This window comes from Cryobacterium sp. N22, from assembly GCF_002929555.1.
Classification (GTDB): domain Bacteria; phylum Actinomycetota; class Actinomycetes; order Actinomycetales; family Microbacteriaceae; genus Cryobacterium.
Genome location: NZ_PJJP01000039.1, coordinates 682760 through 740213, shown reverse-complemented (window position 1 = coordinate 740213; position 57454 = coordinate 682760). Strand labels below are relative to the sequence as shown.

Below are 57454 nucleotides of genomic sequence, written 5' to 3'. Positions count from 1 at the left end.
GCGACGGCGGAAGCCTCGGCCGACGCCACCCGCGCCGCGCGGGCGCCGGCGCCCAGGGTGAGGGTGGACAGGCCGAGGGCCAGCACGACAACGCCGGCGAGCACCGGCAGCCGGCGGCGGGATGCGACGGCGACCGATTCAGGTGCCGCCCGGCGGACACCGAGCAGGGCCGGGATCCACCCGAGGAGGAGGCCCCAGTAGCCGCTCTGCAGGATCAGGCTGCCGGCGGGATCGAGGATGAACGCGGCCCGGCTGGGCGGAAACGCGGTGATGATCGCGCTGAGCGCAAACGGTGCGGTGGCAAGCACCCCGGTGACGACGGCAACGAACCAGAGCGCGAGAAAACGCGTTGGACGAGGGCCGGACGCATCCCTGTCGACCAGGCCGGCCAGCAGCAGGTGCACGAGGAAGACGGCCACCGTCGAGAGCAGCGGAACCACGACGATCCAGGGAAAAGTGAGGTACACCAGGCTGGACGGCATGGACTCCGGCAGCACGTGGGCCAGGACCTGGCGCGGAATGCGCTCCTGCCCGGCCAGATAGGCGAAGGCGCCGGAGCTGCCCAGCCACAGCAGAGCAACAACCAGGCTCGGCCCCCAGCCGAGTCGAACGCGCCCCCACGATGACATGGGTCGAGCCTAAGGGAGGGCGGGAGCCCCGGTTGACCGGCCTACAGGTCGCGGGCGCAGTCGATGCAGAGCTCCGCGGCCGGCCGGGCCGCCAACCGGTCGCGCCCGATCGGTTCGCCTCGCCGCAGGCACCGGCCGTAGCCGCCGTCACGGATGCGGGCGAGCGCGGCGTCGATGGCGGCCAGGGCCGCAGCGAGCTCGCCGTGTACCCCGGCCCGCAACGACCACTCGTCGGAGAGGGTGGGCCCCTCCGGGTCATGCTCGTCGTCGGCGTCACCGCCGCTTCGCGCCGCGCGCACGGCAGTGAGACTGGCGCCCTGCCTCGCCAGTTCGAGCTCGAGCTCGCGGCGCTGGGTGCGCAGCAGAACGTCGAAGTGGGCAATCTCGGCCGGGCTCAGCACCTGCGCAGGTTCGGCCACGATCAGGACACCGACACGCTGATCTCGTGCAGGCCGGTGGCGCCGTCGGGCGCGACATCGGCGAGCTTGCTGGTCTGCACCAGCCCGTCGGCATCCGTGGCCCGAACCCGGATGGTGTGTGAGCCGCCGGTGGCCGGCCAGTCCCAGCGCCACTGCCGCCAGGTGTCGACCGAGATCGCGTCGGCGAGGGTGGCGGCGTTCCATTCGCCGTCGTCCACCTGCACGTCGACGGCCGAGACACCCACGTGCTGGCTCCATGCGACGCCGGCCACCGTCACGGTTCCGGCGTCAACGGTGGCGTTCTCGCGGGGTACGTCCACACGGCTCGACAGCTTCACCGGTCCCTTCTCCGACCAGCCGCGGGTGGACCAGTACGCGCTCTCCTGGTCGAACCTGGTGACCACCAGCTCGGTGACCCACTTCGTGGCCGACACGTAGCCGTACAGGCCCGGCACCACCATCCGCACCGGGTAGCCGTGTTCCAGCGGCAGCGGCTCGCCGTTCATTCCCACGGCGAGGATCGAGTTGCGCTCATCGGTGAGGGCCTCGAGCGGGGTGCTGGCGGTCCAGCCGTCCTGGCTGCGGGAGAGCACCATGTCGGCGTCGGCGAGCGGTGTGGCCCGGGCGAGCAGTTCGCGGATCGGGTAGCCCAGCCAGACGGCGTTGCCGATCAGGTCGCCGCCCACGTAGTTCGACACGCAGGCCAGGGTGGTGGTGCTCTCCTCCAGCGGCAGGGCCAGCAGCTCGGCGAAGTCGATCTCCACCTCGTTCTCGACCAGTCCGGTGATCTTCAGGGTCCAGGTCGACGGGTCGATGCGCGGTACCGAGAGCGCGGTGTCGATGCGATAGAACTCGGCGTTGGGGGTGATGAGCGGCGTGAGGCCGTCGATGTCGAACGACGCCCCGGCGGGAATCGGGGTACCCGGCGTGTGGGGTGCGGGCAGGGTGAACAGAGCCCGTGCCGCATCCGCTGCCCGGCTCCCGGCCGTGAGCAGTTGGCCGCCGATGGCCGCGAGCACGCCGACCCCGGCGCTGATCCCGGTGTAGGCGAGAAACCGGCGGCGGTCCAGCGCGGCCCGTGACCCTGCTGCCGGAGTTACGGATACCGCCGTGGCGGCCCCGCTCGCCCGCAGCCTGTTGATCAGCATGGTAAGTACCAGCGCGGCGACCACCATCGCCAGCACCGGCGGTACGGCGTCGAACGGGGATGCCCCAGCGCGGGTGAGCGCGGCGGCCAGCGCGACCAGGCCGGTGGCCACGATCACGAAGCGGCCGAACGGGGGACGCCGGTATTCGAGGATGCCGGCCAGCGCAGCCAGGATCGCCGCGACCAGGGCGATGAAGACGATCAGCGCAACCTTGTCGCCGGTGCCGAACAGCGAGATCACCAGCTCCTTGACCCAGGCCGGCGCCAGATCGATCAGGAGCGCACCGACCACCAGCACCGGGCTGGCACCGGGCGCGATGAGGCCGGCGACAAGCTCGGCGAGGCCGAATCCGGCCAGAACCGCGGCCAGGCCGGCCAGGGCGGGCAGCACGGGAGCCGGTGTCGGCGAGGCGGGGCTGGACATGGGATCAGCTTAGATTTTCCGCCTGTGAGACGGGCCCGCCTGCCCTTACGAATCCCTTACGAATCCGCGGGTTCCGCGGCCAGGAGGTGGATAGGGGAGGATTGGGGGATCATGGCAACCCTCACCGCCCTCCCGCACGTCACCGATCCCGACCAGCTCTTCGAGGCCTTCGAACAGTGGGCAGCAGATGCGGGCCTGCGCCTCTACCCGGCGCAGGAGGAAGCGGTCATCGAGATCGTGTCGGGCGCGAACCTGGTCCTGTCCACTCCCACCGGCACCGGCAAGTCCCTGGTGGCCATCGGTGCGCACTTCGCCGCTCTCTCGGCCGGTAAGCGCAGCTTCTACACCGCCCCGATCAAGGCGCTGGTGAGCGAGAAGTTCTTCGCCCTGGTCGAGATCTTCGGCGCCGAGAACGTGGGCATGATGACAGGCGACTCGTCGGTCAACTCCGACGCCCCGATCATCTGCTGCACCGCGGAGATCCTCGCCAACCTGGCCCTCCGCAACGGTGAGGACACCCCGGTCGACCAGGTCGTGATGGACGAGTTCCACTTCTATTCCGACCCCGACCGCGGCTGGGCCTGGCAGGTGCCGCTGCTCTTGTTGCCGCGGGTGCAGTTCATCCTGATGTCGGCCACCCTCGGCGACGTCACCGACATCGCCGCGGACCTGTCCCGCCGCACCAACCGCGACACCGCCGTGGTCACCGGTGTGGAGCGGCCGGTGCCGCTGCACTACTTCTACGAGACCACCCCGGTGCACGAGACCGTGGAGGACCTTCTCAAGACCGGCCAGGCGCCCGTCTACATCGTGCACTTCGCCCAGGCCGCCGCCCTCGAACGCGCCCAGGCGCTCTCCAGCGTGAAGGTGGTCACGAAGGAGCAGAAGGAGGCCATCGCCGAGCTCATCGGCGAATTCCGGTTCACCACCAGCTTCGGCAAGACCCTCTCCAGACTCATCCGCATGGGCATCGGCGTGCACCACGCCGGCATGCTGCCCAAGTACCGCCGGCTGGTGGAGCAGCTCGCCCAGCGCGGCCTGCTGCGGGTCATCTGCGGCACCGACACCCTCGGCGTCGGCATCAACGTGCCCATCCGCAGCGTGCTCTTCACCGCGCTGACCAAGTACGACGGTGTCAAGATGCGCCAGCTGAACGCCCGCGAGTTCCACCAGATCGCCGGCCGGGCCGGCCGGGCCGGCTTCGACACCGCCGGCACCGTGATGATCCAGGCGCCCGACCACGAGACCGAGAACCTCAAGGCCATCGAGAAGGCCGGCGACGACCCGAAGAAGCGGCGCAAGATCGTGCGCAAGCGGGCGCCGGAGGGCTTCGTCTCCTGGGGCGAGCCGTCGTTCCGGCGCCTCGTCGACGCCGAGCCGGAGACCCTCACCTCGAGCATGCAGATGACCAGCGCCATGCTCATCAACGTGATCGCCCGCGGCGGCGACGCGTTCGCCAACGTGTACTCGCTGGTGTTCGACAACCACGAACCGTGGAAACGCCAGCTCGCCCACGCCCGCCGGGCTCTGGGCATCTACAAGACCCTGCGCGCGGCCGGGATCGTGGAGCAGGGTGCGGATGGCAGCATCCGCCTGACCGTCGATTTGCAGGCCAACTTCGCCCTCAACCAGCCGCTGTCGCCGTTCGCACTGGCCGCGTTCGACCTGCTGGACATCGAGGCGCCCACTTATGCGCTCGACATGATCTCGGTGCTCGAGTCCACCCTCGACGACCCGCGGCCGGTGCTGATGGGCCAGCAGTTCGCCGCCCGCGGCGAGGCCGTGAACGCCATGAAGCAGGAGGGCATCGAGTACGACCAGCGGATGGAGCTGCTCGAGGAGATCACCTGGCCGAAGCCGCTCGACGAGCTGCTCAGCTACGCGTTCGAGACCTACAAGCAGTCCCAGCCCTGGATCGCCGACTTCCCGCTGCGGCCCAAGACCGTGGTGCGCGACATGTACGAACGGGCGATGTCGTTCGGCGAGTTCGTGGCCTACTACAAGCTCGCCCGCAGCGAGGGCGTGGTGCTGCGTTACCTCTCGGATGCCTACCGGGCCGCCCGGCAGACCATCCCCGACGAGGCCAAGACCGAAGACCTGCTCGACCTGATCGAGTGGCTCGGTGAACTCGTGCGGCAGGTGGACTCCAGCCTGCTCGATGAGTGGGAGGAGCTCATCCACCCCGACCTGGCCGCGCACGAGAGCATCGCGCACGCCGTGGTGCCGCCCGCGCCGCACCGGCTCACCACCAACACCCGCGCGTTCCGGATTCTTGTGCGCAACGAACTGTTCCGCCGGGTGCAGCTGGCCGCGCTGGAGAACTACGACGCGCTGGGCGAGCTCGACCGCGACAGCGGGTTCGGGGCGGATGCCTGGGCCGACGCCATGGACGGCTACTACGCCGACCACGACGAGCTGCTGGCCGGGGCGAACGCCCGCGGCGCCGGCCTCCTGATCCTCGACGAGGGTGCCACGGTCTGGACCGCGCGGCAGATCTTCGACGACCCGGCGGGCGATCACGACTGGGGAATCAGTGCCACGATCGACCTCGCCGAGTCCGACGAGCTGGGCGTGCCGGCGTTGACGGTGACCGGGATCAACCGGCTCTAACTCCTCGCCCCGCCCAGTTGTGGGCGGAAGGCACCGTGAACCGGCGTAACCTCGGGCCATGGCCACTTCAGACACTCAGCCGGAAACCCCGATCACGACGCCGAAGCCGGCACCCAAGCCGGGCCCCCGGCCCGGCCCGGGCCCGCAGCACGGCGCCCAGCCGGATGCGCAGCCGGACGCGGCCGCCGCGGGAGGCTCGGCAGCACCGCTGACCGGTCCGATCCGCGCGGCCGTCATCGGCTTCGGGCTCTCCGGCCGGGTCTTCCACGCGCCGTTCCTCGCGGCCAACCCCGAGTTCTCGCTCGAGGCGATCGTCACCGGCGACCCCGAGCGGGGCGCCAGGGCCACCGAGAGCTATCCCGGTGTGCGGATCGTGCCCACCGCGGAGGCGCTGTTCGCCCAGGCCGCCGACCTCGACGTCGTGGTCATCGGCACCCCGCCGGACACCCACGTGGCGCTGGCCAACGCCGCCCTCGACGCGGGCCTCGCGGTGGTCATCGACAAGCCGTTCGCGGTGGATTCCCGGGAGGGTTGGGCGCTGCTGAACCGGGCCGAGAGCCTGGGGCTGCCGCTCACGGTGTTCCAGAACCGGCGCTGGGACGGCGACTTCCTCACCCTGCAGGCCCTCCTGGCCGACGGCGCCCTCGGCGACGTCTACAGGTTCGAGTCCAGGTTCGAGTTCTTCAAGCCCGGCACCCCGCGCAGCTGGAAGGCGGGGGCGACCCCGGCCGCGGGTGGCGGCGTGCTCTTTGACCTGGGTGCGCACCTGATCGACCAGGCCGTGCTGCTCTTCGGCCCCGTCGATGACTTCACCGCCGAACTGTCCACCCGCCGCCCCGGCGGCGCCGCCGACGATGACTCGTTCGTGTCGCTGCACCACGGTTCCGGGGTGCGCTCGCACCTGTGGGTGAGCTCGTTCGCGGCTCAGGCCGGCCCGCGGTTCCGGGTGCTCGGCTCGGCCGCCGGCTACACCAAATGGGGCGTGGACGGCCAGGAGGCCGCCATCCAGGCCGGCAACCTGCCGGGCGACGCCGACTTCGGCCTCGAACCCGAGTCCACCTGGGGGCGGCTCGGCGCCGACGGCGCCAGCCAGGTCGTGCCGACTCAGCGCGGCAGCTACACGGCATTTTACGAGGGCCTGGCGAACGCGCTGCTGCGCGGGGCGCCGCTGCCGGTGAACGCGGTCGACTCGGCTCACACCATCGAGCTCATCGAACGCATTCACGCGTCCGTGCGCTGAGCTGCGGCGGCCGGCGGGATCAGCCCGTCTTCGTCCAGTCGAGGTTGATGACCTGCCGGAGGTAGATGTCCTCGCCGAGCCCCGCGACCTTGGGGTTCATGCGGAGCAGCTGCTGCATCGGCAGGTCGAAGCGCTGGGCGATGTCGAAGAACGAGTCGCCCTCGATCACGGTGTAGCTGACCGGGCTGCCGGCGCCGTCGTACTCCGGCGCGGCCTGGGCGCCCGGAATCGCGCCGAGGTCAACGGCGGGGCCCTCCGGAATGGGCTCGGCCGGCACGTCGGGGTTCGGAACGGGCTCCGGCGCGGGCGCCTCGGCCACCGGCGGCGGCGTGGGGGTCGGTGTGGGCGTGGGGGTGGGCGTCGGTGTCGGCGTCTGGGTGACCACGACCGTCGCCGTCACCACCGGTGCCGGCGCGGCGGAGCAGCCGGCCAGGGCCAGGCCGCCGATGAGCATGACCGACAGCACGACGCCCCGCCGGGCGGGCCGGGCGCGGGTAGCGCGGTGCGGAGCAGGTGGCTGCGGTGAACTGTAGAGATCGTTGATGGTGTACCCCCGAGAAGACAGCTTAGGTCAGGGATTCTCCCGGCGCAGCCGGGGTGCTGTGCCTAAAACGGGGGACACCGCGCCGCGATGCCTGGAGCCCGCTGGATATGATCGAACCGGGGGAAACCATGACACAACGACCGATCCGGGCTCACTGGCGCATGCTGGCCACGACGCTGGCCCTGGCCGCGGGCCTGACCTTCGCCGGGGCATTCGCGGCGTCGGCAACCACACCGGCGGAGGCATCCGCACCGGCCGACACGAATGACTTCACGTTCGACTCGTTCACCGCCGACTATGACCTGGGCCGGGATGCCGACGGCCGCGCCACCCTGCGTACCGTCGAGACCATCGTCGCCGACTTCCCGGCGACCGACCAGAACCGCGGCATCGTCCGCGCCATCCCGAACGAGTACCAGCGCGCCGACCTCGACGTGCGGGTCGTTGGCGTCACCGACGAAACCGGCGCACCGGTGCCCTTCGAGACCAGCAGCGTTGACGGCTTCACCGAACTGGCCCTGGGCACCGACGACTTCGTGCACGGGCGCACCACCTACATTCTCGAATACACCCAGCGCGACGTGGTGGGCGGCTTCGCCGACACCGGCGCCGACGAGTTCTATTGGGACGTCAACGGCACCGGCTGGGGACAACCGTTCGGATCGGTGACGGCGCGGCTGCACCTGGACACGGCCCTCACCACGGCTCTCACCGGGAACGCGGCCTGCTACGCCGGCTACTACGGGGGCGATGACCCGTGCGCCATCGAGACGAGCACGGATGCGTCCGGCACCGTGCTCACCGCGACCTCCCGCGATCTGGTGCCCGGGGAGAACATCACCCTCGCGGTCGGCTTCACTCCCGGCACCTTCACCCTGCCGCCCAGCCCCGACGACTCCTGGATCGTGACGCAGGCACCGTGGCTCATCCTGGGCGCCGCGGCGCTCCTGGTGGCGACCCTGCTGGCGCTGCGCACGTTCGTCTGGCGCGACGCCAGGGGCCGCGGCACCATCATCGTGCAATACACCCCGCCGGAGGATCTGTCGGTCATGCTCGCTGCCGCGATGCTGGGCAAGAAGAAGGTGGGCCTGCCCGCCCAGGTGATCAGCTTCGCCGTCAACCGGGCGGCGCGCCTGGTGGAGTCGCCCAGCGAGCCGACCAGCCGACGGTACGCACTCGAGGTGCTGGACACCACCCGGCTGAACGGCGCCGACCGGCACATCCTCACGGCCCTCGGCCCCAAGCTCAAGAACGGGGCCAGGCTGCGACTGGACACCACGGACCAGAAGCTCGGCGACCGGATCGCACGGCTGCGCGGCTCGATCACCGACCAGGTCAGCTCGACCGGGTTGCGAGCCCGGGGCGTCAGCCGCATTCCCGGCTATCTGGTCCTGGCCGGCGCCGTGCTCCTCGGCGCGGCCTGGCTGGTCAACCGGTGGGCCGAGAACAATGAGGTCAGCAGCACCCTGGTCGGCGCTCTGATCCCCGGCACCATCGTGGCGCTGGTGCTCCTGGCGCTGCAGTACCGGATGCCCCACCGGCTGACCGACAAGGGCGCCACGGCGCGCGACTACCTGCTGGGCCTGCGCGACTACCTGGCGCTGGCGGAAGCTGACCGCATCCGGGTGCTGCAGAGCCCGGAGGGTGCGGAGCGGATCGCTGACGCTGATGGCGCCCTCGACACCGACCTGATCGTGAAGCTGTACGAGAAACTGCTGCCCTGGGCGATGCTGTGGGGTGTCGAGCGCGCCTGGGCTCGCGAGCTGGGCAGCATCTACGAGACCACGGATGCCACACCGGACTGGTACTCCGGCGCGGGTGGCGCCGCCGTCTTCACCCAGAATGTCGCCGGCTTCACCCGCTCCATCGGCACGGGGAGCTTCGCCACGACACCGGCACAGAGTTCGGGTTCAGGTTCGTCCTGGTCGGGGTCCGGCGGCAGCAGTTCGTCCGGGGGGTCCTCAGGCGGCGGCTTCTCCGGCGGAGGTGGCGGCGGAGGAGGCGGCGGCGGCCGCTGACCCGACGAGCAGCCGGGCGCTCAGCACTCGATGACGTTGACCGCGAGGCCGCCCTCGCTGGTCTCCTTGTACTTGGTCATCATGTCCAGACCGGTCTGCCGCATGGTCTCGATGACGGTGTCGAGCGAGACCAGATGGGTGCCGTCGCCATGCAGCGCCAGCCGCGCCGCCGATACCGCCGTCGACGCGGCGATGGCGTTGCGTTCGATGCAGGGCACCTGAACGAGCCCGCCGACGGGGTCGCAGGTGAGGCCGAGGTGGTGCTCCATCGCGATCTCCGCGGCGTTCTCCACCTGACGGGGGGTCCCGCCGAGCACCGCGCAGAGCGCCCCTGCGGCCATGGCGCAGGCCGAGCCGACCTCGGCCTGACAGCCGCCCTCGGCGCCGGAGATCGAGGCGTTCGCCTTGACCAGTGAGCCGATCGCCACCGCGGTGAGCAGGAACCGGCGGATGCCGGCCGCGTTGGCGCCGGGCACGAATCGCAGGTAATAGTGCGCGACGGCGGGGATGATCCCCGCGGCGCCGTTGGTGGGCGCCGTCACGACGCGGCCGCCGGAGGCGTTCTCCTCGTTGACCGCGAGGGCGAACGCGTGCAGCCACTCGGTCGAGGTGTCCCGCTCCCGCTGCTGCAGACCGTCGTATTCCTCCAACTGCATACGGATGGCGGAGGCGCGGCGTTTGACGCCGAGGCCGCCGGGCAGCGTGCCGTCAACGCGCAGGCCGGCCTCGACGCAGGCGTGCATGGCCGCCCAGATCGCGTCCAGTCCCGCATCCAGCCTGTCGGCGCCGTGGATGGCCTCCTCATTGGCGCGGGCGACGTCGCTGATGCCGATGCCGTGGCTGTCGCAGAGTGCCAGCAAGGCGGCGCTCGAGGCGTACGGCATCGGCTGAATCACCGTGGCTATGGGCCGGACCGGGTCGCCGTCGCGGCGGATGAAGCCGCCGCCGATGGAATAGTAGGTCTCCTCGAGCAACGCGGGGGCGGCCGGGTCGTCGCCCCAGGCGGTGAGCGTCATCGCGTTGGGGTGCCCGGGCAGCCGGGTGCGCGGCTCGAAGACCACGTCGCTCTTCTGCACGGCGATGGGGTGGGTGCCGCCGAGCAGCAGGGTGGCCTCGTCGGGAAGGTGCGCCCAACGGTTGCGCACGTCGTCGGGGTCGCAGGCCTCCGGACGCAGGCCGGCGAGGCCCGCCAGGATCGCGTCCGGGGTGCCGTGGCCGAGACCGGTGGAACCCAACGAGCCGTACAGCGAGCAGCTGATGCGGCGCACCCCGGGCAGTCGCCCGCTCTCGGCGAGGTGCTGGGCGAAGGCCAGGGCGGCTCGCATCGGGCCGACCGTGTGGGAACTGGATGGACCGATTCCGATGGAGAAGAGGTCGAGAGCCGATACGTACGCTGTCACCTGCCCTATCGTACGCGCGCGGCTACCGGGCGGCCGCGCCGAACCGCTCGGCCCGGCCGCGGAGGAAAGCCAGCACCTCGTCCGAGGTCTCGACCGTGAACGGCACGTCGTCGGGGATCCACAGCAGAGCGGTGACCAGCCCGGCGAGGCTGTCGCTGGCGAGCGGCCATGCGGTGTGGCCGGCGCCGAGGGCCGTGGCATCCCTGGCCCACCAACCCAGCAGCGCCCTGGCCTCGGCCAGGGGGAGCTGCAGCACGACCGTGGCGGTGAAGCCGGTCTCCACCCGGCTGACCGCCCGGGCCACGAGCGCGGCGGCGTCCCCTGCGCTCAGGTCACGCGCCGGGAACCTCACCCGGGTCTGCAGGAGCGAGGAGATGCGGTCGAGCCGGAAGGTGCGCCAGTCGTCGCGAGCCAGGTCCCAGGCCAGCAGGTACCAGCGGCGGCCGTGCGGAACCAGCAGGTGAGGTTCGGCGCTGCGGGTGGATTCCTGGCCCGTCGCCGCCGTGTAGCCGAAGCGGATGCGCTCGCTGTCGCGGCAACTGAGCGCCAACTGGGCCAACAGGTCGGCGTCCACCGCCGGCCCCTCGCCGGGTGCCACGGCCATGCTGCTCTGCAGAGCGTCGATCCGGCGGCGGAGAACCGGCGGCAGGACCTGCTCGATCTTCGCCAGCGCGCTCAGGGTGATGTGCTCCGAACCACGGATGCCGGCGGCGGCCTGCGAGCGCAGGCCCACGGCGATGGCGACGCCCTCGTCGTCGGTGAGCAACAGCGGCGGCAGCCCGGTGCCGGCCACCAACCGGTAGCCGCCGACCGAACCGCGCGCCGCGTCGATCTGGTAGCCGAGGTCACGCAGCCGTTCGATGTCCCGGCGCAGGGTACGGTCGGTCACTCCGAGCCGGTCGGTGAGTTCCCGGCTCGACCAGTGCCGGTGGCTCTGCAGCAGGGAGAGCAGGTCAAGGGCGCGGGTGGTGGTGTCCGACATGGCCCCAGTATCCCTCTAAATGCGGACAGTCCATGTCCTAATGGGTTCCTACGCTGGCGGCATGACTGATACGCAGAACACCCAATCCCTGATCAACGCCCGGGGCCTCGGCAAGACGTTCGCGGCTAAGGGCGGCGCCGTCGATGCCGTGTCGAACCTCAACCTCGAAGTGCGCCGTGGCGAACTGGTGGCCTTCCTGGGCCCGAACGGCGCCGGCAAAACGACCACCCTGCGCCTGCTCACCACACTGCTGACTCCCTCGAGCGGCGAGGCCACGGTGGCCGGCTGCTCCATCAGCCGCGACCCGGCGGGCGTTCGCCGCCGCATCGGCTACATCGGCCAGGGCAACTCCGCCGGCCACAACCAACGGGTGCGCGACGAACTGCTCAGCCAGGGCGCGTTCTACGGCCTGACCCGCAGGGACACCGCGGTTCGGGCCGACGAGCTGCTCGAGTCGCTCGACCTGGGTTCCCTGGCGCACCGGCAGGTCATCGGCCTCTCCGGCGGCCAGAAGCGCCGGCTCGATATCGCGCTCGGCCTGATCCACCGGCCGGAGCTGCTCTTCCTCGATGAACCGTCCACCGGCCTCGACCCGCAGAGCCGGGCCAACCTGTGGAAGCACATCGTCGACCTGCGCGATGACTTCGGCACCACGATCTTCCTCACCACGCACTACCTCGATGAGGCCGACCAGCTGGCCGAGCGAGTACTGGTGATGGACCACGGCGAGGTGATCGCCGACGACAGCCCGGCTGCCCTGAAATCGAGGCTGGCCGGCGACCGCATCACTGTCACGTTCGACTCGGCCGCGGATGCCCGGGCGGCGCTCCGGCACACCGGCGGCGAGACATCCGGCGCAATCGTCACCCTCACCGCCGAGGCCGCCGCGGCCGGCGAGCGGGCGGTGCCGCAGTTGGTGCGGGCCCTCGACGCCGCGGGCCTGGCGCCCGTGGCCATCACCCACCGCCAGCCCACCCTTGACGACGTGTTCCTCAACCTGACCGGCCGGAGCCTGCGCGAGGAAGGTCAATCGGCACCCGCTTCGAACCCCCAGGAGGTAGCAGCATGATCACGCTCACCCAGACCCCACCCACGTCGACCCCACCCCGCACCGGGGTGGCCACCGACACCTGGAACGTGCTTGTGCGGGAGCTGCGGCCCGTGCTGCGCGACCCGTTCAGCGCCCTGTTCAGCTTGGTGCAGCCGCTGATCTTCCTCGGCCTGTTCGGCCCGTTGCTGGTGGCCTCGTCCGGCCTGCCGGCGGGGGAGACCCTGCAATGGTTCGTGCCCGGCATCCTGGTGATGGTGGCGCTGTTCGGCACCGCTTCCACCGGCGCGAACCTGCTCGGCGAGATGCAGACCGGGTCGCACGAACGCACCCTGGTGGCGCCGCTGTCCCGCAGCGCCCTGCTGATGGGCCGCGCGCTCAAGGAGGTTGTGCCGCTGATCGTGCAGGGCCTGGTGATCTGCCTGGTGTCGCTGCCGTTCGGCTTCACCGTCAGCGTGCCCGGGCTGCTCCTCGGCTTCGTGCTGCTGGCCGTGTTCGGCATCGGCTTCGGCGCGCTCAGCTACAGCGTCGCGCTGGCCTGCCGGGGCCGCGACTGGATGTTCTGGATCATCCACCAGACGGTGATCTTCCCGCTGATGATCCTCTCGGGCATGCTGCTCCCGCTCGACGACGCGCCCGGCTGGATGAAGGTCGCCGCGGCGGTGAACCCGCTCAGCTACGTGGTGCAGGCCGAGCGTGACCTGTTCGCCGGCAGCCTGGGCACCCCGGCCGTGCTCGGTGGATTCGCCGCGGCCGTGATCACCGCGATCATCGGCCTGATGGTCGGCATCCGCGGGATGCGGCGGGCCTAGCGGATTCTCTTGCGGGCTGTGATCTGCCCGGTGTCGAAGCCGAGCAGGTGCAGCCCGCCGTGGAAGCGGGCGTGCTCGATCTTGATACAGCGGTCCATCACGACGGTGAGCCCCTTCGACTCGCCGTACTCTGCGGCCTCCTGGTTCCAGATGCCGAGCTGCACCCACACCGTCGGGGCGCCCACCGCGAGGGCGTCGTCGATGACCTGCGGGATGTCGGACGCCTTGCGGAAGACGTCGACGATGTCGGGCACCTCCGGCAACGACGCCAGGTCGGGATAGGCCTTCTGGCCCAGGATGGTATCGGCGCGCGGGTTGACGAAGTAGACCCTGTAGTCGCTTGACTGCTGCAGGTAGGTGCCCACGAAGTAGCTCGAGCGAGCCGGGTTGGGGGAGGCGCCGACTATCGCGACCGACCTCGCCCGGCGCAGGATGCCCAGCCGCGCCTTCGCGTCCGGGCCCTCCCAGGTGCGCTGGGTGCGCAGCAGCCTGGCCAGCGGGGAGTTCGTGGGAACGCTGCAGCTGAGGCCGTTGGTGAGCTGAACGGTTTCGTTGCTGTTCACGGTGTCGGTGCTCATGACACTCCTGACGTGCCGGCAGCCTGAGCCAGCGCCTGGTCGAGATCGTAAATGATGTCGTCGACATCCTCAATACCCACGCTGATGCGCACCAGGCCGGCCAGCACGCCGGCGTCGGCGAGCTGCTGCTCGTTGAGCTGGGCGTGGGTGGTGGAGGCCGGGTGGATCACCAGGGTCTTGGCGTCGCCGATGTTGGCCAGGTGGCTGGCCAGGTCGACGGACTCGATGAAGGTGCGGCCGGCGTCACGGCCGCCCTTGACGCCGAAACTGAACACCGAACCGGGGCCCTTGGGCAGGTACTTCAGGCCGCGCTCGTAGTGCGGGTGGCTGGGCAGGCCGGCCCAGTTGACGAAGTCGACGCGCGGGTCGGCGTCCAGCCACTCGGCCACGATGCGGGCGTTGTTCACGTGCGCCTGCAGCCGGTACGGCAGGGTTTCCACACCCTGGGCGAGCAGGAAAGCGGAGTGCGGCGCCAGGACCGGTCCGATGTCACGCAGCTGCTCGGCACGCAGCCGGGTGAGGAAGGCGTACTCGCCGAAGTTGCCCGACCACTCCAGGCCGCCGTAGCTGGGCACCGGCTCGGTGAAGAGCGGGAACTTGTCGCTGTGCCAGTTGAACCGGCCGCTCTCCACCACGACGCCGCCGAGGGTGGTGCCGTGGCCGCCGAGGAACTTGGTGGCCGAGTGGATGACGATATCGGCGCCCCACTCGATGGGCCGGCAGAGGTACGGGGTGGCGATGGTGGAGTCGATGATCAGCGGGATACCGGCGGCGTGCGCCACCGCGGCGAGGCCCTCGATGTCGGCGACCTCGCCGGAGGGGTTGGCCACGGTCTCGGCGAAGATCAGCTTGGTCTTGGCGGTGATCGCCGCGGCGTAGTCGGCCGGGTCGGCGGACTGCACGAAAGTGGTCTCCACGCCGAACCGTCGCAGGGTCACGTCGAGCTGGGTGATCGAGCCGCCGTAGAGATTGGCGCTGGAGACGATGTGGTCGCCGGCGCCGGCGAGGCTGGCGAAGGTGATGTACTGGGCGGCCAGGCCCGAGGCCGTGGCGACGGCGCCCAGGCCGCCCTCGAGGCTGGCGATGCGCTCCTCGAACGCGGCCACCGTGGGATTCGCCAGCCGGGAGTAGACGTTGCCGTACTTCTGCAGGGCGAAGCGGGCCGCGGCATCCGCGGTGTCGTCGAACACGAACGCACTGGTCTGGTAGATGGGCAGGGCCCGCGCTCCGGTCACCGCATCGGGGATGTTCCCGGCGTGGATTGCCCTGGTGGTGAAGCCGTACTCGCGATCTGCCATTCAGTCACGCTACCCGCCCGTCCCGGCCCCCGGGCGGGGCGGCGTAACAGGACGCCACACGGGTCAGCCCAGCTGCACGGCGGCCAGGGCCAGAACCGCGATGAGCAGCCAGGAGGCCAGGCCGACGCCCAGGGCGCGGCCGCCGGTGCGCACGAGGTCGGTCAGGCGCACGGCGGTGCCCAGCCCGAACAGGGCCATCGCCAGCAGCACGGTCTGCACCAGGTCGGCGGTGTCCAGCACCGCCGGTGGAACCGGAACGACGGTGCGTACGAGCACCATGGCCAGGAAGCCCGCGACGAACAGAGGCACCACCGGGGGACGCCCGGCCGTGCGCCCACTGCTGCCCGCCCGCCGCCGCTCGTACACCGCAACGCTGGCCACCAGGGGCGCCAGCATCAGCACCCGGGTGAGCTTGACGACCACGGCAACGGCGAGGGCCGCCGACCCGGCGATCTGCGCCGTGGCGACCACCTGGCCCACGTCGTGCACCCCGGCGCCGACCCAGTGGCCGAACTGCAGGTCGGTCAGGCCCAGCGGATGCCAGAGCAGCGGCAGCACGCCGATCGCGAGGGTGCCGCACAGGGTCACCAGTGCCACCGGGGTGGCGGTGTCCCGGTCCTTGGCCTTGACCACGCCGCTCATCGCGCCGATCGCGGAGGCGCCGCAGACGGCGAAGCCCGTGGCGATGAGCAGCGGTTGATGGCCGGGCAGGCCGACCCGGCGGCCCAGCCACAGGGTGCCGAAGAAGGTGAGCAACACGATGAGGACCGTGCTGGTGATGGTGACCCAGCCCAGGGCGATGATGTCCACCAGGCTGAGCTTGAGGCCCAGCAGCACCACGCCCAGGCGCATCAGGCTGTGGGACGCCAACGTCAGCCCCGGCGCGAGCACCCCGGTGAGCGCCGGCCGCAGCACGGGCAGCTGCCCCACCACGATGCCCAGCAGCACGGCCGCGGTCAGCAGCGGTACCGCCGGGACGGCGGCATGCACGCCCCACGCCACCAGCGCGGCCAGCCCGGCCACGCCAGCTCCCCACATCCACATTGGGTCAACTTTACCCATCGCCCGCGAACCGTGAGAAAAGCCCCAACCCGCGCGGCGGATTGGGGCTTTTCTCACGGTTCGCGAGGTGGTCAGCGGTGGTGGAAGCGCTGCACCATCGGGCAGTCGAACGGGTCACGGGCGGCCAGGCCCACCTTGTTGAGGTAGGCGACCACGATGCCGTAGGACTCGAACAGACCGGTCTCGGTGTAGAGGATCTTGTTGGACTCGCAGTATTCCTTGGTGATCTCCTGCGCCTTCTTCAGGTGCGGGCGGGCCATGTTCGGGAACAGGTGGTGCTCGACCTGGTAGTTCAGGCCGCCCATGAAGGTGTCCATGAGCGTGCCGCCGCGGATGTTGCGCGAGGTGAGCACCTGGCGACGGAGGAAGTCGACCTTGCTCTCGTGCGGCAGCTGCGGCATGCCCTTGTGGTTGGGGGCGAAGGAGGCGCCCATGTAGACGCCGAACACGGCCATCTGCACGCCGATGAATGCGAACGCCATACCCAGCGGCAGGAAGTAGAAGATGACGGCGAAGTAGACCAGGATGCGCGTGGTGAGCATGGTGATCTCGAGCCAGCGCTTGTCGACCTTGCCCTTGCCGAAGACGGTCTTGAAGCCGTGGATGTGCAGGTTGATGCCCTCGAGGGTGAGCAGCGGGAAGAACAGGTAGCCCTGCTTGCGGGTGATGAAGGAGGTGAGCCAGTTGACCTCTGAGGCGTCCTTCTCGTTGAAGCGGATCACGTCGGGGTCGATGTCCGGGTCCTTGCCGACCACGTTCGGGTTGGCGTGGTGGCGGCTGTGCTTGGTCATCCACCAGGCGTAGCTGATGCCGACGAAGAGGTTCGCGAGGATGCGGCCGGCCCGGTCGTTGGCGGGTCCGGACTGGAAGACCTGGCGGTGCGACGCCTCGTGGGCGAGGAACGCGAACTGGGTGAGGATGATGCCGAGCACGCCGGCGATGATCAGCTGGTACCAGGAGTCGCCGAGCAGCACGAAGCCGACGCCGAGGCCCGCGGTGATCAGCACCAGGGCGGCGAAGACGCCCCAGTAGAAGCCGGTGCGGCGGCCGAGCAGGCCGAGATTGCGCACGGTGTGCAGCAGGGAGGAGTACTCGGTGGTGGGGTTCTTGGAGTCGCCACCCTTGCGGGTGCGGACAATACGCACCGTGGGTGCGGCAGATGCTTCCGACATGAGGCCTTTGGTTTGTATCTGGACTTCTCAGTCGGTTGTAGAGCAAACACTCGTCAAGCAGATACCGGCCATCCTACGGGTTCAGGGCTCAAAAACTCCTCGAATTCACACGCCTTTAACAGGGGATGTATTCCAATTTCGGCATATGTCGAGAGACATGCACGCGCTGCAATAAGAGCGTTAATGCTGGTCAGCGCCAGCTCGGCAGCCAGATGTGCGCCTGCCAGAACGCGAACGGCACCTGGGCGCCGGTCCAGAGCGGGAAGTAGTAAGCGCTTACGAGCGTGGCCAGGGCCAGGAACACCACCACCGTCGCCCGGCCGGAGGCGCTCTTGAGCAGCAGCCCGATCACCAGGGTGAGACCGAGGATCAGGTACGGCTCGAACGCGATCGTATAAAACTGGAACACCGTGCGGTTCAGGTACATCAGCCAGGGCAGGTAGCCGGCGACCATTCCCATCAGGATCAGGCCGACCCGCCATTCCCGGTACCGCACCAGCCTGTAGACCAGGTACAGGATCGCGGCGGTCGCGGCCCACCAGATCAGCGGGTTGGCGATGCCGGTGATGGCCTCTGAGCAGGTGGCGTAGCCGCAGCCGTTCTCACCGAGGGACGAGCCCTGGTAGTACATGCTCGTCGGCCGGCTCATCAGCAGCCAGGTGAGCGGGTTGGCCTGGTACGGATGCGGGGTGACCAGGCCCACGTGGTAGCCGTAAGCGGCCGACTGGTAGTGCCAGAAGCTCTGCAGGCTGTGCGGCACCCAGGCCAGAGCCCCGGTCCAGGCCTGACCGGCCTGGTCGGCCCAGTCCCGGTAGTAGCCGCCGCGGGTGACGAACCAGCCGGTCCAGGAGACCAGGAAGGTCAGCACGGCCACGGGCACCAGGAGCAGGAAGGTCACCGGCCCCTGCTTGAGGATCGCTCCGCTGGCCCAGAACGGCAGCCCCGCCCGGCGGCGGGCGAGTGCGTCGACCACGACGAGGTAGATGCCGAACGCGGCCAGGAAATAGGCCCCCGACCACTTCACCGAACAGGCCAGACCGAAGGCCAGGCCCGCCGCCAGCACCCACGGCCGCCACCAGAGCGCCGGTCCCCAGGTGGGATCGATCTCGTTGTCGCGCTTCTCGTTCAGCCACGCCCCGAGCCGGGCCCGGTGGTGGTCCCGGTCCATCAGCACGGCGCCGAAGCCGAGCAGGGCGAAGAACATCACATAGTTGTCGAGCAGCGCCACCCGGCTCATCACGATGGCGTTGCCGTCGATGGCGAAGAGGAAACCGGCGATCGTGCTCAGCAGCAGCGACCCGAAGAGCTTCTGGGCGATGAGCATGAGCAGCACGACGGCCAGCAGCCCGACCAGCGCGGTGACGACCCGCCAGCCGAACGGGTTGTCGGCGCCGAATGCGGCCATCCCCAGGGCGATGAGCCACTTGCCCAGCGGCGGATGCACCACGAACGACGGGGCGCTGCCGAAGATATTGCTCTGCCCGGCGGCGAACAGGGCGTCGGCACCGTCCGGCCAGGTGGACTCGTAACCGTTGTTGAACAGGCTCCAGGCGTCCTTCACATAGAACGTCTCGTCGAACACCAGGGTGCCGGGGTGGCCGAGGTTCCAGAACCGTAAGACAGCGGCCAGCAGCACCACCAGCACCGGCGCCGCCAAACGGACCCACCGGTTGGCCCGCAGGGCGCTCCAACGGTCGGTCACACGATCGGTCGCAGCGGGGGTGAGGAGCACCTGACCATCGTAGTGAGCCACTGCTGCGAGACTGAGACCATGATCATTCTGGCTGCCACGCCCATCGGAAACCTCGGGGACGCCTCGACCCGCCTGATCGAGGCGCTGCGCAGCAGCACCGTCATCGCCGCCGAGGACACCCGGGTGACCGTGCACCTGCTCAAGGCCCTCGGCGTGGAGAACCGGCCCCGGCTGATCGCCCTGCACGACCACAACGAGCGTGGCAAGGCCGCCGAACTCGTCGAACTCGCCCGCGACACCGACCTGCTCGTGCTCAGCGACGCCGGCATGCCCACGGTCTCCGATCCCGGCTTCCACCTGGTGGATGCCGCCATCGCCGCCGGCGTGACCGTCACCGCCATCCCCGGCCCGTCGGCCGTGCTCACCGCGCTGGCCGTTTCCGGCCTGCCCACCGACAGGTTCACCTTCGAGGGCTTCCTGCCCCGCAAGCACGGCGAGCGGATGCAGGCGCTGCGCGAGGTGGCCACCGAGCGCCGCACCATGGTCTTCTTCGAATCGCCCAACCGGCTCGCCGCGTCGCTCACCGACCTCGCCGCCGCGCTCGGCGCCGACCGCCGTGTGGTGGTCTGCCGGGAGCTGACCAAGTTCTACGAAGAGGTCAAGCGGGGCACCGCCGCCGAACTGGCCGAATGGGCCGCGGCGGGCGTCCGCGGCGAGATCTGCATCGTCGTCGCCGGGGCAACCGCCCGGGTGCTCGACCTGGCCACTGGCGTCGAGGAGGTTCTGGCGCTGGTCGCGGCCGGGGCGCGCCTGAAGGAGGCCGCGGCCGACGTGTCCGCCGCATCCGGGCTCGGCAAGCGCGACCTGTACGAGGCCGCGCTCACCGGCAAGGCCGCCGGGGCTGGCGCGCCGCGCCAGAAGGCCGCCCCGCAGCCCGAATTACCGCTGGACTGAGCCGGTTCCGGGCTGCCGCGCGGCGTAACAGGGTCTGACGCCTGCGCAGCTCCCCATAAGATGTGAGCATGTCCGACGGCTCATCTTTTTACATCACCACGCCTATTTTCTATGTGAATGATGTCCCGCACATCGGGCACGCCTACACGGAGGTGGCCGCGGATGTGCTTGCCCGCTGGCACCGCCAGCGGGGGGAGGACACCTGGCTGCTCACCGGCACCGACGAGCACGGCCAGAAGATCCTGCGCACCGCCACGGCCAACGGCGTCACCCCCAAGGAGTGGGCCGACCGCCTGGTCGAGACCGCGTGGAAGCCGCTGCTGAAGACCGTCGACATCAACAATGACGACTTCATCCGCACCACTGACGTGCGCCACGAGGTGAACGCGCAGAAGTTCCTGCAGCACCTCTTCGACGCCGGCCACATCTACACGGGCGAGTACGAGGGTTTCTACTGTGTGGGCTGTGAGGAGTACAAGCAGCCCGGCGACCTCGTCGACGGCGCCGGCGAGTACACCGGCCAGCAGGTTTGCGCCATCCACTCCATCCCCGTCGAGCTGCTGCACGAGAAGAACTACTTCTTCCGCATGAGCACCTTCACCGACCAGCTGCTGGCCATGTACGAGGCCAACCCCACCTTCATCCAGCCCGAATCCGCCCGCAACGAGGTCATCTCCTTCGTCAAGCAGGGCCTCTCCGACCTGTCGATCTCGCGGTCGAGCTTCGACTGGGGCATCAAGGTGCCGTGGGACGACAGCCACGTCGTCTACGTCTGGTTCGACGCGCTGCTCAACTACATCACCGCCGCCGGCTACGGCCAGGACGATGAGAAGTTCAGCCGGCTCTGGCCCGCCACGCACATCGTCGGCAAGGACATCCTGCGTTTCCACGCCGTCATCTGGCCCGCCATGCTGCTGGCCGCCGGCCTGCCGGTGCCCACCCAGGTGTTCGGCCACGGCTGGCTGCTCGTCGGCGGCGAGAAGATGAGCAAGTCCAAGCTCACCGGCATCGCCCCGAACCAGATCACCGACACCTTCGGCTCCGACACGTTCCGGTATTACTTCATGCGCGCCATCAGCTTCGGCCAGGACGGCTCGTTCTCCTGGGAGGACCTGTCCGCCCGGTACCAGTCCGAGCTCGCCAACGGCTTCGGCAACCTGGCCTCCCGCGTCATCGCCATGGTGGTGCGCTACTGCGACGGCGAGATCCCGGCGGTCGGCGCGCCCACCGCGGCGGACACCGCCATCCGCGACACCGAGATCCGGGTCACCCGGGCCGCCGACGCGGCCATCGACAAGCTCGCCCTGCACGAGGCCCTCGCCGCGGTGTGGGAACTCGTCGACGAGCTCAACGGCTACATCACCACGCAGGAACCGTGGGCGCTGGCCAAGAACCCCGACGACCGCGAACGCCTCGAAACCGTGCTGCACACCGTGGTGCGCGGCCTCGGCACCCTCGCCGTGCTGCTCTCCCCGGTGACCCCGCAGGCCACCGCGACGCTGTGGGGCGCCCTCGGCGGCACCGGGCTCGTGCAGGACACCGCCATCGACCGGGCCTGGGAATGGACCGGCGGCACCCACGTCTCGCCGCTGACCGCCCTGTTCCCGCGCATCGAGGCCACTGTTGGCTAACGGTTCGGCCGACAGCACCCACATCCGCTCCCGAGAGGCCGGCGCCGGACGCGACCTGGTCTACCCGCCGGCACCCGTGCCGCTGGTCGTGGGCGTGTACGACAACCACACGCACCTGGAGATCAGCGACGGGATCACCCCGCTCTCGGTCGCCGAGCAGCTCGACCTGGCCTCCAGCGTGGGCGTGCGCGGCGTCATCCAGGTGGGCACGGACGTGGCCACCTCCCGCTGGTCGGCCGAGATGGCGGCCCGTGAACCGCGGATGCTCGCCGCCGTCGCCATCCACCCCAACGACGCGCCGGAGCTGGAGACCGCAGGCACCCTCGACGAGGGCCTCGCGGTGATCGACGAACTCGCCGGCCGGCCCCGGGTCGTCGCCGTCGGCGAAACCGGCCTGGACTTCTACCGCACCGGCCTCGACGGCCGCGCGGCCCAGTTCCGGTCCTTCGAGGCGCACATCGAGATCGCCAAACGGCACGGCCTCGCCCTGCAGATCCACGACCGGGACGCCCACGACGAGGTCGTCGAAACCCTGTTGCGGGTCGGCGCGCCCACACATACGGTCTTCCACTGCTTCTCCGGCGGCGCCGAACTGGCCCGGCTCTGCGCCGACCAGGGTTGGTACATGTCCTTCGCCGGTCCGGTGAGCTTCAAGAACGCCGCCACGCTGCGTGAGGCCCTCGCCGTGGCCCCGCGTGCCCTGCTGCTGGTGGAAACCGACGCGCCATACCTCACGCCCGCCCCGCACCGCGGTCGCCCCAACGCGCCGTATCTGCTGCCGCACACCCTGCGCGCCATGGCCGAGCACCTGCAGACGGATGTCTCGGTGCTCGCCGCCCAGATCACCTCGAACACCGAACTCGTCTACGGCCGCTGGGACGCGGAACCCGTGGTGTTGACCGACACCCCCCGAGACCCCCGCATCAGCCCGGCCGGAGGCCCCGCATGACCGACTCTGCCCACAACCCCGCCAAAGGGCCCGCCGCCCTGCTCGGCCCCGCCGAGATCCGCGACCTGGCCGAGATGCTCGGGGTGAACCCGACCAAGAAGCTCGGCCAGAACTTCGTCATCGACCCCAACACCGTTCGGCGTATCGTCAAGGTCGCCGCCGTGCAGCCGGGCGAAACCGTGGTGGAGGTGGGCCCGGGGCTGGGCTCGCTCACCCTGGGGATCCTCGAGGTGGGCGCCGCCGTCGTGGCCGTCGAGATCGACGACCGCCTCGCCGAGCAGCTGCCGCTGACCGTGCAGCTGATGCAGCCGGGCGCCGCGCTCACCGTCATCCGCGCCGACGCACTGAAGATCGCCGAGCTGCCCGGAGAGCCCACCCGACTGGTGGCGAACCTGCCCTACAACGTGTCGGTCCCGGTGCTGTTGCACCTGCTCGAGCATTTCGCGTCCATCCGCGCCGGTGTGGTGATGGTGCAGGCCGAGGTGGGCGAGCGCCTCGCCGCCCTGCCGGGCTCGAAGATCTACGGCAGCCCCAGCGTCAAGGCCGCCTGGTACGGGCAGTTCCGCACCGCCGGCAAGGTGAGCCGTCAGGTCTTCTGGCCGGTCCCCAACGTGGACTCCATCCTCATCGCGTTCGAACGACGCGGCGAACAGCTCGAATCCGAGGAGCTGCGCCTGGCGACCTTCGCGCTCGTCGACGGGGCCTTCCAGCAGCGCCGCAAGATGCTGCGCCAGTCCCTGTCGGGCGTGCTCGGCGACTCGGCTCACGCGGCGACGGTGCTCACAGCGGCGGGAATCGACCCCACCGAGCGGGGCGAGCAGCTCACCGTGCACGACTTCCTGGCCATCGCCCGATCCTGGCTGGCCTAGGTTAGGAACATGACCACCACGGCGACCTCACCGGTTGTGCATGCGCGGGCACCGGGCAAAATCAACGTCTTCCTCAAAGTGGGAGCCGTGATGGACGACGGCTACCACGATCTCGCCACGGCATTCCAGGCCGTCTCCCTCTACGAAGACGTGCGAGCCTCGGCTTCCGATGGCTTCAGCGTCGAATTCACCGGGTCCGTCGATTCCTCGGATCTGGCCGTCGACGACAGCAACCTCGCGATCAAGGCGGCCCGCGCGCTGGCCAGGGCCACCGGCTACACCGGCGGGGTGCACCTCGAGATCGACAAGAACGTGCCCATCGCCGGCGGCATGGGCGGCGGCTCTGCGGATGCCGCGGCCACGCTGCTCGCCTGCGACACGCTCTGGGGGACCGAACTCAGCAAGGAGGAGCTGCTGAAGATCGCGGCCACCCTCGGTGCCGATGTGCCGTTCGCGTTCACCGGCGGCACCGCCATCGGCACCGGCCGCGGCGACCAGCTGAGCCCCGCGCTGGCCAAGGGCACCTTCCACTGGGTGCTCGCGCTGGCCGAGTTCGGCATGTCGACCCCCTCGGTCTACAGCGAGCTGGACCGGCACCGCACCCGGCACGCCCAGGACATCTTCCCCGCCCCGCAGCAACCCACTGTGGACGCCGACGTGCTGCAGGCGTTGCGCGCGGGGGACCCGGCCATGCTGGCGAACTCGATGCACAACGACCTGCAGGCCCCGGCGCTGCAGCTGGCGCCCGGCCTGGGCCGGGTGCTCGAGCTCGGCGAGGCCAACGGTGCGCTGGCCGGCATCCTCTCGGGGTCAGGTCCCACCGTGGCGTTCCTCGTGCCGGACCAGGACGCCGGACTCGAACTCACGGTGGCGCTGAGCGCGGCCCGCCTGAACGTGGTGCGTGCCACCGGCCCCGTGCACGGCGCCCGAATCCTCACCTCCTAGCCCGCCCCGCCGGTAGTCGAGCGCCGCGACCCGGGCTGTGTGTCGCGCCCGCCCCGTTGGTCGAGCTCGTCGAGACCTGGTGACCCGGCCTGTGTGTCGTGCCCGCCTCGTTGGTCGCGACCGCGGGACCTCTCGCGGGATCTCGACAGGCTCGATCAACGTATGGGTCGCGACCCGGCCTGCGGGGCGCGCCGGCCTCGTTGGTCGAGCTTGTCGAGACCTGGTGACCCGGCCTGTGTGTCGTGGCGGCCTCGTTGGTCGAGCTTGTCGAGACCTGGTGACCCGGCCTGTGTGTCGTGCGCGCCTCGTTGGTCGAGCTTGTCGAGACCTGGTGACCCGGCCTGTCTGTCGTGCCCGCCTCGTTGGTCGAGCTTGTCGAGACCTGGTGACCCGGCCTGCGGGGCGCGCCCGCCTCGTTGGTCGAGCTTGTCGAGACCTGGTGACCCGGCCTGTGTGTCGTGCCCGCCTCGTTGGTCGCGACCGCGGGACCTCTCGCGGGATCTCGACAAGCTCGATCAGCGGATGGGTCGCGATCACGGGATGACTAGCGGGATCTCGACAGGCTCGATCAACGTATGGGTCGCGACCCGGCCTGCGGGGCGCGCCCGCCTCGTTGGTCGAGCTTGTCGAGACCTGGTGACCCGGTGCGACCGCGGGACGTCTCGCGGGATCTCGACAGGCTCGATCAGCGGGTGGGTTGCGACCGTGGGATGTCTTGCGGGATCTCGACAGGCTCGATCAGTGGATGGGGCGCGAGGGCGGGCGTGGGCGCCGGAAGCGGCGGTACTGGCGCTCAGCTGCGGGGGATAGGCTCGAACCCTATGGCACATTTGCTCGGGGCCGAGTCCCTGCACCTTGAATTTCCCACCCGCGTCATCTTCGACAGCGTCACCGCCGGACTGAACGAGGGTGACCGCATTGGCATCGTCGGCCGCAACGGCGACGGCAAGTCCACCCTCCTGCGCCTGCTCGCCGGCCGCATGGAGCCCGATTCCGGCCGGGTGACCCGCCGGCGCGGCGTCACCATCGGCGTCCTCGACCAGTCCGACGACCTCGTCAACGGCCAGACGGTGGGTCACACCATCGTCGGCGGCATCGACGAGCACGTCTGGGCCGGCGACTCGAAGGTACGCGACGTGATCGCGGGCCTCGTGCGCGACATCCCCTGGGACACCCTCGTCGATGACCTCTCCGGTGGCCAGCGCCGCCGGGTGGCCCTCGCCCAGGTGCTCATCGGCGACCACGATGTGGTCTTCCTCGATGAGCCCACCAACCACCTCGACGTCGAAGGCATCGCCTGGCTCGCCGGCCACCTCAAGAACCGTTGGGCCCAGAACTCCGGCGGCCTCGTGGTCGTCACCCACGACCGGTGGTTCCTCGACGAGGTCTGCAACATGACCTGGGAGGTGCACGACCGCCTGATCGAACCCTTCGAGGGCGGTTACGCCGCGTATATCCTGCAGCGCGTCGAACGCGACCGGATGAGCGCCGTGATGGAGGGCAAGCGCCAGAACCTGATGAAGAAGGAGCTGGCGTGGCTGCGCCGCGGCGCCCCCGCCCGCACCGCCAAGCCCAAGTTCCGCATCGACGCCGCCAACGAACTGATCGAGAACGAGCCGCCGCCCCGCGACACCGTGTCGATGCAGTCGATGGCGATGCAGCGCCTGGGCAAGGACGTCGTCGACCTCGTCGACGTCTCCGTCACCTTCGGTGAGAAGACCGTGCTCAACGGCATCACCTGGCTGATCGCACCGGGTGAGCGCACCGGCATCCTCGGTGTCAACGGCGCCGGCAAGTCGACCCTGCTCAACCTCGTGGCCGGCACCCTCACGCCCGACAGCGGCAAGGTCAAGCGCGGCAAGACCATCAAGGTCGCCGTGCTCACCCAGCAGCTGTTCGAGCTCGACGACATCCGCAACGACAGGGTCAGCGACGTCATCGCCCGCCAGCGCACCTCGTACATGGCCGGTGGCAAGGAGATCACGCCCGGCCAGATGCTCGAGCGGATGGGCTTCATGAGCGCCCAGCTCTCCACCCAGGTCAAGGACCTCTCAGGTGGCCAGAAGCGCCGCCTGCAGCTGCTGCTGATCGTGCTGGACGAGCCGAACGTGCTGATCCTCGACGAGCCCACCAACGACCTGGACACCGACATGCTCGCGGCCATGGAAGACCTGCTCGACTCCTTCCCCGGCACCCTGCTCGTCGTCTCGCACGACAGGTACCTGATCGAGCGCGTCACCGACAACCAGTACGCGGTCTCCGACGGCGGTTTCCACCACCTGCCCGGCGGCGTGGACCAGTACCTCGAGCTGCGCAAGCGCCAGGTCGCCGGCGGCTCCTTCACGGCGGATGCGGCGTCGCCGACGTCCGCCACCGCCAAGGGCTCCGGCAAGCCGGCGCTCGGCGGCGCCGAGCTGCGCAACGCGCAGAAGGAACTCGCCTCCATCGACCGCAAGGTCGCCAAGCAACAGGCCAAGATCAAGGACCTGCACAACGCCCTCGCCGCGCACGACCAGAGCGACTACACCGGACTGGGCGCACTCCAGGCCGAGGTCGCCGCGGCCGAAGACGCCGTCGCCGGCTTCGAAACCCGGTGGGTGGAACTCTCGGTGCTGCTCGAAAAGTAGGTCATCAGCGTCACCGCCGGCACCCCCGGTTGCTCGAACCGCCGCCCAGCTCGCAGATTCTGTGACTGGGCGGCTTTCGTCGAAGTTTCTGTGACGTTTCGTGTCCGAGCGGCCCACGGCTCGACCGAGCTGCGGCTACCGTAGAAGAGTGCCACGCGATGCTGCGGCACAGAACCCCCACGCGAAGTCCGTGGTTGCCTGTGCCTGTGAACACTTCGTCGTGACCCGCGCACACACAGCGAACGAGACGTGGAGAACACCAGCGTGAAGAACATCACAACGAAGAAGAGCATCCTGGCCGCCCTGGCGCTCGGCGCCAGCGTCACCCTGCTCGCCGGCTGCGCCGGTGGCGCCGGCGGCGGCGAAGACGAGACCGTGAAGATCGGTGTCGTCGGGGCCAGTGACCCGTACTGGGCCGACTACACCGAGGCTGCCGCCGAAGAGGGCATCACCGTTGAGGTCGTCGACTTCGCCGACTACAACCAGCCCAACCCCGCCCTGACCAACGGCGACATCGACATCAACCAGTTCCAGCACCTGGTCTACCTGGCCGACTACAACGTCTCCAGCGGCGAAGACCTCACGCCCATCGGCGCCACGGCCATCTACCCGCTCGGCCTGTACTCCACCAAGGTCACCGACGTGGCCGACCTGGGCAAGGGCGACACCGTCGCCGTGCCCAACGACGCGAGCAACCTGGCCCGCGCGCTGCTCGTGCTGCAGAGCGCCGACCTGCTGACCCTCAAGGACGGCGGCACGATCTTCTCCACCCTCGACGACGTCGACACCGAGAAGTCCAAGGTCACCGTCACCGCGCTCGAGCCGTCCCTCACCGCGACGTCGCTGCCCGACGTGGATGCCGCGATCATCAACAACGACTTCGTGGAGAAGGCCGGCCTCAAGTTCGAGGACGCCCTCATCAAGGACGACCCCTCCGACGAATCCGCGCTGCCCTACGTGAACGTGTTCGCCGTGCGCGCCGAAGACAAGGACAACGAGACCTACGCCAAGCTCGTCGACATCTTCCAGACCACGACGGCCGTCACCGACGGCCTGCTCGAGGTCTCCGGCAACTCCGCGGTTCTGGCCACCACGCCGCCCGCCGACCTCCAGTCGGCCCTGGCCAAGGTCGAGAAGGACACCGCAGCACAGAAGTAGGCAGTCCCCGGCCGGCCGCTCCTCCCCGTGAGGCGCGGCCGGCCTTTCCCCGTTTCAACCGAAGGATCTGCATGACCGCTCCAACCCCACTCGTTGAACTCCGCAACGTCAGCAAGGTGTACCCGGCCACCGTCAAGGGCGCCCCGGATGTGACGGCGATCGACGACGTGAGCATCAGCATCGACGCCGGCGACGTCTACGGCATCATCGGCTACTCGGGAGCGGGCAAGAGTACCCTGGTACGCCTGGTGAACGTGCTCGAGCGGTCCACCGCCGGCGAGATCCTCATCGACGGCCGCGACGTGGCTCAGCTGCCCGAACGCGAACTACGTCCGGTGCGACTGGGTATCGGGATGATCTTCCAGCAGTTCAACCTGCTGAACTCCCGCACCGTCGCCCGCAACGTGGCGTATCCGCTCGAGGTGGCCGGCCGCGAGAAGGCCGACCGCACCACACGGGTCGCCGAGATGCTCGACTTCGTGGGGCTGGCCGACAAGGCCGGCGCCTACCCGGACCAGCTCTCCGGTGGGCAGAAGCAGCGGGTGGGCATCGCCCGCGCCCTCGCCTCGTCGCCGGCGCTGCTGCTGGCCGACGAGGCCACCAGCGCCCTCGACCCCGAGACCACCCACGAGGTCCTCGAGCTGCTCAAACGGGTCAACCGCGAGTTCGGCGTCACCATCATCGTCATCACCCACGAGATGGATGTCATCCAGACGCTGGCCACCAAGGTCGCCGTAATGGACCAGGGCCGCATCATCGAACGCGGCGACGTGTTCGACGTGTTCTCGAATCCGCAGCAGGCCGCATCCGCCCGTTTCGTCTCGACGGTGGTGAAGGGGCTGCCGTCCAGGCCCGAGCTGGAGGTCCTCAGGGCCAGGCACACCGGCCGCATCGTGACTCTCGCGTTCCGCAGCGACACCGTCGACCAGACCCAGGTGTTCGGCGAACTGTCCCGCGACGGCATCGCGTTCCAGGTCGTCTACGGCGGCATCAACGAAATCCAGGGGCGCCCGTTCGGGCACCTCACCCTCGCGCTGACCGGCGACGACGTGACCATCGACGCCGCGCTCGACAGGGTGCGCGCGCTCACGACAGTCACCGAGGTGCGCTGACCATGGACTCCCTGATCAACCTGCTGCCCGAATTCTGGAAGGCCACCGGCGAGACCCTGTACATCGTGGGGCTCACCCTGCTCCTCGGCGGGTTCGGCGGCCTGGTCGTGGGCCTGGGCCTCTATCTCACCCGGGCGGGCAGCATCCTGGCCAACCGGCCGGTGTTCGGCGTGCTCAACGTTCTGGTGAACACCATCAGGCCGATCCCGTTCATCATCTTCCTGGCCGCCGTGCAACCGCTCACCCGCGCCGTGGTGGGCACCGGTATCGGCAACAACGCGATGATCTTCACGATCGCCCTCGCGGCGATGTTCGCGATGGCGCGCATCGTGGAGCAGAACCTGCTCACCGTGACGCCCGGCGTGATCGAAGCGGCCCGCAGCGTCGGTGCCGGGCCCGTGCGCATCATCTTCACGGTGCTGCTGCCTGAGGCGCTGGGCCCGCTGATCCTGGGCTACACGTTCATCTTCGTGGCCCTCGTGGACATGTCAGCGGTCGCCGGTTACGTCGGCGGTGGCGGACTGGGCGCGTTCGCGCTGCTCTACGGGTGGCGCCAGTTCGATCCCGTCGTCACCTGGGCCGCCGTGCTGCTGATCATCATCTTCGTGCAGGTTGTGCAGTTCCTCGGCAACCGGCTGGCCCGCAAGGCCCTCCGCCGCTAGTCGAAGTCCAGGCTGAGGCGGCGGAGGAGGGCGGCCAGGCGCTCCTGGTCGGCCGGGGGCAGGCCGGCCAGGAGGGCGGCCTCGGCGTCGACCAGACGGGTGATGGCGGCATCCACCCGGGTCAGACCGCCCGCGGTCATGCCCACGAAGATCCCGCGGCCGTCGTTGGGGTCGGTGCGCCGGGTGACCAGGCCGCGTTCGACCAGCCTGTCGATGCGGTTGGTCATGGTGCCGCTGGACACCAGGGTCTGCTGCAGCAGCAGCTTCGGGCTCAGCTCGAACGGTGCGCCGGCCCGGCGGAGCGCCGACAGCACGTCGAATTCCCAGGAGTCCAGCTCGGATCGCGAGAACGCGGTGCGGCGGGCGCGGTCCAGATGCTTGCTCAGCCGGGCGACGCGGGAGAAGACCTGGAGGGGAGCGAAGTCGAGGTCGGGGCGCTCCCGCAACCAGGCATCAACGATCCGGTCGACTTCGTCATTGGCAGGCATTCGTCCATTATCCGGTTTTCGCAGACGCCGGAAACCGCGGATGACGCAGGGTGTCCGCTCTTCTGGCAGACTTGACTCCGTTGCCCGGCCCGAGCCGACGCAATCCGCCGTGGTGTAATGGCAGCACGACAGCCTTTGGAGCTGTTAGGTCTAGGTTCGAGTCCTGGCGGCGGAGCTCGTGTGAGAACCCGTTGAGAGGACCCCAGTGACAGATTCCCGCCTCGCCGTCATCGTGCTGGCCGCCGGCCAGGGCACCCGCATGAAGTCCAGCCTGCCGAAGCTCATGCATCCGCTCGCCGGGCTGCCGATCATCAGCCACGTGCTGGCCACGGCGAGGGCACTGGATGCCGCGCACGTGATCACGGTGCTGCGGCACGAGCGTGAGCGTCTGGCCGAGCTTGTTGCCCTCGACCTGCCGGAGAGCCTGCTTGTCGACCAGGACGAGATCCCCGGCACCGGCCGCGCCGTGGAGCAGGCCGTCGCGGCGCTGCCCGCCGACTTCGACGGGGACGTGCTCGTGATCAGCGGTGACGTCCCGCTGCTGAACGCCGCCACCCTGACCAACTTCATCGAGGCGCACCGCGAACGCGCCGAGGTGTCCGCCACCGTGCTGTCCGCGTTCCCGACCGATGTCACCGGCTACGGCCGCATCATCCGCGGCGACGACGGCGCCTTCGACCGGATCGTGGAGCACAAGGACGCCAGCGACGACGAGCGCGCCGTCGACGAGATCAACGCCGGCGTCTACGTCTTCGGCCTGTCCGAACTGCGCGACCAGTTGGCTCGGCTCACCACCGACAACGTGCAGGGCGAGAAGTACCTCACCGACGTGGTCGGTCTGCTCCGCGCCGCCGGGTCAGAGGTGCGCGCCGTTCCGGTGGCGGATGCCTGGCTCGTCGCCGGCATCAACGACAGGGCGCAGCTCAGCGACACCGCCGCCAAGCTCAACGCCGTCATCGTGCGGGGCTGGCAGCTGGCCGGCGTGACCGTGCAGGACCCGGCCACCACCTGGATCGACCTCAAGGCCACGCTCGCGAACGACGTGACCCTGCTGCCCGGCACCCAGATCCTCGGCTCCACCACGGTGGCCACCGGTGCGATCATCGGCCCGGACACCACCCTGCTCGACTGCGAGATCGGTGAGGGGGCCACGGTCAAGCGCACCGACGGCACCCTCGCGGTCATCGGCGCCGGCGCCACCGTGGGCCCGTTCGCCTACCTGCGTCCGGGCACCTGGCTGGGCGCCGACGGTAAGATCGGCACCTTCGTGGAGACCAAGAACGCCGTCATCGGTGAGGGCAGCAAGGTGCCGCACCTCAGCTACGTCGGCGATGCCACGGTCGGGGTGCACTCCAACATCGGGGCAGGCACGATCTTCGCGAACTACGACGGCGTGAACAAGAACCCCTCGGTGATCGGGTCCCATGTGCGCACCGGATCGCACAACGTGTTCGTCGCGCCGATTAGAATCGGAGACGGAGCCTACACGGGCGCCGGCACTGTGGTCCGCAAGGACGTGCAGGCCGGGGCGCTCGCGATCAACGTGGCTCCGCAACGCAATATGGTCGGTTGGGTAGAGACCAACAGGCCGGGAACAGATGCGGCGACAGCCGCGTCACAGAGCGGAGACTAGGTGCCTGGAATCAAGAGCAGCGGCGAGAAGAAATTGGTGCTCATCTCGGGGCGAGCACACCCACAACTCGCGATCGACATCGCCGCAGAACTTGGTTCGGAGCTGATCCCCACCGACGCACGCACCTTCGCGAACGGCGAGATCTACGCCAGGTTCGACGAGAGCGTGCGCGGCGCCGACGCGTTCGTCATCCAGTCGCACACCAACCCCATCAACGAGTGGCTGATGGAACAGCTCATCATGGTGGACGCGCTCAAGCGTGCGTCGGCCAAGCGGATCACCGTGGTCGCCCCGTTCTACCCGTACGCCCGTCAGGACAAGAAGGGCCGCGGCCGCGAGCCGATCTCCGCCCGCCTCGTCGCCGACCTGTTCAAGGTGGCCGGCGCCGACCGCATCATGTCGGTCGACCTGCACGCCGCCCAGATCCAGGGCTTCTTCGACGGCCCCGTCGACCACCTCTTCGCCATGCCGGTGCTGCTCGAGCACTTCCGGGCCAAGCTGGACCCGTCCACCCTCACCATCGTGTCGCCGGACATGGGCCGCGTGCGCGTCGCCGACATCTGGAGCGACAAGCTCGGCGCCCCGCTGGCCATCATCCACAAGCGCCGCGACCCGCTGGTGCCCAACCAGATCACCGTTCACGAGATCGTCGGAGAGGTCAAGGGCCGGGTCTGCCTGATCGTCGACGACCTGATCGACACCGGCCGCACCATCGTGCAGGCCGCCGAGGCCCTCATGGCCGCCGGCGCCATCGGTGTCGTCGTCGCCGCCACGCACGCCGTGTTCAGCCCGCCCGCGCTCGAGCTGCTGCAGAACGACGCCATCCAGGAAGTCGTCGTCACCGACACCCTGCCGATCCCCGAGGACAAGCGTTTCCCGACGCTGACCGTGCTGCCGATCGCGCCGCTGCTGGCGCGCGCCATCCACGAGGTCTTCGACGAGGGATCCGTCACGTCGATGTTCGAGGGCGCCGCGTAGGGCATCCGCTCTCAGTACGCCGGTGGCCGGTCCCGTTTTCGGGGCCGGCCGTCGGCGTTTTCAGAGCACGAGTTCGACGGTGACCGTCGCCGTGTCGCCCACGTCGATTCCCTCGGCCTGGCGGATGGCCTTCTTCACCGGCAGCACGAACCTGCCGGTGGCGCTCTCGGGGAAGATCGAGGTGGCCCATCGGGAGTCGTTGATGGCCACCCGCACCCGTTGGGAGCCGAACCCGACGCGCAGGCCGTCGGTGAGCTCCCGGATGTCCTCGGACTGGTCGGCGGGCATCGAGACGAACACCCAGGCGTTCATGCTCTCGGTGTTCCACAGTGCCGTCGTGAACGTGAACCTGGGTCCCATCGGATGCCTTTCGTGGGCAGTCGGACTGCGCGGGCTAGCTGGCTTGGCTCGCGACGCTGCCGGCGGGCGTGTGGAACGGGCCCGGGATGATGCCCAGCGGCATGACGAAGGTCTGGCGTTCGTTCTGGTCGATCGCGTAACACTGCCAGCCGAAGCCGCCCGCCCCGATCAGCTCGAACCTGGCGTCGATGCCCTCGGAGAGCGGGTAGTAGCGCGCCACCGCCGCGGCGCACGCCCGGGCAGCCGTGGCCGAGGCGATGCTCAGGGTGGTGAGCACCCCGGGCACGAGCAGGGCGACGAGGCCGAGGATCACCGTGATGCGCATGAGCAGCACCATCCGCCGGCCGCGGAGGGGCCGGGAGGAATCCGTCGGCTCGTAGCCGGAGAGTTCGGGGTGAAAATCGCTCATGAGTGCCCTCCAGTAAATCAGATCGCGCCGGATCGGGGGTACCCGTTTGCGGATGTCTGCGGTTCACCTCGTCGCCGTACCCTGGCCTCATGAACTCCACGGATCGGCGGCAGGGCCAGGGCGCCCTCCAGCGGCACCTCGGCACCGGCGGGGCGATCGTGCTGGGGCTGGCCGCGATGGTCGGCGCCGGGGTGTTCTACGTGTGGGCGCCCGCGGCCGCCGCCGCCGGCTCCGGCCTGCTGATCGGGCTGGTTCTGGCGGGGCTGGTCGCGTCACTCAACGCCCTGAGCTCGGCGCAACTGTCGATGAGTCATCCGGTGTCCGGGGGAGCCTACGCGTTCGGGCGGGCGACCCTCGGCCCGTGGTGGGGGTTCGCCGCCGGCTGGCTGTTCCTGGCCGGCAAGACCGCCTCGGCCGGTGCGATCGCCTCTATCCTGGGCGGCTACCTGTGGCCTGAGCAGGCCCGGCCGGTGGCCGTGCTGGCGATCCTGGTGCTCGGCGCCGTCAACCTGGCCGGTCTCCGCAGCACCGCCAGGCTCAGCGCCGTGGTGGTGTTCCTGGTGCTCGGCGGGCTGCTCGTGCTGGTGGCCGTGGTGGGTGCCGGGCTCGCCGGCGGGTCGCTCACGGCCTCGTTCGACACCGGGTCGCTGCTGGCCGGTGGCGGGGCGGGCATCCTGCAGTCGGCCGGCCTGCTCTTCTTCGCGTTCGCCGGGTACGCCCGTATGACCACGCTGGGGGAGGAGGTGCGGGATCCCCGCCGCACCCTGCCGCGTGCGATCGTGACCGCGCTGGGCCTCACCCTGGTGGTCTACGGGGTGATCGGTCTGCTCTGCGTGCTCGTGCTCGGACCGGCGGGCCTGGCGGCCTCTGTGTCGCCGCTGGCCGACCTCGTCGGCGGCGCGGAGCCGTGGACCGGCATCGTGCGGATGCTGGCGACCATCGCCTGCCTGGGCTCGTTGGCGGGCATCCTGGCCGGTCTCAGCCGCACCGGGCTGGCGATGGCGAGGGAAGGCGACCTGCCGGGCGCGCTCGGCCGCATCTCGCCGACCCGGAACACGCCGGTGGCGGCGGAGGTGGCCGTCGGCCTCGTCGCGGTGCTCGGTGTGCTGCTGCTGGATCCGGCCCGGCTGGTGGGCTTCTCGGCCTGCGCGGTGCTGGTCTACTACGCGATCGCGCACCTGGCCGCCCTCCGGCAGCCGCGCGAGCAGCGCTGGCTGCCTCGCGCGGTGCAGTACACGGGCGTGGCCGGCTGCCTGCTCCTGGCCCTCACGCTGCCCTGGCCGGGGGTCGTCGCCGCGTTCGGCTGGCTGGCCCTGGGCCTGCTCGGCCGTGCCCTGCGCCAGGCCTGGTCCGCCCGTCGCTGACCCGCGGCCCTCCCGCCGCAACTGGTCCCGGTGCGGACAAGTGGTCCCGGCACACCGGGTGCACGTGTCCGCAGCGGTAACAGATAGCGGCCGACGTTGCGGCTCCTCCACAGCCGGGGAGACGGGCGGGTCTGTACGGGTGGGTACGGGCCGCGTGCGGCTGAGACGGTGGATGCGAGTCTCGCCGCATGGCTGATGACCGGCTGGACCCACGTACGGGCCTATTCCTCGTGAAAAACGTCGGTGTGACCGACGCCGATGCCCGGCAGTTCCGAAGATCTGTCGGTCGGGGGCAGGGCACCCGCCTGCGCCGTGGGGTTTTCACGACGGCGGACCGCTGGGACGGCCTGGCCTCCCAGGACCGATACCTCGACCACATCCGTGCTGTCGTGGCGACCAGGCGGCACGACCCCGTCGTCAGCCACCAGTCCGCCGCAGCGCTGTGGGGTATCCCGGTAGGTGGCGCCTCGCCGGAGGCCGTGCATGTCCTCGCGGTGCCGGCGGCGCGGGTGCGCAGCAAGAACGGCGTGTTCGTGCATCGCACCGCGTTCGACTGGACCGAGGTCGTCGAACTCGACGGCATGCTCGTGACCAGCCCGGCCCGCACCCTGCTCGACCTGGCCAGAACGGCAACCTTCGAGGACGCCGTCGTTGCGCTCGACCACGGCCTGAATCCTCGACGGGCCAGCCCGGACGTGCTGGTTTATCCGGACGAACTGTCCGACATGCTCGCCCGGAGTGCGTCGTTGCGCGGCAGCACCAAAGCGCAGCGGGCCATCGCCTTCGCGCGTCCCAACGCCGACAATCCGGGGGAGTCGCTCAGCCGGGTCGCGATCTTCCAGCTGGGCTTCCCCGATCCCGAGTTGCAGTGCCGGCACCCGAATCCGCGAGGCGGGTGGTACTTCACCGACTTCGAGTGGCCGCAATTCCGGCTGATCGGTGAGTTCGATGGACGGGGCAAGTACCTCAAAGACGAATACCTGCGCGGGCGCGCACCGGGTGACGTCGTCTACGCCGAGAAGGTGCGCGAGGACCACCTGCGCGCCGAGGGATTCCGGGTGGTGCGGTGGGGCCCTGGTGAGCTCGCCAACCGGGGCGCGCTGAGTCGCTTGCTGGTCGCTGCCGGGTTGCCCGTCACCCGTTGAGAGCCGACCCGTCCGGCCATCCGCCCGACCCACCAGACAACTGTTGCCCGTGCGGACAACCGGTCCCGGCGTACCGGGCGCAATTGTCCGCACGGGCAACAGTTGCCGGGCGGGTGGTGCAGGCGTGGGACCTCTAGTGCGAGGAGCCCTCGGTGGCGATCTCGGTGCGGTCGCCGGACCACAGGGTGTGGAAGGTGCCGTCCTTGTCGGTGCGCTTGTACGTGTGCGCGCCGAAGAAGTCGCGCTGGCCCTGCACGAGAGCGGCGGGCAGGCGCTCGGCGCGCAGCCCGTCGTAGTAGGCCAGCGACGACGAGAACGCCGGGGTGGGGATGCCCGCGAGGGCGGCTCCGGAGACGACGCGGCGCCAGCTGTCCTGCGCGGTGGCAACGGCATCCGTGAAGTACGGCGCGGTGACCAGGGCCACCAGGCCCGGGTTCTCGGCGTACGCCTCGGTGATGCGGTTGAGGAACTGGGCGCGGATGATGCAGCCGCCGCGCCAGATCTTCGCGATGTCACCCTTGTTGATGTTCCAGTTGTACTGCTCGGCACCGGCGACGATGGCGTCGAAGCCCTGCGAGTACGCGATGATCTTCGACGCGTAGAGCGCCAGGCGCACGTCTTCGACGAACGCGGCCTTGTCGGTGACGCTCCAGGCGGTGCTCGGGCCGGGCAGGCCGGTGGCGGCCTGGCGCTGGGCGGGCTTGGAGGAGAGGCTGCGGGCGAACACGGCCTCGGCGATGCCCGAGACGGGGATGCCCAGGTCCAGGGCCGTCTGAACGGTCCAGACGCCGGTGCCCTTGGAGCCGGCCTCGTCCAGGATCACGTCGACCAGCGGCTGCCCGGTGGCGGCGTCGATCTGCTTGAGCACCTCGGCGGTGATCTCGATGAGGTAGCTCTCGAGCTCGCCGGCGTTCCACTGGGAGAAGATCTCGGCGATCTCGGCCGGCGTGTAGCCGGCCGCGGAGCGGAGCAGGTCGTAGGCCTCGGCGATGAGCTGCATGTCGGCGTACTCGATGCCGTTGTGGATCATCTTGACGAAGTGGCCGGCGCCGTCGGTGCCCACGTGGGTGACGCAGGGCACGCCGTCGACGACCGCGGCGATGGACTCGAGGATCGGGCCGAGGGTGACGTAGGCCTCGGCGGAGCCGCCGGGCATGATGCTCGGGCCCTTGAGCGCGCCTTCCTCGCCACCGGAGATGCCGGCGCCGACGAAGTTGATGCCGGTCTCGCGCACGGCCTTCTCGCGACGGAGGGTGTCGGTGAACAGGGCGTTGCCGCCGTCGACGATGATGTCGCCGGGCTCGAACAGCTCGGTGAGCTGGCTGATGACGGCGTCGGTGCCCTTGCCGGCCTGCACCATGATGATCGCGGTGCGGGGGGTCTTGAGTGAGGCGACGAACTCCTCGATGGTTTCGGATGCCACGAAGCCGGCCTCGGGGTGCTCGGTCGTGAGCAGGCGGGTGCGTTCGGGCGAACGGTTGTAGACGGCCACGGTGTTGCCGTCGCGGCTGGCGAGGTTGCGGGCGAGGTTGGAGCCCATCACCGCCAGTCCGACGACGCCGATGTTTGCCTGTGCTGAACCGGATTCTGACACGTGTTCTCCTTCGGGTCTGTGAGCTTTGACCACTTTCTAGGGTAGTCGAATCGCCGGGGCGGCTCCGCCCGGTGGGCCCGCGGGGGCGCTCGGGGCGTAACATCGCCCGTCTGGCGGCGGGAAATGGCCGTCCCGGAAGAGTTCTTTGACAAAGCAGACATAACTGATAGTGTCTCGACTTGAAATCAGATTTATTGAGTGGTTCCCACGAAGTGATCCGATGTAATGACGCGTCGAACAAGAAGTGGACCATCAATGACCGATGACTCGCCAGTTTCCCCCGCCCTCCCCGTGCCGCCGATGGTGGTCATGGGCGTGCAGGGCTCCGGGAAATCCACCGTCGGCCGGTTACTCGCCGAGAGCCGGGGCCTGCGCTTCATCGACGGCGACGACCTGCACAGCGCCGAAGCCAAGGCGAAAATGGCCTCGGGCCATCCGCTCACCGACGCCGACCGCCTGCCCTGGCTGACCCGCATCGCCGACGCCATGGCCGCGGCCCTGGGCGCGGGGGAGAGCACCGTGGTGGCCTGCTCGGCGCTCAAGCGCAGCTACCGGGACCTGATGCGCGCCATCGTGCCCGGCCTGGTCTTCGCCGAGCTGTACGGCGACCAGTCCCTCGTGGCCGACCGCCTCTCACACCGCAACCACGAGTACATGCCCACCCACCTCCTGGACTCGCAGTTCGCGACCCTCGAACCCCTGGCCGCCGATGAGGCTGGCCTCCGCGTTTCCCTCACCAAAACCCCCGACGAGATCGTCGGAGCAATCACAGAAAGCAACGGACAACGATGACCGACCTTGAACTGAACTGGGTGCTCTCCACCCCCGCCCTGCTGGGGGTCGCCGTCGGCGCCATCCTGCTCCTGCTCGTCTTGATCATGAAGTTCAAGGTGCACGCCTTCCTGGCGCTCATCCTGGTGAGCCTGCTCACCGCTATCGCCACCGGCATCCCCACCGCCGCGCTGATGCCCACCCTGCTCACCGGCTTCGGCGGCACCCTCGCCAGCGTGGCCCTGCTGGTGGGACTCGGCGCCATGCTCGGCCGCATGCTCGAGACCAGCGGCGGCGCGAAGGTGCTCACGGATGCCCTGATCTTCAAGTTCGGTCAGCGGCGCGCGCCCCTGGCCCTGGCTGTCGCCTCGCTGATGTTCGGCTTCCCGATCTTCTTCGACGCCGGCCTGGTCGTCATGCTGCCGATCATCTTCGCCGTGGCCCGCCGGCTCGGCGGCTCCTTCCTGCTGTACGCCTTCCCCTCCGCCGTGGCGTTCTCGGTCATGCACATCTTCGTGCCGCCGCACCCCGGCCCCGTCGCCGCCACCGGCCTGCTCGGCGCCGACGTCGGCCTGGTCCTGATCTTCGGCCTGCTCGTCGCGCTGCCGGCCTGGTACTTCGTCGGTCACCTCTTCGGCGGCTACGTCGGCCGTAAGTACGACATCCCCGTGCCCAGCATCCTGCGCGGCAGCACCGGCGAGCTCTCCGAATTCGCCTCCTCACCCAAGCTCGGCACCATCCTCACCCTGCTGCTGCTTCCGCTCGTCCTGATCTTCCTCAACACCGGCCTCAACATGGCCGCGACCGCCGGACTGGTCTCGCTGGAAGACACCTGGGTGCAGATCCTGCGCACGCTGGGCGAAACCCCCGTCGCGCTGCTCATCACGGTGTTCCTGGGCATGATCCTGCTCGGCTGGAAGAAGCGGAAGTCGTCCAGCCTGATCGAGACCGTTGTCGACAGCGCCCTCGGCCCGGTGTCCTCCGTCATCCTGATCACCGGCGCCGGTGGCATGTTCGGTGGCGTGCTCCGCGCCAGCGGCATCGGCAACGCCATCGCCGAGTCCCTCGACGCCATCGGCCTGCCGGTCATCGTGGCCGGCTTCGTCATCGCCGCCATCGTGCGGGTCGCCCAGGGTTCGGCCACCGTCGCCCTCACGACGGCCGCGGCCCTCGTGCAGCCCGTCGTGTTCAACAACCCCGACTTCAACCCGGTGCAGCTGACCGCGATCGTGCTCAGCCTCGCGGCGGGATCCGTGTTCGCCGGGCACGTCAACGACTCCGGCTTCTGGCTGGTCAGCCGGTTCTTCGAGATGGACACCAAGACCACCCTGAAGACCTGGACCGTCGGCCAGGCGCTCATCGCCGTCGTCGGCTTCGTGATGGCCGTGGCGATCTACCTCGTCGCCAGCACCTTCTAGGGAGAGGCACCTCATGGCAACTCAGACACACTCACCGTTCGACATCACCGGCCGGGTCGCCCTGGTCACCGGCTCCAGCCGCGGGATCGGCCGCTCCATCGCGGAGGGTTTCGCCGAAGCCGGCGCCGTCGTGGTCCTCAACGGCGTCGACCCCGAGCGGCTGGCGGCCACCCAGGCCGAGTTCACCGCGCGGTTCGGGGCCGACCGGGTCTACGCCCGCGCCTTCGATGTGACGGATGAGGCGGCTGTGGTTGCGGGGATCGCCTGGATCGAGAACGAGGTCGGGCCGCTGCGCATCCTGGTCAACAACGCGGGTATCCAGCACCGCGTGCCGCTGCTCGACCTCGCCCTGGCTGACTGGGAGCGGGTGCTGACGACCAATCTCACCAGCGCGTTCCTGGTCGGCCGCGCCGCCGCGCGCCACATGATCGAACGCGGCGAGGGCACCATCATCAACGTGGCCTCGGTGCAGGCCGACCTGGCCCGGCCCACCATCGGCGCCTACACGGCGTCCAAGGGCGGCATCCGCAACCTCACCCGCGCGATGACCGCCGAGTGGGCCGGGCACGGCCTCACCATCAACGCCATCGCACCCGGTTACATCCACACCGAGATGACCCAGAAGCTCGTCGACGACGACACCTTCAACCAGTGGATCCTCGGCCGCACCCCCGCGCACCGCTGGGGAACGACCGCGGACCTCGTCGGGCCGGCCCTGTGGCTGGCCGGGGACGCCTCGGCGTTCGTCAACGGCCAGGTCATCTTCATCGACGGCGGCATGACCGTCGTCGTCTGACACCCAAGGAGATTGTGCTCATGACACCCACAGAAACCCTGGCCGTGGTCGCCCACGCCGCCGGCGACCTGCGCGTCGACACCGTACCGGTGCCGCAACCGGCCGCCGATGAGGCTCTCGTCGAGGTCGCCTACGGCGGCATCTGCGGGTCAGACCTGCACTACTGGCAGCACGGCGCCGCGGGGGAGTCCATCCTCAAGGCGCCCATGCTGCTCGGCCACGAGGTCGTCGGCACCGTCGTGCGCCAGGCGGCCGACGGCAGCGGCCCGGCCGCGGGCACCCTCGTGGCCGTGCACCCGGCCACCCCGGGCCCCGGCGACGGCTCCCGGTACCCGACCGAGCGACCCAACCTCTCGCCGGGCTGCAGCTACCTCGGCAGTGCGGCCAGGTACCCGCACACCGAGGGGGCCTTCGCTCGGTTCGTGGCCCTGCCCGGCCGGATGCTCCGCCCACTGCCCGCCGGACTCGGCCTGCGCGAGGCCGCCCTGGCCGAACCTGCCGCGGTCGCCTGGCACGCGGTGTCGCGGGCCGGTTCCGTGACCGGCAAACGGGTGCTCGTGATCGGCGCGGGCCCGATCGGCTCGCTCATCATCGCCGTGGCCAAGCGCGCCGGCGCGGCCGAGATCATCGCGACGGACATGCACGACCAGCCCCGGGAGCGGGCAGAACGCCTCGGAGCGACCGGCACCCTGGCCGCCACCGACGCGGAGGCCATCCAGGCGGTGCAGGCCGACGTGGTCTTCGAATCCTCCGGCAGCCCGCGTGGCCTGGCCTCGGCGTTCCGCGGCGCCGCCCGCGGCGGCCGGGTGGTCATGGTGGGGCTGTTGCCCGCCGGCGAACAGCCGGCGCTCATCTCGCTGGCCATTTCCCGCGAGCTCGAGCTGGTCGGCTCGTTCAGGTTCAACGACGAGATCGACGAGGTGCTCGCGGCCCTGGCCGACGGGTCGCTCTCGGTCGACCCGGTGGTGACCCACGAGTTCGCCGCGGCGGACGCCATTGAGGCGTTCGGTGTGGCCAGGGACTCTGCCGTGTCCGGGAAAGTGCTGCTCAGGTTCGCCGAGCCCAGTGAGCGCTGAGCCGGTTTAGAACCACAGCCGGGGGGTGTCGGCCCAGGTCGGCTCCACCTCGGCGATGGTGCGGCGCATGATGAGCTCCATCGACTCGCGTGCCTTCTGCGGGTGGCCGCCCTGGATCGCGTCCGCCACATCCACGTGCCACTGCAACGCGGTCTCGTGCGGGTGCGTCGGCATCAGGCCCAGGTCGGTGCGGCCGGACAGGACCGCCGCGATCGGCTCGTCCAGGGTGGCGAACATCTCGTTCCCCGAGCCGTGCAGCACCAGGCTGTGGAACTTGATGTCCAGTTCCAAGAACAGCTCCAGGTCGCCCGAGCGACCCACGGTGCGCATCTGCGCGGCCAGGTTCAGGATCTCGGCCGACATCGGCTGCGGAGCGTGCCTGGCGGCCAGTTCGGCCGCCATCGGCTCGACCGCCGCGCGCAGTTCGGTGAGAGAGCGCAGCTGCTCGCCCTTGCCCGGCCCGAGCAGGCGCCAGCGGATGAGGGTGGGATCGTACGCGTTCCAGGCCGACTGCGGCAGCACCCGGATGCCCACGCGTTTGACGGACTCCACAAGCCCGATCGACGCGAGCACCCGAACCGACTCGCGGATGACGGACCGGCTCACCCCCTGGCTGCGCTCGATCTCGTCGGAGTGCAAGACGCTGCCCGCAGGGACGACGCCGTCGACGATGGACCGTCCGACGTGTTCGGTCACTCGGGTGTGCAGGCTCGACGGCATGCCCGTCACACTATCGTCGCGCGCCGCCGGCGCCCGTCCGCTAGAGTGGTGAGTTGAACTTCGGCGAGGGATTCGCGCCAGCCGGGAAACCGGCGCCAGCGAAATCCGTAATCGACGCGGCGAAAAGTCCTTCCCGGTCTTTCCTCACGCTGACATGCGTTCGAGTTGAATCACTATCCACGTCGGGCTATCAGCCCGCGAATCAATACCGGGCGCACGTCGCCCGCAAGGAGACACCATGGCTGAGGCCAAGAACACCAACAACAAGATTTCCGCTGACGCGCGTAACAGCTTCGGCAAGGGCGCGGCCCGCAAGCTGCGCGTGCTGGGCAAGATCCCCGCCGTCATTTACGGCCACGGCACCGAGCCCGTGCACGTCGCGCTGCCGGCTCACGAGATCGGCCTGCTGCTGCGTCGCGCGAACGCCGTGCTCGAGCTCGACGTCGAAGGCACCACCCACCTGACCCTGGTCAAGGACGTGCAGAAGGACCCGGTTCGCCAGATCATCGAGCACCTCGACCTCATCGTCATCCGCAAGGGCGAGAAGGTCCAGGTTGAGGTTGCCGTGCACATCACCGGTGAGACCGCCCCCGGCACCACCGCCGACCTCGACGCCAAGACCCTGCTGCTCGAGGTTGAGGCCACGAGCATCCCGCAGAGCGTGACCGTGGACGTTGAGGGCCTCGAAGACGGCACCCTCATCCACGCCAGCGAGATCAAGCTGCCCGCCGGCGCGTCGCTCATCTCCGACCCCGAGATGGTCGTCATCGGCGTGCACCTGCCGGCCGAGGAAGAAGAGGAAGAGGAGACCGTCGAGGGCGAAGAAGCTCCCGCCGAGGACGCTGCCGCCGAGTAGCCTTCCCCCTCCACCCGCCGGACAGAAACTTGTGTAAAGGAACCCCCTGGACGAGAATCTCTGGCTCGTAGTCGGGCTCGGTAACCCCGGGCCCGGCTACGCCGGTAACCGCCACAACGTCGGCCACATGGTCACGGCCGTGCTCGCCGACCGGCTGCGCGCGAACTTCAAGAACCACAAGGCGAACTCCGCCGTCGCCGAGGGACGCAGCTTCCCCGGCGGCCCCAAGCTGATTCTGGCCAAGCCGAACAGCTTCATGAATCTCTCCGGCGGCCCCGTCGCGGCCCTGCTGCGGTTCTACTCCCTCGACGTCTCCCGCCTCATCGTCGTGCACGACGAACTCGACCTGCCGTTCGACACCCTCAAGATCAAGGTGGGCGGCGGCCACGGCGGCCACAACGGGGTGCGCGACATCATCGCCGCCACCGGCAGCAACGAGTTCACCCGCATCCGGATGGGCATCGGCCGCCCGCCCGGCCGCCAGAACGCCGCCGACTTCGTGTTGCACGACTTCTCCAGCACCGAGCGCAGCACCCTGGGGATCATGCTCGAGGACGCGGCGGATGCGATCGAGATGATCGCCGCCGAGGGTGTCACCGCCGCGCAGCAGAAGTTCCACGCCCCGCCCGCCTAGAAAACTACCCGTAGACTTGTGCGGTGATTCTTCAGGGCTTGATTCCGGCGCTTTCGCGTGCCTCCACGTTTGATGCGGCCCTCGCCTGCGCGGCCCGTGACGCCGATTTCTCGCTCACCGAGGGCCTCCGCGCGCCGCTGCTGGCCGCGCTGCTCGAGCAGCGCGACAGGCTGGACAAGGGCAGGGCGCTGCTGGTCATCACCGCCACCGGCCGCGAGTCTGAGGCGCTGCGGGAGAACCTGGGCTGCTTCTCCGACGACGCCGAGATCGTCGAGTTCCCCGCCTGGGAGACCCTGCCGCACGAGCGGCTCAGCCCCAGCGCCGAGATCGTGGGCCGCCGGCTGTACGCCCTGCGGCGGATGCGCGACTGGGAGGCAGAGGATGCGGCCACCCGTCGTCCCCTCATCGTGGTGGCCTCGGTGCGCGCGGCCCTGCAGCCCGTGGCCGACAACCTCACCGACTACGACCCGCTCGAGCTCACCGCCGGCGGCCGCGGCCACGACCTCTCCGCCATCGCCGTCGACCTCGTCAACGTGGCATACGCCCGGGTGGACATGGTCACCAGGCGCGGTGAGTTCGCCGTGCGCGGCGGCATCCTCGACGTGTTCCCGCCGATGGCCGCGCACCCGTACCGCATCGAGTTCTTCGGCGACGAGGTCGAGCAGATTCGCTCCTTCGCGGTGGCCGACCAGCGTTCGATGCCCGAACCCATCACATCGGTGACCCTGCCGCCCAGCCGCGAACTGCTGCTCAGCCCCGCCGTGCGGCAGCGTGCCCGGGAGATGCAGCACGAGTTCCCGAGCCTGGCGGGCCTGCTCGCCAAGGTGGCCGAGGGCATCCCCGTCGAGGGCATGGAAAGCCTCGCGCCGGCGCTCGTCGACAGGCTCGTGCCCGTCACCCACTACCTGCCCCGCCAGGCCGCCGTCGCCGTGATCTCGCCGGAGCGGGTCGCCTCCCGCGCCATCAGCCTCGCCGAGACCAACCGGGAGTTCCTCTCCGCCGCCTGGAACGCCGCCACCGCCGGCGCCGAGGCGCCGATCGACCTGGCCTCCGGCGACTTCCTCACCCTGGGCACCCTGCGCGACGCCGTGCGGTACTCCGCCCCGGGCGCCCCCGCCACCGAGCGGGTCTGGTGGACGCTGAGCTCCTTCCAGGCCGCCCCCACCGACATCGCGGTGCTGCCGGAGCACCGCGAGATCGACGAACTGCTCACCATCCGCATCGAGGGCGACGCCGTGCCCAGTTTCGCCGGCAGCGTCGAGGGCGCCGTCGGGCACCTGGGCGGCCGGCTCAAGGACGGTTGGACCGTCGCCGTCGTCGCGCAGGGCGCCGGCCTGGTCGAACGCGCCGCCGACGTGCTCGCCGGTGCGGAACTGCCCGCCCGTATCGTCGAGGAATTCCCGGCGGACCCGGAACCGGGCATCGCCTACCTGCTCAAGGCCTCCATCGCCCACGGCTTCGAGATCCCCGAAACCAAGCTGACCCTGGTCAGCGAGAGCGAGTTCTACGGCCGCACCGTCGGCTACGACGCCCGCCAGATCAAGAAGCTCGCCAGCCGGCGGAAGAACGTCGTCGACCCGTTGCAGCTGAAGACCGGCGACCACGTCGTGCACCAGACCCACGGTATCGGCCGGTTCCTCGAGCTGACCCAGCGTGAGGTCTCCAGCGGCGGCCGCAACCCGGTCAAGACCACCCGCGAATACCTGGTCCTGGAGTATGCGCCGTCCAAGCGCGGCCACGGCGGCGACAAGCTCTACGTGCCCACCGACCAGCTCGACCTGGTCAGCCGCTACGTCGGCGGTGAGGCGCCCGCCCTGTCGAAGATGGGCGGCAGCGACTGGTCGGCCGCGAAGACCAAGGCCCGCCGGGCGGTGCGCGACATCGCCGTCGAGCTCGTCAAGCTGTACTCCGCACGGATGGCCAGCAAGGGGCACGCGTTCGGCCCCGACACTCCCTGGCAGCGCGAGCTCGAGGAGGCGTTCCCGTTCGCGGAGACGCCCGACCAGCTCACCACCATCGACGAGGTCAAGGCCGACATGGAACGGCCCATCCCGATGGACCGGCTGCTCTCCGGCGACGTCGGCTTCGGCAAGACCGAGGTCGCCGTGCGCGCCGCGTTCAAGGCCATCCAGGACGGCAAGCAGGTGGCCATGCTCGTGCCCACCACCCTGCTCGTGCGCCAGCACATGGAGACCTTCCAGGAACGCTTCGCCGGCTTCCCGATCCACCTGCGGGCCCTGAGCCGGTTCCAGACCGACAAGGAGTCCCGCGAGACCGTGGCCGGGATGCTCGACGGAACCGTCGACATGGTCATCGGCACCCACCGGCTGCTCTCGGAGAGCACCGTCTTCAAGGACCTCGGCCTGGTCATCATCGACGAGGAACAGCGTTTCGGCGTGGAGCACAAGGACGCGCTCAAGAAGCTCAAGACCAACGTCGACATTCTCGCGATGAGCGCCACGCCCATCCCGCGCACCCTGGAGATGGCTGTCACCGGCATCCGCGAGATGTCGACCCTGGCCACCCCGCCGGAGGACCGGCACCCGATCCTCACCTTCGTCGGGCCGTACTCCGACCGCCAGGTTGCCGCCGCCATCCGCCGCGAACTGCTGCGCGAGGGCCAGATCTTCTTCGTGCACAACCGGGTCTCCAGCATCAACCGGGTGGCGGCGCAGCTGGCCGAGCTGGTGCCGGAGGCACGCATCGCCGTGGCGCACGGGCAGCTGCCCGAGGCGCAGCTGGAGCAGGTGGTGGTGGACTTCTGGGAGAACAAGTTCGACATCCTGGTCTCCACGACCATCATCGAGACCGGCCTGGACATCGCCAACGCGAACACCATCATCATCGACCGGGCCGACAAGTACGGCCTCAGCCAGCTGCACCAGCTGCGCGGCCGGGTGGGCCGTGGCCGGGAGCGGGCCTACGCCTACTTCCTCTACGACGAGAACAAGCCGCTGAGCGAGATCGCGCACGACCGGCTCGCCACCATCGCGGCCAACAACGAACTCGGCGCCGGGATGCAGGTGGCCCTGAAGGACCTCGAGATCCGTGGTGCCGGCAACCTGCTCGGCGGCGAGCAGGCCGGCCACATCGCCGGGGTCGGCTTCGACCTGTACCTGCGGATGATCGGTGAGGCCGTGTCCACCTTCCGCGGCGACGTCGCCGAGGGCCAGACCGAGCTGCGGCTCGAGCTGCCCGTCGACGCGCACATCCCCGAGGAGTACGTCGACAGCGAGCGGTTGCGGCTGGAGGCCTACCAAAAGCTCTCCGGCGCCAGCGGGCTCGCGGCCGCCGCCGACCAGATCGGTCTCGTGCTCGAGGAACTCACCGACCGGTACGGCGAACCGCCGGAGGCGGTTACGAACCTCATCGCCGTGTCCAGGCTGCGCAGGCACGCCCAGCAGGCCGGGCTCGGCGAGGTCGTGGCGATGGGCTCCAACCTGCGTGTGGCCCCGGTCGACCTGGCCGATTCGATGCAGGTGCGGGTGCAGCGGATGTACCCCGGCGCCAAGTACTCGGCCGCGGCCGGGTCGATGATCGTGCCGCTGCCCCGCCCCAACGGCGAGGCGCCGAACGATGCCGCGCTTATCGCGTGGACGGGCTCGCTGCTGGATGCAGTGTTTCCGCGGCCCGTCGATACTGCCGTGCCCGCCCACTGACCACGACGGCCGAGACCAGGATCGCGAAGCCCGAGCCCAGCAGCACGGCGAGGGTGGCCTCGTCGACCACCTCGACTCTGCCGGCGAAGGCGAGCGCGCCCATCAGCAGGGACACCGTGAAGCCGATGCCGCCCAGGCAGGCGACCATGACGATGTCGGCGAACTTGAGCCCGGACCTGGACCCGTTGGGCCGCTTGGAGATCAGGCTGCCCAGGCTGCCGGCCAGGGTGATGCCGATCAGCTTTCCCACCGGCAGGGCCACCAGGATTCCCCAGAACGCCGGGCTCAGTTCGGCCAGGCTCACCTGCGGGATCGCGACCAGCGCCGCCGAGAACGCGAACAGCGGCAGGATCACCGCGTTGGAGTACGGCTCCAGGACGTGGTGGGTGCGGCCGCCGGGCACCCGGGCCATCACCAGGCCGAGGATCACCCCGGCGATGGTGGCGTGCACGCCGGAGAGGTAGGTGAAGTACCAGGTCGTTACGCCCAGAACGGTCAGGGCCAGCACGATAGGCCAGGTGGGCTTGCGCCCCAGAACCCACGCCGCGCGCGGCTTGAGCATCCGGCTGGTCACCCCGAAGAGGGTGGCGGCGATGGCGGCGAAGCCGATGTACTGCAGCTGGGGGTCCTGGGTGAAGAAGAACGCGATGATCAGGATCGCCACGAGGTCGTCGAGCACCGCCAGGGCCAGCAGGAACACCCGCACCCGGGTGGGGATGCCCCGGCCGAACACCGCGAGCACGCCCAGGGCGAAGGCGATGTCGGTGGCCGTGGGCACCGGCCAGCCGGCCGCGAGGCCCGAGCCCTGGGTGAGCAGCAGGTAGATGCCGGCCGGAACGACGACGCCGCCGAGCGCGGCGAGGGCCGGCAGCGCCGCCTTGCCGAAGCTGTTCAGGTCGCCGATCACCAGTTCCCGCTTGAGCTCGATGGCGATGAGGAAGAAGAACACCGCGAGCAGGCCGTCGCTGATCCAGTGCTTGGCCGACAGGTCCAGGCCGAACAATCCGGTGTGCAGGTGCTCGTTGGCGGCCTCGATCAGAGCGGGGCCGAACGAGAGGTTCGCGGCGATCAACCCGAGCACGCCGGCCAGGAGGAGGAATCCGGCGGCGTAACGCTCGGAGCGGATGAATGTCATGCATGGTCCTGTCCACCCGTCGAAACGGGTCGGTCGTGAGTCAGAGCGAAACACCTCGCCCGCCGACCAGACTTCCCGGCACACCAGGAACCAGTTTAGCCCGGCCATCTACGATGGAGTGTGACCGAAAACGCCCAGCCCAGCCCATCCGCCTTCGACGAGCTCGTCGCCACGGTCGACCGGCTGCGCGCCGCCGGCGGCTGCCCGTGGGATGCCGAGCAGACCCACACGTCGCTCGTGCAGTACCTCACCGAGGAGACCCACGAGCTCATCGAGGCGATCGAGAGTGGCAGCCGCGACGACCTGCTCGAGGAACTCGGTGACGTGCTCTACCAGGTGGTCTTCCACGCGAGCATCGCCGCCGAGACACCGGGGGAGGACTTCGACATCCAGGACGTTGCCGCCAGGATGACCCGCAAGATGGTCGGCCGGCATCCGCACGTGTTCGGCGACGCGAGCTCCGAGAAGACCACCGACGAGGTGATCGCCGGCTGGGACGACGTGAAGGCGGCGGAGAAGCCGCACCGCACCAGCGTGCTCGACGGCATCCCGCAGGGTATGCCGGCGCTGGCGCTGGCCGACAAGGTGATCGGGAAGGCCCAGAAGATCGGCCTGCTCGAGACCGACCCGCCCGCACTGCTGCCCATCGACAGCGAGGCCGAGCTCGGCCCGATCCTGCTCGCCATCGTGTCCGCGGCCAAGGCCCAGGGGCTCGACTCCGAGCGGGCGCTGCGCACCGCCCTCCGCGATCTGCAGGACGAGATCCGCGCCGCCGAGCAGGAGAACACCGGCGACCCGGCCGACGCCGGCGTCATCGCCTTCCCCACCGCATAGCGGCGGGCCACGCGGCCCGCTAACGTTCCAGCATGACCGAAACTACCTTCAACGCGCTTCTCACCCAGCAAATCGGCAACGAGTTCGCTGCCTCCCAGCAGTACATCTCCATCGCCACCTGGTTCGACAGCCAGGACCTGCCCCAGCTGGCTGCGCATTTCTACCGGCAGTCGGTCGAAGAGCGCAACCACGCGATGATGCTCGTGCAGTACCGCCTCGACCGGGGCCTGGAGGTCGTGATCCCCGGCATCCCCGCCGTGATCAACGGCTTCGCGGACATCGTCGAGCCGATCGCCCTGGCCCTTGCCCAGGAGCAGCAGGTCACCGGCCAGATCGAGGCGCTCTTCAAGGCCGCCCGCACCGACGGCGACGCTCTCGGCGAGCAGGCCATGCTCTGGTTCCTCAAGGAGCAGGTCGAGGAGGTCGCCTCGATGTCGACGCTGCTGACCATCGCCAAGCGCGCCAAGAACAACCTCTTCGACATCGAGAACTTCATCGCCCGCGAGCAGGTCGGCGACGCCGGCGGCGACACCGACGCTCCCGGAGCTGCCGGCGGGGCGATCTAGCGGCGCGGCGGGGGCGGGCCGGGCGACCTGACAGAATTGGGGCATGGCAACAGCAGTGACCCCTCCCCGCGGCATGCGCGACTTCCTCCCGGCCGACAAGGCCACCCGCGAACGGGCACTGGGCATCATCCGCTCCAGCTTCGCCGCGCACGGTTTCGACGAGATCGAAACGCCGGTCATGGAGGACACGGCCAGGCTGCACTCCGGCCTGGGCGGCGACAACGAGAAGCTCGGCTTCGCGGTCCTCAAGCGCGGAATCGGCCCGGCCGACCTCCAGGCGGCCGCCGAGGCCGACGACCTGCTCTCCCTGGCCGACCTAGGCCTGCGCTTCGACCTCACGGTGCCGCTGGCCCGGTTCTACGCCAGCCACCGCGCCGAGCTGCCCACGGTCTTCCGCTCCATCCAGATTGCACCGGTCTGGCGCGCCGAACGCCCGCAGAAGGGCCGCTACCGCCAGTTCGTGCAGTGCGACATCGACATCATCGGCGAGGCCGGCCCGCTTGCCGAGATCGAACTGATCACCGCCACCGTCGCCGCCCTGGACAACCTGGGCCTGACCGGCTGCTCGATCCGCATCAACGACCGCCGCATCCTCACCGCCATGCTCGCCACCTGGGGGGTGGCGGACCACCTCACCGAACGCGCCCTGATCACCCTCGACAAGCTCGACAAGATCGGCGTGGACGGCGTCGTCACCGAGCTCGGCGGCCTCGGCATCAACACCACCGGCCTGGCCGACACCCTCGCGGGCTTCAGCGACGCCGGCTGGCCCGACCCCCAGGATGCGCCGGCCTGGCTGGACGCCGCCGCCTATGCCGACCTCTCCGCGCTGCGGTCCGCGCTGCCCGGGGTGGCGCTCGAGTTCGACCCCACCCTGGTGCGGGGGATGGGCTACTACACGGGCACCATCTTCGAGATCAAGCACCCCGACCTGGGCTACTCGCTGGGCGGCGGCGGGCGTTACGACGGCATGATCGGCCGGTTCCTCGGCACCGATGTGCCCGCCTGCGGCTTCTCCATCGGCTTCGAACGCATCGTCGACCTGCTCGCCGGTTCGGCCGACGACACCGAGTCCGCCGTGCTGCTCGTGCATGACAAGGATGCCGACCCGGCCGCCCTCGTCGCGCTCAAGACCGCCCTCGTGGCCGGGGGCCTTCGGGTGCGGCTGGAAAAGCGCACCAAGAACCTCAAGGCGCTGCTCGAACGGGCCGGCGCCGCGGGCTACGGCCGGTTCGCGTTCGTGACCGACGACTCCGTCGAGCCGGGCGACCTGGTCTTCAAGCCGCTGGCCGGTTGACCTGGGCACCGGCTGAACGGTCGATGTTCCGGCGGTGAACGGGACTTCAGTCCTGAGCGCGCCGCCGCACCGGTCACTAGACTGTTCTTCGGACTGGAACACAGCGGCGTCTTCCTCAAAATCCACACGGACTTAGAATCCAAAAATCGATACACAGACAGACACAGGAGATAGTTGTGGCTCTTATTGACGCAGTTGTTGCACGCGAAATCCTCGACTCTCGGGGCAACCCGACCGTCGAGGTCGAGGTTTTGCTCGAGGACGGCACGCTGAGCCGTGCCGCCGTTCCCTCAGGCGCCTCGACCGGCGCCTTCGAGGCCTACGAGCTGCACGACGGTGACAAGAAGCGTTACCTCGGCAAGGGCGTCCTCAAGGCCGTCGGCTCCGTCACCGACGAGCTCGGCCCGGCCGTCGAAGACCTCGACGCCGCCGACCAGCGCATCATCGACATGGTCCTCAACGAGACCGACGGCACCGTCAACAAGGAGCGCGTCGGCGCCAACGCCATCCTCGGCGTGAGCCTGGCCGTGGCCAAGGCCGCCGCCAGCTCGGCCGACCTGCCCCTCTTCCGCTACCTCGGCGGCCCGAACGCGCACACCCTGCCCGTTCCCATGATGAACATCATCAACGGTGGCTCGCACGCCGACAACGACGTCGACATCCAGGAATTCATGGTTGTCCCGCTCGGCGCCCCCACCTTCAGCGAGGGCCTGCGCTGGGGCGTTGAGGTCTACCACGCCCTCAAGGGCCTGCTGAAGAGCAAGGGCCTCGCGACCGGCCTCGGCGACGAGGGTGGCTTCGCCCCCAACCTGCCCAGCAACCGTGCGGCGCTCGACCTCATCGTCGAAGCCATCAAGCTGGCCGGCTACACGCCCGGCACCGACATCGGCCTGGCACTCGACTGTGCAGCCACCGAGTTCTTCAAGGACGGCGTCTACCACTTCGAGGGCAAGGAACTTTCTTCCACCGAGATCGTCGCGTACTACGCCGAGCTCCTCGAGGCCTACCCGCTGGTTTCCATCGAAGACCCGCTCGAGGAAGAGGACTGGGAAGGCTACGTCCACCTCACCGCCCAGCTCGGCGACAAGGTTCAGATCGTCGGAGACGACCTGTTCGTCACCAACCCGATCCGCCTGGCCAAGGGCCTCGAGATCAAGGCTGCCAACTCGATCCTCATCAAGGTCAACCAGATCGGCACCCTGACCGAGACGATGGACGCCGTGTCCCTCGCCCAGCGCGCCGGCTACACGACAGTCATCTCGCACCGCTCCGGTGAGACCGAAGACACCTTCATCGCCGACCTCGCCGTCGCCACGGATGCCGGCCAGATCAAGACCGGTGCCCCGGCCCGCAGCGAGCGCGTTGCCAAGTACAACCAGCTCCTGCGCATCGAAGAAGAGCTCGGCGAGGCCGCGGTCTACGCCGGCCGTGCCGCGTTCCCGCGTTTCAAGGGCTAATCACCCCTGAGCAGCTCGGGCTCCCCGCCTCCGGACACCGTCCGGGGCGGGGAGCCCTTTTTGTGGGCCTGTCGAGGGCCCTTGGCTGCGGGTTTGCTCAGGATCCGTGTCGGCGGGCCGTGGCGAACGGTGCGGGCCGAAAGATCTGGCACTCTAGAACCGGGGCATTTTGTGCGCCCCGGCGAGCATCAACCGAGCAGCCGAGCAGCCGAGTCAGACGGGAGCCACCGTGACCTTCACCGGTTCTGGGATGACCCCGCCCCGCCCGCCCAAGCCGCGCCGGGCGAAGCCCCGGGCCACCGAGCCGCGCCCGACGGAACGGCGGACCGTCACGCTCGCCACCGACGAGACCGCGGTGCGCAGCTGGCTCCGCGGCCTGCGGCTGTCGGGTTTCTCCTTCGTGATGATGGGCCTGCTGGTGCTCGCCGTCGTCGTGCTCGCGCCCAGCGTGCGTACCTACGCCGAACAGCGCAAACAGATCGACCAGCTGAGCGACACCGTCGCGGCGCAGCAGGACTCGGTCGACGACCTCAAGGCGGAGCGGGAGCGGTGGAACGATCGCACCTTCGTGACCACCCAGGCGCGGGACCGGCTTTCCTATGTGATGCCGGGTGACATCAGTTTCCTCGTGATCAACGACAGCGGAGCCAGCGTCGATGGCGCAGCTGACACCGCACCGATCAGTACCGACATTCAGGACACCGACGTCGACTGGGTCGACTCCGTCTTCCGTTCGGTGATGACATCCGCACTGGCCCCCCAGGAGGCAGCACAATGACCCGACCGCCGTTCGACCCCGCCTCAGAGGCTGACATCTCGACAGTCTCCGCGCAGCTCGGCCGCCCCGCGCGCAACGTGATCGGCATCGCCGCCCGCTGCGTCTGCGGCGCGCCCACCGTCGTGGCCACGGCGCCGCGGTTGGAGGACGGCACCCCGTTCCCCACCCTGTACTATCTGTCGCACCCCGCCGCCACGGCCGCGCTGTCGTTCCTGGAAGCCACCCAGGTGATGAACGAGTACAACCAGATGCTCGCCGACGACGAGGACCTGCGCGCGCACTACCGGGCCGCGCACGAGAGTTTCCTGGCCGATCGCGAGATGATCGGCGTGGTCCCCGAGCTCGCCGGAGTGTCGTCCGGCGGTATGCCGGTGCGGGTCAAGTGCCTGCACGCCCTGGCCGCACACGCCCTGGCGGCGGGTCCCGGTGTGAACCCCATCGGCGACCTGGCCCTGCTGCGGGCCGCCTGGTCGCCCCAGGTGTGCGAGTGCCTGGACTACGCTCCGCCGGCGGTCCCGCCGGCCGGCGCGTGACTGGCGCCGCGCGCCGCATCCTCACCGGCGTCGCGATAACCCTCGCGGCAGCCGTCGCGGTCGTGGGTGTCGTCGGTGACGCCCCCGCCGCCCGCGCCGACCAGGTGCGCGACCTCGAATACTGGTTGAACGACTACGGCTTCAGCCAGGCCTGGAACACCACCAAGGGAGCCGGCGTCACCGTCGCCGTCATCGACACCGGTGTCGACGGCAGCATCACCGAGCTCAGCGGCGCCGTCGTCGGCGGCACCGACGTCTCCGGCGTCGGCTCGTCGAACGGCCAGACCCCGGTCGGCGACGAGAACGAACACGGCACCCTGGTGGCGTCGCTGCTGGCCGGCCGCGGCACACCCACCGGCGGCGGCCTGATCGGTGTGGCGCCGGAGGCGTCCATCCTCGCCGTCTCCGTGGCCTTCGGCACCAGCGACGCGCAGCTCAGCAACGACGACCAGATCGCCGCGGGCATCCGCTGGGCCGTCGACAACGGCGCCGACGTGATCAACATGTCGCTCACCCGCAACACCCTCGACTGGCCGACCAGCTGGGATGACGCGTTCATGTACGCGTTCGAGAACGACGTCGTGGTCGTCGCGGCAGCCGGCAACCGGGGCAGCGGAACCACGGAGGTCGGCGCCCCCGCCACCATTCCCGGTGTGCTCACCGTCGCCGGTGTCGACCAGTCCAAGGAGGCCAGCTTCGACGCCTCCTCCCAGGGCATCACCATCGCCGTTGCCGCGCCCAGCGAGAAGCTCGTCGGTGTCGCGCCCGGCGGCGGCTACATGGAGTGGAACGGCACCAGCGCGGCCGCGCCGATAGTCTCGGGGCTGGTCGCCCTGGTGCGCTCGGCCTACCCGAAGCTGGATGCCGCGGAGGTGATGAACCGGGTCATCGAGACCGCGAACCCGAACGGTCACACCGTGCCGAGCCCGATCTACGGCAACGGCCTGATCGACGCCGCCGCCGCGGTCTCCGCGTACGTGCCGAAGGCCACCTCCGCCACGCCCGCCGAACTCCTGCAGGAGTGGATCACCCTGCACCGCCGCGCCGACGCCGCGCCCATGACGCCCACCACACCGGGCACTCCGGTGCCCGTTGTTCCGGACGCCGACCCGCCCCTGCCGGAGCAGAACAGCGCCGCCGGCTGGCTGCCGAGCCCGCTCACCCTCACGTATGTCAGCGTGCCGCTCGCCGTGCTGGTGGGTTTTGCTATCCTAGTAACGCTGTTCGGCATTGGGGCCACGCGGCATTTCAAGCGAATTCGTTCCAAGCTCTAAAATTTCGCGCATCCAATCCCTGTAGGAGGCCTTCTAATCGTGCCCAAAATTCTCATCGTCGGTGGCGGCTACGCGGGTTTTTATACCGCCTGGAAGCTTGAGAAGTGGTTGCGACCCGGCGAGGCCGAGGTCACCATGGTCGATCCGCTGCCGTACATGACGTACCAGCCGTTCCTCCCCGAGGTAGCCGCCGGATCCATCGATCCGCGTCACTCGGTCGTGGCCCACCGCCGCCACCTCAAGAAGACCAATGTGCTCACCGCCAAGGTCACCAACGTGAACCACGCGGAAAAGAAGGCCACCATCACGCCGCCGGTCGGCGAGCCGTGGGTCTTCGACTACGACATCGTCGTGGTCACCGCCGGCGCCGTGTCGCGCACCTTCCCGATCCCCGGGGTCGCGGACCAGGCCATCGGCCTCAAGACCATCGAGGAAGCCGTCGCGATTCGCGACACCGTGCTCACCAACTTCGACAAGGCAGCCCAGCTGCCCGCCGGCCCCGAGCGCGACCGCCTGCTGACCTTCGTGGTCATCGGTGGCGGCTTCGCCGGCATCGAGGTCTTCGCCGAGCTGCGCTCCTTCGCCAGCTCGCTGCTGACCAAGTACCCGCAGATCGCCTTCGAGGACACCCACTTCCACCTCATCGAGGCGATGGGTCGCATCATGCCCGAGGTGAGCGAGACCACCGCGCTGTGGGTCATCAAAAACCTCGCCGAGCGTGGCGCAGAGGTGCACCTGAACACCCAGCTCACCTCCGCCGTGGATGGCAAGATCGAGCTCTCCACCGGGGAGTCCTTCGAGACCGACCTGATCGTCTGGACCGCCGGCGTCATGGCGAACCCCGGCGTCGTGCGCAACACCGACCTCCCGGTCGAAGAGCGCGGCCGGCTGCGCGTTCGCGCCGACCTGCGTGTCGGCACCGAAGACGAGATCGTCGTCGACGCCTGGGCCGCCGGTGACATCACCGCGGTTCCCGACCTCTCCGGCGGCGGTGTCGGCGGCTTCTGCGTGCCGAACGCCCAGCACGCCGTTCGCCAGGGCAAGCTCATGGCCAAGAACATCGTCGCGGTCCTCCGCGGCGAGGGCCCGGCGGAGTACAACCACAAGAACCTCGGGGCCGTCGCCGGTCTCGGTGTCGGCGTCGGTGCGTTCCAGTCCGGCAACTTCGCCCTCAAGGGCTTCCCGGCCTGGATCGCCCACCGCGGCTACCACGGCATGGCGATGCCGAGCTGGGAGCGCAAGATCCGCGTCGTCGGCGGCTGGGTGCTGAACTTCTTCCTCGGCCGCGACATCGTGTCGCTCGAGGCCGTGCAGACGCCCCGCGCCGTGTTCGAGGAGTTCGCGTCCCGTCCGAAGCCGCCGGCAGCCGCACCCGCCGCCGTCGCCCCGGCCGTGGTCAAGGCCCCGCGTGCACCGCGCAAGGCTCCGGTGAAGAAGCCCGTCGTCGAGGTCGCCGCCGCCGAATCCGGCACGGAGACCATCGCAGCACCGTAACACCACGGACGGATGCCGCACCCCGGTGCGGCATCCGCTCGTGCTGCCCGGCTAGACCGGGCGTGCCCCCGTAGCCCAACCGGCAGAGGCAGGCGACTTAAAATCGTCACAGTCTGGGTTCGAATCCCAGCGGGGGCACCAAGAATCACCCGGCGCGATGCGCCTTTAGCGCCGGCCCGGTAGCACGAAGCGCTGCCACGCC

At 69.5% G+C, this 57454-nt stretch carries 51 protein-coding genes and 2 tRNA genes (2 of these 53 cut by a window edge); 35 read left to right on the top strand and 18 right to left on the bottom strand.

The window, feature by feature from the left end; translation table 11 throughout:
* The 3 genes in view from CXY76_RS18940 to CXY76_RS18930 are tightly spaced (at most 41 nt apart) and all read right to left on the bottom strand, a layout consistent with a single transcriptional unit that may run on beyond the window.
* On the bottom strand, positions 1-629 hold the 5' portion of the coding sequence (locus tag CXY76_RS18940) for a DUF4232 domain-containing protein (RefSeq protein ID WP_104167218.1). 526 nt of this gene lie to the left of the window's left edge; the window shows 629 of its 1155 coding nt (coding positions 1-629); its start codon is at positions 627-629; its stop codon lies beyond the left edge, outside the window.
* A 41-nt stretch (positions 630-670) separates the two neighbouring features.
* The gene (locus tag CXY76_RS18935) at positions 671-1048 is read right to left on the bottom strand and encodes a TraR/DksA C4-type zinc finger protein (protein ID WP_233200045.1); all 378 of its coding nucleotides are present in this window, start codon (positions 1046-1048) and stop codon (positions 671-673) included.
* A 2-nt stretch (positions 1049-1050) separates the two neighbouring features.
* Positions 1051-2619: a molybdopterin-dependent oxidoreductase gene (locus CXY76_RS18930; protein WP_104167216.1), complete on the bottom strand. Its 1569-nt coding sequence runs from the start codon at positions 2617-2619 to the stop codon at positions 1051-1053.
* 111 nt (positions 2620-2730) lie between these two features.
* Here CXY76_RS18930 and CXY76_RS18925 point away from each other — a divergent pair, with 111 nt between their 5' ends.
* Complete coding sequence (locus tag CXY76_RS18925) at positions 2731-5229, top strand: RNA helicase (RefSeq protein ID WP_104167214.1); 2499 nt, start codon at positions 2731-2733, stop codon at positions 5227-5229.
* Between the two features lie 58 nt (positions 5230-5287).
* Positions 5288-6469 carry a Gfo/Idh/MocA family oxidoreductase gene (locus tag CXY76_RS18920; RefSeq protein ID WP_104167212.1) on the top strand — a complete coding sequence of 394 codons (1182 nt, stop codon included), beginning with the start codon at positions 5288-5290 and terminating at the stop codon, positions 6467-6469.
* 19 nt (positions 6470-6488) lie between these two features.
* Here CXY76_RS18920 and CXY76_RS18915 read toward each other — a convergent pair whose 3' ends face one another.
* Positions 6489-6935: a LysM domain-containing protein gene (locus CXY76_RS18915; protein WP_104167210.1), complete on the bottom strand. Its 447-nt coding sequence runs from the start codon at positions 6933-6935 to the stop codon at positions 6489-6491.
* Between the two features lie 206 nt (positions 6936-7141).
* Here CXY76_RS18915 and CXY76_RS18910 point away from each other — a divergent pair, with 206 nt between their 5' ends.
* On the top strand, positions 7142-9031 hold the full coding sequence (locus CXY76_RS18910) for a DUF2207 domain-containing protein (protein WP_158253944.1): 1890 nt from the start codon (positions 7142-7144) through the stop codon (positions 9029-9031).
* A 20-nt stretch (positions 9032-9051) separates the two neighbouring features.
* Here the strand turns inward: CXY76_RS18910 and CXY76_RS18905 are convergent, their stop codons facing one another.
* Together CXY76_RS18905 and CXY76_RS18900 are read right to left on the bottom strand one after the other, a co-directional pair.
* Positions 9052-10431, bottom strand: a complete 1380-nt coding sequence (locus tag CXY76_RS18905; RefSeq protein WP_104167206.1) for an L-serine ammonia-lyase — start codon at positions 10429-10431, stop codon at positions 9052-9054.
* A 22-nt stretch (positions 10432-10453) separates the two neighbouring features.
* Positions 10454-11413: a YafY family protein gene (locus CXY76_RS18900; protein ID WP_104167204.1), complete on the bottom strand. Its 960-nt coding sequence runs from the start codon at positions 11411-11413 to the stop codon at positions 10454-10456.
* 61 nt (positions 11414-11474) lie between these two features.
* Here CXY76_RS18900 and CXY76_RS18895 point away from each other — a divergent pair, with 61 nt between their 5' ends.
* Both CXY76_RS18895 and CXY76_RS18890 read left to right on the top strand, forming a co-directional pair.
* Positions 11475-12482 carry an ATP-binding cassette domain-containing protein gene (locus tag CXY76_RS18895; RefSeq protein WP_104167458.1) on the top strand — a complete coding sequence of 336 codons (1008 nt, stop codon included), beginning with the start codon at positions 11475-11477 and terminating at the stop codon, positions 12480-12482.
* Entirely contained in the window at positions 12479-13273 is a 795-nt protein-coding gene (locus CXY76_RS18890; RefSeq protein WP_104167202.1) for an ABC transporter permease, read from the top strand. The genes CXY76_RS18895 and CXY76_RS18890 overlap by 4 nt, the downstream gene beginning before the upstream one ends.
* Here the strand turns inward: CXY76_RS18890 and CXY76_RS18885 are convergent.
* The 5 genes from CXY76_RS18885 to CXY76_RS18865 form a co-directional block, all read right to left on the bottom strand.
* The gene (locus CXY76_RS18885) at positions 13270-13851 is read right to left on the bottom strand and encodes a CoA-binding protein (protein ID WP_104167200.1); all 582 of its coding nucleotides are present in this window, start codon (positions 13849-13851) and stop codon (positions 13270-13272) included. The genes CXY76_RS18890 and CXY76_RS18885 overlap by 4 nt on opposite strands.
* Positions 13848-15149 carry an O-acetylhomoserine aminocarboxypropyltransferase/cysteine synthase family protein gene (locus tag CXY76_RS18880; protein ID WP_104167198.1) on the bottom strand — a complete coding sequence of 434 codons (1302 nt, stop codon included), beginning with the start codon at positions 15147-15149 and terminating at the stop codon, positions 13848-13850. Before CXY76_RS18880 ends, CXY76_RS18885 begins: the two co-directional genes overlap by 4 nt.
* 63 nt (positions 15150-15212) lie before the next feature.
* Positions 15213-16193, bottom strand: coding sequence for a YeiH family protein (locus tag CXY76_RS18875; protein WP_233200043.1), 981 nt, complete (start codon positions 16191-16193; stop codon positions 15213-15215).
* An 89-nt stretch (positions 16194-16282) separates the two neighbouring features.
* Complete coding sequence (locus tag CXY76_RS18870) at positions 16283-17383, bottom strand: acyl-CoA desaturase (protein WP_104167194.1); 1101 nt, start codon at positions 17381-17383, stop codon at positions 16283-16285.
* A gap of 190 nt (positions 17384-17573) precedes the next feature.
* A complete protein-coding gene (locus tag CXY76_RS18865; protein WP_104167192.1) occupies positions 17574-19136 on the bottom strand; it encodes a dolichyl-phosphate-mannose--protein mannosyltransferase in 1563 nt (520 codons plus the stop codon).
* Positions 19137-19154: 18 nt separating this feature from the next.
* On the opposite strand from CXY76_RS18865, the gene rsmI reads away from it, so the two are divergent.
* From rsmI to CXY76_RS18820, 9 genes are all read left to right on the top strand, one after another.
* Positions 19155-20030: a 16S rRNA (cytidine(1402)-2'-O)-methyltransferase gene (gene rsmI, locus CXY76_RS18860; RefSeq protein WP_104167190.1), complete on the top strand. Its 876-nt coding sequence runs from the start codon at positions 19155-19157 to the stop codon at positions 20028-20030.
* 68 nt (positions 20031-20098) lie between these two features.
* Positions 20099-21661 carry a methionine--tRNA ligase gene (metG, locus tag CXY76_RS18855; RefSeq protein WP_104167188.1) on the top strand — a complete coding sequence of 521 codons (1563 nt, stop codon included), beginning with the start codon at positions 20099-20101 and terminating at the stop codon, positions 21659-21661.
* Positions 21654-22610, top strand: coding sequence for a TatD family hydrolase (locus CXY76_RS18850; protein WP_199190362.1), 957 nt, complete (start codon positions 21654-21656; stop codon positions 22608-22610). Before metG ends, CXY76_RS18850 begins: the two co-directional genes overlap by 8 nt.
* Positions 22607-23479: a 16S rRNA (adenine(1518)-N(6)/adenine(1519)-N(6))-dimethyltransferase RsmA gene (gene rsmA / locus CXY76_RS18845; protein ID WP_104167186.1), complete on the top strand. Its 873-nt coding sequence runs from the start codon at positions 22607-22609 to the stop codon at positions 23477-23479. The genes CXY76_RS18850 and rsmA overlap by 4 nt, the downstream gene beginning before the upstream one ends.
* 9 nt (positions 23480-23488) lie before the next feature.
* Positions 23489-24424: a 4-(cytidine 5'-diphospho)-2-C-methyl-D-erythritol kinase gene (locus tag CXY76_RS18840; RefSeq protein ID WP_104167184.1), complete on the top strand. Its 936-nt coding sequence runs from the start codon at positions 23489-23491 to the stop codon at positions 24422-24424.
* An 821-nt stretch (positions 24425-25245) separates the two neighbouring features.
* Positions 25246-27051 carry an ABC-F family ATP-binding cassette domain-containing protein gene (locus CXY76_RS18835; RefSeq protein ID WP_104167182.1) on the top strand — a complete coding sequence of 602 codons (1806 nt, stop codon included), beginning with the start codon at positions 25246-25248 and terminating at the stop codon, positions 27049-27051.
* Between the two features lie 273 nt (positions 27052-27324).
* On the top strand, positions 27325-28209 hold the full coding sequence (locus CXY76_RS18830) for a MetQ/NlpA family ABC transporter substrate-binding protein (protein ID WP_104167454.1): 885 nt from the start codon (positions 27325-27327) through the stop codon (positions 28207-28209).
* 71 nt (positions 28210-28280) lie between these two features.
* The gene (locus tag CXY76_RS18825; RefSeq protein WP_104167180.1) at positions 28281-29321 is read left to right on the top strand and encodes a methionine ABC transporter ATP-binding protein; all 1041 of its coding nucleotides are present in this window, start codon (positions 28281-28283) and stop codon (positions 29319-29321) included.
* A gap of 2 nt (positions 29322-29323) precedes the next feature.
* Entirely contained in the window at positions 29324-29983 is a 660-nt protein-coding gene (locus CXY76_RS18820; RefSeq protein WP_199190361.1) for a methionine ABC transporter permease, read from the top strand.
* Here CXY76_RS18820 and CXY76_RS18815 read toward each other — a convergent pair.
* On the bottom strand, positions 29980-30471 hold the full coding sequence (locus CXY76_RS18815) for a MarR family winged helix-turn-helix transcriptional regulator (protein WP_104167176.1): 492 nt from the start codon (positions 30469-30471) through the stop codon (positions 29980-29982). The two genes, CXY76_RS18820 and CXY76_RS18815, sit on opposite strands and share 4 nt — an antisense overlap.
* 103 nt (positions 30472-30574) lie before the next feature.
* Here CXY76_RS18815 and CXY76_RS18810 point away from each other — a divergent pair.
* The 3 genes from CXY76_RS18810 to CXY76_RS19560 all read left to right on the top strand — a co-directional run bounded on the left by CXY76_RS18810 (position 30575) and on the right by CXY76_RS19560 (position 33082).
* Positions 30575-30646, top strand: a tRNA-Gln gene (locus CXY76_RS18810).
* Positions 30647-30676: 30 nt separating this feature from the next.
* A complete protein-coding gene (glmU, locus tag CXY76_RS19565; RefSeq protein WP_199190360.1) occupies positions 30677-32104 on the top strand; it encodes a bifunctional UDP-N-acetylglucosamine diphosphorylase/glucosamine-1-phosphate N-acetyltransferase GlmU in 1428 nt (475 codons plus the stop codon).
* The gene (locus CXY76_RS19560; protein WP_134479672.1) at positions 32105-33082 is read left to right on the top strand and encodes a ribose-phosphate diphosphokinase; all 978 of its coding nucleotides are present in this window, start codon (positions 32105-32107) and stop codon (positions 33080-33082) included. It begins immediately after the preceding gene.
* Positions 33083-33142: 60 nt separating this feature from the next.
* Here the strand turns inward: CXY76_RS19560 and CXY76_RS18800 are convergent, their stop codons facing one another.
* Both CXY76_RS18800 and CXY76_RS18795 read right to left on the bottom strand, forming a co-directional pair.
* Positions 33143-33442, bottom strand: coding sequence for a DUF1905 domain-containing protein (locus CXY76_RS18800; RefSeq protein WP_104167174.1), 300 nt, complete (start codon positions 33440-33442; stop codon positions 33143-33145).
* Positions 33443-33476: 34 nt separating this feature from the next.
* On the bottom strand, positions 33477-33851 hold the full coding sequence (locus CXY76_RS18795) for a hypothetical protein (RefSeq protein WP_104167172.1): 375 nt from the start codon (positions 33849-33851) through the stop codon (positions 33477-33479).
* Between the two features lie 89 nt (positions 33852-33940).
* Between CXY76_RS18795 and CXY76_RS18790 the strand changes: the two genes are divergently transcribed.
* Positions 33941-35215 carry an APC family permease gene (locus CXY76_RS18790; protein ID WP_104167170.1) on the top strand — a complete coding sequence of 425 codons (1275 nt, stop codon included), beginning with the start codon at positions 33941-33943 and terminating at the stop codon, positions 35213-35215.
* A gap of 188 nt (positions 35216-35403) precedes the next feature.
* Complete coding sequence (locus tag CXY76_RS18785) at positions 35404-36360, top strand: hypothetical protein (RefSeq protein WP_146073504.1); 957 nt, start codon at positions 35404-35406, stop codon at positions 36358-36360.
* Between the two features lie 133 nt (positions 36361-36493).
* Here CXY76_RS18785 and gndA read toward each other — a convergent pair whose 3' ends face one another.
* Positions 36494-37954 (bottom strand): NADP-dependent phosphogluconate dehydrogenase, encoded by a 1461-nt coding sequence (gndA, locus tag CXY76_RS18780; protein ID WP_104167166.1) that lies wholly within the window; start codon positions 37952-37954, stop codon positions 36494-36496.
* 255 nt (positions 37955-38209) lie between these two features.
* On the opposite strand from gndA, the gene CXY76_RS18775 reads away from it, so the two are divergent.
* Genes CXY76_RS18775 through CXY76_RS18760 form a run of 4 tightly spaced genes read left to right on the top strand, consistent with a single transcriptional unit; the run spans position 38210 to position 42015 of the window.
* Positions 38210-38746: a gluconokinase gene (locus tag CXY76_RS18775; RefSeq protein ID WP_233200040.1), complete on the top strand. Its 537-nt coding sequence runs from the start codon at positions 38210-38212 to the stop codon at positions 38744-38746.
* Positions 38743-40143 (top strand): GntP family permease, encoded by a 1401-nt coding sequence (locus CXY76_RS18770; RefSeq protein ID WP_104167164.1) that lies wholly within the window; start codon positions 38743-38745, stop codon positions 40141-40143. Before CXY76_RS18775 ends, CXY76_RS18770 begins: the two co-directional genes overlap by 4 nt.
* 13 nt (positions 40144-40156) lie before the next feature.
* Complete coding sequence (locus CXY76_RS18765; RefSeq protein ID WP_104167162.1) at positions 40157-40939, top strand: SDR family oxidoreductase; 783 nt, start codon at positions 40157-40159, stop codon at positions 40937-40939.
* A 20-nt stretch (positions 40940-40959) separates the two neighbouring features.
* Positions 40960-42015, top strand: coding sequence for an L-idonate 5-dehydrogenase (locus CXY76_RS18760; protein WP_104167160.1), 1056 nt, complete (start codon positions 40960-40962; stop codon positions 42013-42015).
* A 6-nt stretch (positions 42016-42021) separates the two neighbouring features.
* Here the strand turns inward: CXY76_RS18760 and CXY76_RS18755 are convergent, their stop codons facing one another.
* The gene (locus tag CXY76_RS18755; RefSeq protein ID WP_104167158.1) at positions 42022-42735 is read right to left on the bottom strand and encodes a FadR/GntR family transcriptional regulator; all 714 of its coding nucleotides are present in this window, start codon (positions 42733-42735) and stop codon (positions 42022-42024) included.
* A gap of 238 nt (positions 42736-42973) precedes the next feature.
* Between CXY76_RS18755 and CXY76_RS18750 the strand changes: the two genes are divergently transcribed.
* From CXY76_RS18750 to mfd, 3 genes are read left to right on the top strand one after another with little or no spacing between them, the layout of a single operon-like run.
* Positions 42974-43591 (top strand): 50S ribosomal protein L25/general stress protein Ctc, encoded by a 618-nt coding sequence (locus CXY76_RS18750; RefSeq protein ID WP_104167156.1) that lies wholly within the window; start codon positions 42974-42976, stop codon positions 43589-43591.
* 46 nt (positions 43592-43637) lie between these two features.
* On the top strand, positions 43638-44225 hold the full coding sequence (gene pth / locus CXY76_RS18745; protein WP_104167154.1) for an aminoacyl-tRNA hydrolase: 588 nt from the start codon (positions 43638-43640) through the stop codon (positions 44223-44225).
* 23 nt (positions 44226-44248) lie between these two features.
* Positions 44249-47884 (top strand): transcription-repair coupling factor, encoded by a 3636-nt coding sequence (gene mfd / locus CXY76_RS18740; RefSeq protein WP_104167152.1) that lies wholly within the window; start codon positions 44249-44251, stop codon positions 47882-47884.
* Here mfd and CXY76_RS18735 read toward each other — a convergent pair.
* Positions 47811-49019: a Na+/H+ antiporter NhaA gene (locus CXY76_RS18735; protein ID WP_104167150.1), complete on the bottom strand. Its 1209-nt coding sequence runs from the start codon at positions 49017-49019 to the stop codon at positions 47811-47813. The genes mfd and CXY76_RS18735 overlap by 74 nt on opposite strands.
* A 120-nt stretch (positions 49020-49139) precedes the next feature.
* On the opposite strand from CXY76_RS18735, the gene CXY76_RS18730 reads away from it, so the two are divergent.
* The 9 genes from CXY76_RS18730 (at position 49140) to CXY76_RS18690 (ending at position 57393) form a co-directional block, all read left to right on the top strand.
* Complete coding sequence (locus CXY76_RS18730) at positions 49140-49853, top strand: MazG family protein (RefSeq protein ID WP_104167148.1); 714 nt, start codon at positions 49140-49142, stop codon at positions 49851-49853.
* A 32-nt stretch (positions 49854-49885) separates the two neighbouring features.
* A complete protein-coding gene (locus tag CXY76_RS18725; RefSeq protein WP_104167146.1) occupies positions 49886-50419 on the top strand; it encodes a ferritin in 534 nt (177 codons plus the stop codon).
* A 43-nt stretch (positions 50420-50462) separates the two neighbouring features.
* The gene (gene hisS, locus CXY76_RS18720; protein WP_104167144.1) at positions 50463-51716 is read left to right on the top strand and encodes a histidine--tRNA ligase; all 1254 of its coding nucleotides are present in this window, start codon (positions 50463-50465) and stop codon (positions 51714-51716) included.
* Between the two features lie 176 nt (positions 51717-51892).
* Positions 51893-53173: a phosphopyruvate hydratase gene (eno, locus tag CXY76_RS18715; RefSeq protein ID WP_104167142.1), complete on the top strand. Its 1281-nt coding sequence runs from the start codon at positions 51893-51895 to the stop codon at positions 53171-53173.
* 250 nt (positions 53174-53423) lie between these two features.
* The gene (locus tag CXY76_RS18710) at positions 53424-53951 is read left to right on the top strand and encodes a septum formation initiator family protein (protein WP_104167140.1); all 528 of its coding nucleotides are present in this window, start codon (positions 53424-53426) and stop codon (positions 53949-53951) included.
* Positions 53948-54484, top strand: coding sequence for a DUF501 domain-containing protein (locus CXY76_RS18705; protein ID WP_104167138.1), 537 nt, complete (start codon positions 53948-53950; stop codon positions 54482-54484). The genes CXY76_RS18710 and CXY76_RS18705 overlap by 4 nt, the downstream gene beginning before the upstream one ends.
* The gene (locus tag CXY76_RS18700; protein WP_233200038.1) at positions 54439-55758 is read left to right on the top strand and encodes a S8 family serine peptidase; all 1320 of its coding nucleotides are present in this window, start codon (positions 54439-54441) and stop codon (positions 55756-55758) included. Before CXY76_RS18705 ends, CXY76_RS18700 begins: the two co-directional genes overlap by 46 nt.
* A gap of 39 nt (positions 55759-55797) precedes the next feature.
* Entirely contained in the window at positions 55798-57252 is a 1455-nt protein-coding gene (locus tag CXY76_RS18695; RefSeq protein ID WP_104167136.1) for an NAD(P)/FAD-dependent oxidoreductase, read from the top strand.
* 64 nt (positions 57253-57316) lie between these two features.
* Positions 57317-57393 (top strand) — tRNA-Leu (locus tag CXY76_RS18690).
* 24 nt (positions 57394-57417) lie between these two features.
* Here the strand turns inward: CXY76_RS18690 and CXY76_RS18685 are convergent.
* On the bottom strand, positions 57418-57454 hold the final stretch of the coding sequence (locus CXY76_RS18685; protein WP_104167133.1) for an Ig-like domain-containing protein. The gene runs 2153 nt beyond the window's last position; the window shows 37 of its 2190 coding nt (coding positions 2154-2190); the start codon falls outside the window, past its right edge; it ends in the stop codon at positions 57418-57420.

Bases quoted from the DNA above. Each gene is read 5' to 3' on its own strand.
- CXY76_RS18930 (WP_104167216.1), bottom strand. From the start codon at position 2,619: ATGTCCAGCCCCGCCTCGCCGACACCGGCTCCCGTGCTGCCCGCCCTG.
- CXY76_RS18925 (WP_104167214.1), top strand. From the start codon at position 2,731: ATGGCAACCCTCACCGCCCTCCCGCACGTCACCGATCCCGACCAGCTC.
- CXY76_RS18920 (WP_104167212.1), top strand. From the start codon at position 5,288: ATGGCCACTTCAGACACTCAGCCGGAAACCCCGATCACGACGCCGAAG.
- CXY76_RS18910 (WP_158253944.1), top strand. From the start codon at position 7,142: ATGACACAACGACCGATCCGGGCTCACTGGCGCATGCTGGCCACGACG.
- CXY76_RS18900 (WP_104167204.1), bottom strand. From the start codon at position 11,413: ATGTCGGACACCACCACCCGCGCCCTTGACCTGCTCTCCCTGCTGCAG.
- CXY76_RS18895 (WP_104167458.1), top strand. From the start codon at position 11,475: ATGACTGATACGCAGAACACCCAATCCCTGATCAACGCCCGGGGCCTC.
- CXY76_RS18890 (WP_104167202.1), top strand. From the start codon at position 12,479: ATGATCACGCTCACCCAGACCCCACCCACGTCGACCCCACCCCGCACC.
- CXY76_RS18885 (WP_104167200.1), bottom strand. From the start codon at position 13,851: ATGAGCACCGACACCGTGAACAGCAACGAAACCGTTCAGCTCACCAAC.
- CXY76_RS18880 (WP_104167198.1), bottom strand. From the start codon at position 15,149: ATGGCAGATCGCGAGTACGGCTTCACCACCAGGGCAATCCACGCCGGG.
- CXY76_RS18875 (WP_233200043.1), bottom strand. From the start codon at position 16,193: ATGTGGATGTGGGGAGCTGGCGTGGCCGGGCTGGCCGCGCTGGTGGCG.
- CXY76_RS18870 (WP_104167194.1), bottom strand. From the start codon at position 17,383: ATGTCGGAAGCATCTGCCGCACCCACGGTGCGTATTGTCCGCACCCGC.
- rsmI (WP_104167190.1), top strand. From the start codon at position 19,155: ATGATCATTCTGGCTGCCACGCCCATCGGAAACCTCGGGGACGCCTCG.
- metG (WP_104167188.1), top strand. From the start codon at position 20,099: ATGTCCGACGGCTCATCTTTTTACATCACCACGCCTATTTTCTATGTG.
- rsmA (WP_104167186.1), top strand. From the start codon at position 22,607: ATGACCGACTCTGCCCACAACCCCGCCAAAGGGCCCGCCGCCCTGCTC.
- CXY76_RS18840 (WP_104167184.1), top strand. From the start codon at position 23,489: ATGACCACCACGGCGACCTCACCGGTTGTGCATGCGCGGGCACCGGGC.
- CXY76_RS18835 (WP_104167182.1), top strand. From the start codon at position 25,246: ATGGCACATTTGCTCGGGGCCGAGTCCCTGCACCTTGAATTTCCCACC.
- CXY76_RS18825 (WP_104167180.1), top strand. From the start codon at position 28,281: ATGACCGCTCCAACCCCACTCGTTGAACTCCGCAACGTCAGCAAGGTG.
- CXY76_RS18820 (WP_199190361.1), top strand. From the start codon at position 29,324: ATGGACTCCCTGATCAACCTGCTGCCCGAATTCTGGAAGGCCACCGGC.
- CXY76_RS18815 (WP_104167176.1), bottom strand. From the start codon at position 30,471: ATGCCTGCCAATGACGAAGTCGACCGGATCGTTGATGCCTGGTTGCGG.
- CXY76_RS18800 (WP_104167174.1), bottom strand. From the start codon at position 33,442: ATGGGACCCAGGTTCACGTTCACGACGGCACTGTGGAACACCGAGAGC.
- CXY76_RS18795 (WP_104167172.1), bottom strand. From the start codon at position 33,851: ATGAGCGATTTTCACCCCGAACTCTCCGGCTACGAGCCGACGGATTCC.
- CXY76_RS18790 (WP_104167170.1), top strand. From the start codon at position 33,941: ATGAACTCCACGGATCGGCGGCAGGGCCAGGGCGCCCTCCAGCGGCAC.
- CXY76_RS18785 (WP_146073504.1), top strand. From the start codon at position 35,404: ATGGCTGATGACCGGCTGGACCCACGTACGGGCCTATTCCTCGTGAAA.
- CXY76_RS18775 (WP_233200040.1), top strand. From the start codon at position 38,210: ATGACCGATGACTCGCCAGTTTCCCCCGCCCTCCCCGTGCCGCCGATG.
- CXY76_RS18770 (WP_104167164.1), top strand. From the start codon at position 38,743: ATGACCGACCTTGAACTGAACTGGGTGCTCTCCACCCCCGCCCTGCTG.
- CXY76_RS18765 (WP_104167162.1), top strand. From the start codon at position 40,157: ATGGCAACTCAGACACACTCACCGTTCGACATCACCGGCCGGGTCGCC.
- CXY76_RS18760 (WP_104167160.1), top strand. From the start codon at position 40,960: ATGACACCCACAGAAACCCTGGCCGTGGTCGCCCACGCCGCCGGCGAC.
- CXY76_RS18755 (WP_104167158.1), bottom strand. From the start codon at position 42,735: ATGCCGTCGAGCCTGCACACCCGAGTGACCGAACACGTCGGACGGTCC.
- CXY76_RS18750 (WP_104167156.1), top strand. From the start codon at position 42,974: ATGGCTGAGGCCAAGAACACCAACAACAAGATTTCCGCTGACGCGCGT.
- CXY76_RS18735 (WP_104167150.1), bottom strand. From the start codon at position 49,019: ATGACATTCATCCGCTCCGAGCGTTACGCCGCCGGATTCCTCCTCCTG.
- CXY76_RS18725 (WP_104167146.1), top strand. From the start codon at position 49,886: ATGACCGAAACTACCTTCAACGCGCTTCTCACCCAGCAAATCGGCAAC.
- hisS (WP_104167144.1), top strand. From the start codon at position 50,463: ATGGCAACAGCAGTGACCCCTCCCCGCGGCATGCGCGACTTCCTCCCG.
- CXY76_RS18710 (WP_104167140.1), top strand. From the start codon at position 53,424: ATGACCCCGCCCCGCCCGCCCAAGCCGCGCCGGGCGAAGCCCCGGGCC.
- CXY76_RS18705 (WP_104167138.1), top strand. From the start codon at position 53,948: ATGACCCGACCGCCGTTCGACCCCGCCTCAGAGGCTGACATCTCGACA.